Source organism: Porphyromonas macacae DSM 20710 = JCM 13914 (assembly GCF_000379945.1).
In the GTDB taxonomy this organism is placed as follows: Bacteria; Bacteroidota; Bacteroidia; order Bacteroidales; family Porphyromonadaceae; genus Porphyromonas; species Porphyromonas macacae.
In genome coordinates this window covers 1-40,784 of the sequence record NZ_KB904129.1, presented here as the reverse complement: position 1 = coordinate 40,784, position 40,784 = coordinate 1, and the positions used below count along the sequence as shown (strand labels likewise).

Here is a 40,784-nt window from a genome sequence, read left to right as displayed (position 1 = left end):
CGGAGGCAGTCTTTGCGCAATTCAAGGCCAACATGGGGTATCGGCGTTTCAGACATATGGGCTTAGAGCAGGTCAAGATGGACTTCGCCTTTCTAGCTATGGCCTTTAATCTGAAGAAACTATGTGCTAAGGTTGCTCGAAAGGCGAAAAACACTCCCAAAAGACCTATATCAACCCTCAATCTCGGCCTCATGCGCTTCCACCTCCTCGAAAAACACAAAAATATCCCTCAAAGGCTAAAACCGGTGGCTTAACCAACCACAAACCAAAACTAAAAGGAGCTGTGCCAAAAATGAATTTTGACACAGCCCCCTTCCCTTTTGTATTTATAATTCAGACTATCTTAAGCAGAAATCGAAAATCGGTGCTAAGCCTTCTTTTTACCTGAAATCAGATTGACAATCCACAAGAGAATACAAGCTCCCACAACGGCTACAAGCAATTGGGGGATTATTCCTCCTTCAACATCGAAACCAAGCAGAGTGAACACCCATCCGCCGATGGCACCACCCAACATACCTACAATAATGTTAACGATCCATCCCATGGAACCGCCACGCATAATCTTTCCTGCAATAAGACCTGCGATAAGACCGATTAATAAAGACCAAAGAATTCCCATATACTTATAATTTTTAATGGTTTGTTTTATAAATAACATTTCAAATACCAATTAGTTCATCGGATATGTACTTACCGGTCAATGACCCCGGACAACGGGCCACTTCCTCAGGCGTATTTTCAATTACAATATTCCCTCCTCGTACCCCACCCTCGGGTCCCATATCGATAATCCAATCGGCACTTTTAATTACTTCCATATTGTGCTCTACGATCACTACCGTATGCCCTTGATCGATAAGCGCATTAAAAGCATGCAGCAGCACACGTATATCATGATAATGCAATCCGGTGGTCGGTTCATCAAAGATGAACAATGTGGGGGCATTAGTACTATGAGTAAGATAGTAAGCAAGTTTGACACGTTGATTTTCTCCGCCGGAAAGTGTGGAACTGTTCTGCCCCAGTTTAATATATCCCAAACCGACATCCTGAAGGGGTTTCAGCCGTTTAATAATCTTTTCGGTAAATCCTGCAGCCGGATGTTCAGTGAAGAATTCTATGGCCTGATTTACAGTCATCTCGAGGATCTCATAGATATTCGCACCGGCGTATTTTACTTCCAGAATCTCCTTGGTAAAACGTTTGCCTCCGCATTCTTCACAAGGTAGCGTAATATCTGCCATAAACTGCATCTCTATGGTAATAGAACCGTCTCCCTTGCAATTCTCGCACCGGCCTCCCTCTTTATTAAAACTGAAATAATAGGGTTTGAAACCCATTTGGCGGCTGAGCGGTTGGTCTGCAAACAGTTTACGTATTTCGTCATGCGCACCCACGTAAGTCGACGGATTAGAACGTGAACTGCGGCCGATATTGCTTTGGTCGACATACTGCACAGAGGTTATGCACTGCCAATCTCCCAAAATATCGGAACAGCCGATACTGCCCAAAGAATCTCCCGAGAGTTTTCTGATCAAACCCTGTGCAAAGATTTCACGTACCAGCGTACTTTTACCCGATCCGCTCACGCCCGTTACCACAGTCATTACGTTCAGGGGAAAACGGACATCGATATTTTTCAAATTGTGTTTGTAGGCTCCTTTAACTTCAATGTACCGGTTCCATTTCCGGCGATAAGGAGGCTGCTCAATCCGGTCTTTACCCATCAAATAAGCGGCGGTATAGCCTGGAGTCGTATCGTTAATCTCCCCGGCCGGCCCTGCATACACGACCCGTCCGCCCAATCGCCCGGCATCAGGTCCTATATCTATAATAAAGTCGGCGGCTTCCATCATCTCACGGTCATGCTCCACCACCACTACCGTATTGCCCAGATCTCTTAACCGTGTGACCACACTGATCAAACGCTCCGTATCGCGCGGATGAAGACCAATGCTCGGCTCGTCCAATACATAAAGAGAACCCACGAGACTGCTGCCCAGCTGCGTAGCCAGACTGATACGCTGGCTCTCACCGCCGGAAAGCGTATTGGAGAGGCGGTCCAACGTCAGGTATCCTAAACCCACATCATCCAAAAAAGCCAAACGATTGGTAATCTCAAGCAATAAACGTTTGGCAATATGCTGTTCGGAAGGAGTGAGCTGTAAACCGGCAAACCATTTACGGGCGTCATCTACAGTAAGGGTTACAAGCTCCGATATATTCAATCCACCAATCCGCACACAAAGGGCATCCTTTTTCAATCGTTGTCCCTTGCAGGTAGGGCATAACGTTTTTCCTCTAAAATGTGCCAGACGAACACGATTTTGTATCTTATGCATTTCGCGTTGCAGCATCCCGAAATATGCGTCTATACCCTCGATTTCCGGTTCGCCGTCTACACCGGGGCTACCATGCCAAAGAAGTTCTTTCTCTTCCCGAGTCAATTCCATATAAGGTCTGTGGATGGGAAAACCGTAAGGCACAGCCATCCGAATAAAATACTTCTGCCACTCGGAAGACTTGGGGCCTATCCAACAAGCCACACAACCCTCATACAAACTTTTACTTTTATCCGGAATAACAAGATCCTCATCTATTCCCATAACCAGACCGAAACCTTCACATTCCGGGCAGGCACCGATAGGGTTATTGAAACTGAACATCTCGGGTGAAGGCTCCCGGAAAGCAATACCGTCGGCTTCGAAAACATTGCTGAACTCTTTGAAAACAGGCGCTTCTCTTTCTACATCTACCCGAACAAGACATACGCCATGACCTTCAAAAAAAGCAGACTCGACAGAGTCTGCAAGACGACTGAGAAAGACCTTGTCTTCTGCACCGCAAATCAGTCGATCCATCAGCAGGAAAACATCCGCATTGTGAAAAGAGATTTTCTTATCATTGAGCAAATCATTAATACGCAACATCTCATCCCCAATCATCAAACGGGTATATCCCTGCTGCAAAAGAACATCGAGATGTTCCAACACCTTACGTCCTTTCGGAAAATTGAGAGGAACAAGTACATAAATCCGGGCTCCTTCGGGCTGAGTCGACACATATTCGACAACATCATGAACCGTATGTTTCTTGACCTCTTCACCGCTGACGGGAGAAATAGTTTTACCGATACGGGCATACAACAAGCGCAAATACTCATAAATCTCCGTACTCGTAGCCACTGTGCTTCGCGGATTTTGACTAATCACACGCTGTTCTATGGCAACCGCAGGAGGGATACCCCGTATCAAATCGCACTCGGGTTTGGGCATCCGTCCCAAAAACTGCCGGGCATAAGCCGAAAGGCTTTCGACATATCTGCGCTGCCCCTCGGCATACAGTGTATCAAAAGCCAATGAACTCTTCCCCGAACCGCTCACACCTGTAATAACGACCAGCTTGCCACGGGGGATTTCAACATCTATATTTTTAAGATTATTTACACGTGCACCACGCACCACAATGTTTTCCTCAGGTTCAACATAACCGGAAAAATGAACTTGCGACTGCAACTCCCGAATTATTTGGCCACTCATAAATTCTTAGTTTTCAATTTGCTTGCCACTTTCCAACCGCTCAATCCTTTTTCTTGCTGTTTCTGCATTCTTACGCAAACGGTTCTGCTCGCTCAGCAGGTGTGCCAGTTCGGCAGTACGACTGATGGCTAAAATATCTTCGACTGACAGTCTGATCGTATTCATTACTTTATTTTCACCGGCCAAATAATCCATTTTTATCGTCAACTTCTCCCGTACAGCCTGGGTAAACAAATCCCCGATTGACATGCTTTCAGCAACAGGAAAGGTAACAAGTTCGACATAAGTACCACCATCGCGATAACGGTAGTTGAGTCCGCCGTCATATGGCACAACTGAGGTATAAACCGGTGACAGATTTCCATTCGGCGTCAAACATACAGCCGTATGATCGAGTGCACGAGAGCCACGGTAAACAGAAGTCAGAATAAATCCGCCATACTCATTTGCAGACGCCCGCAAATAACTGCGTTGCAGGTTTTTCTCAGGTAGCAAATTCGGGAGATAATACTCGACGGTCGTATTATATTCTTCATTGTGAACTTTCACAAATCCCACCATAGCCTTCTCTATGGCCTGCTCCAATTGAGGGGAAACACTGTCTATATAATTCAAGTTTCGTTTTGCCTCATCCAGCATAATAACCTTTCTGAGAGTAATGCCCTCGCGACGTGAAACGGTATCAGTCAAATAAGTATTGTTCAACGTGTCGAGCAGCGAATAAGCCAAAGCGAAATCTCCTGCAATTCTGGCACTGTCAGTGCGTTGTAAGAGCAGCTCTGCTCCTTTTTTCTTTGCGCGGTCACAGCCGGTAAAAAACAAAGACAGAGCCGCAGAAAATATAACCAAACGGATTGTATAACGATTCATCTTCTCTCTTTTTTAGATATAACAAAAATATATATTTCTTACCGGGGAACAAAAAGAGAAGGGTGTGGCAAAACTTGGATTTTACCACACCCTTCTCTTATCTATATGAAAGGAGTTATGATCAATAGAAGCGAGCTCTATTATCTTCCACTTTAATATTCTGAAGAATATAATTGAAAGCCCTGTAACTCATTTGACGACTAAGATCGGCTCTACGTTGAAGCGTTAAAGCACTGTTAACGGTTTCTATTGAAGCCGGTTTCTCTTCACTCAAAGGCTTAACAACCATAACTTCTGTACCGGCAGAAAATGGAGCAGACAGTTTCCCTACAACGGTTGTCATTGCATATCCATTGAATTCAGGAGCTTCCGAACCTCTAACCTGATAATTCACACCAACCAGAGTATCTATTTTGGAACTCAGATTTTCAGCATAAGCCTCCAAAGAACTCAACTTTTTATTTTCAAGATTTTTCACCAGCATCTCTCCCCTTTTCTCTACCTGAATTCGATCTTTGATCTGATCCTTAACAACATCCATGGGCACATATCCGGCCGGGATATGTTTGTTCACGGCAGCTATCACCAGATTGTCAACGCCTGCACGGAATAACTTCTCACCCACTTCACCGGCTTCTGCCTTAAGAGCCCAACTGATGATTTCTCTGGATTCCGGGATATTGCCAAGCTGTGGCGTTTGAGTATAAACCATCGTTTTGCGAACGACATCGATACCCGCAGCTTCTGCTTTCTTAGCCATATCTTCGAAAGTTCCACCCTGGATGAGAATATTGTTAATTTGAGTATACTTTTCATTATAAGTTTTATCGGAGAAGTTTACCGGAATGCCGGCATAAACAAATTTATATTTCTCTACAGAAGCACCCGGAGCTTCAGCTTTTAACAATAACACGCCATTGTTCTGACCCTGAGGGGTAATGCGAACAATGTTGCCGACCGGTTTTTCAAATAACTCTCCGATACCCATCTGGTATGCCGCAGCCTCTGAAATCTCTTTCTGAACCATACCATAGTTATTGGTATAAGAAATCAAACCGCCATTGTCTTTCGTTTGAGGGTCAATACTGTATTGTTTAGCCATCTCTGCAAAGTCAGCACCCTGTTCAAGAGCTTTTTGCAAAGAATCTACCTTACTTACACCGGCAGAGTCCAATGCTATCATTCTTACGTTAAGATCGGCAGGAGAAGTTTTCTTTGCAATCAGCTTGAAAATAGAGTATTTATCATTGATTAACTCCGGTGCATTTACGGAACCCACTGCTGCAGTCTTAATGAAGTTAATGTTATCCGTACCAAATCCCATTTGTTCGAGTTCTGCTAATGTATAGAACGATTTTGCCAGAAATTTATCATTGAAATTACGAATCGCATTCTCTTCATCCCCTTCCTGAGTCAAGTCTTGAATAACCTTATCTTTTTCTTCTGCTGCAGTTTTATAGTCGGCAGTACTGGGAACAACTTTCAGATTAATATAATCGACCTCGGTTGCAGGAAACTTCATGGCAAAGAATTCCTTGTGATCGTTGTAGTATTTCTTCAGTTCTTCATCTGTTATACTGACAGTAGAATCAGAAATCATCGCTGTCGATGTACGAACAAGAGCAACACTGCGGGTAGAATTTCCCTGCTCCAATTCCAAATCGACCTTGTTAATAGCAAAAGTTCTTGACAACAAAGAGCCTAATTTCTCCTGCAAGCGATTCGCCTTGATAGATCTCTGCAAAGCTGTCCACTGACTTTGAATCTCTCTGAGATAAGATTGCTGCTGGGTGGGCAAACTCTTGATATTATCTTCGCTGATTTGACGAATAAAACCGTTTACTGCTTCAGGATCAGCTGCATTAATTCCAAACTGGGCAAAGAACTGTTGTGCCAAAGGTGACGTAGAGAGGCCTTCGCCATTAATTAAGGCATACAACTCTGACGGTCTTACTTTAAGTCCGATTCCTTCGGAAATCTTTCTAAGAGCTTCTGTGGTAATATATTCCTGAGTCAACTGATTGTTAATCATCATACGTTGTTGATCATTCAACTTCTGACCGCTTTGCTCTGCTAACTGTTCCATCTCCTTCAATCGTACCTGATAATCATGAATAGAAACAGTTTCTCCGTCGATGTTTAGTGCCACTTCTTTCTTCTGTTGAAAGAAGGTTGAGCCGGAACGAAGTCCATCGCCAATGATAAAGGCAAAAAGAGCCACTGCAATAACTGTAATTAACAGGGCTGCATTGCTTCTGATTTTCTCTAAAGTTGTCATTTATATTTAGTTTGTTGTAATTCTCGATATTTCTAAGCGTACAAAGATACAAAGTGTGAATGATTTCTCAATGAAATACCTGTGGCAGTTTATCTTATCAAAGACAAAACAAAATCAAATCTCCAACACTTTCATTTTTACCAACTCGATTTTTGTGGAAGAAGAACGCAGTATTTCAAATTTATACTGATTGATAATTAACGTCTCGCCTTTTTGAGGAATATTAGGATAATGATTCAGGATAAATCCGGCAATTGTTTGATAGTCGTCGCTTTCAGGGATACTCAAATTGAACTGTTCGTTAATATCATCTATTTCCATGCGGCCGCTTAGGATGTAAGTTTCTTCATCAAGCTGTTTGGCAACGTATTTATTGGTATCATGTTCGTCCTCAATATCACCAAAAATTTCCTCCACGACATCTTCCAGCGTAACCAGTCCGGCCGTACCTCCCAATTCGTCTATCACGATGGCAATACTCCGTTTTTTCTGCATTAATTGACGCATGAGTTTTGCAGCAAGCATACTTTCGGGTACATATATTGCGGGCACAATGTGTTTTTGCCAGGTATCTTTCTTGAATGTTTCGTTTGAATGAATATAGCCGATAATCTGATCTATAGTTTCTTGATAAACAATAATCTTGGAAAGTCCGGTAGAAGTAAAAAGCTGCTCCAGCTCTGCACGCGGAGTAGCCAGTTCTACTGCAATAATTTCATTGCGCGGTATCATACAGTCCCGTATCTGCAACGAAGGGAATTCAATCACATTTTGCATGATTTTGACCTCTGTTCCCAATACATTGGAATTACTCTCTTCCGGCATATTCTGACTGAGATAATGCTCCAGATCTACTGTGGACAATGTGGGGGTAATATCCGTAGATATTCTCTTCTGACCCATGATAAACAGAATAAAGGAAGATAAAAGTGAAAAAAACAAAGTAACCGGAAAAAGAATGATATAGAGAAGAAAGATAAAAGGAGCAAAAAGGCGGATAGCTCCGTTAGCATTCTTCTTAAAAGAGGCTTTCGGAATATATTCTCCCGTAATAAGAATAATAACAGTGGAAATCAGCGATTGAACGAGCAAAACAAGCATATCATTATGCAACACGCTCTGCAACCATGGCTCAAGCAATTTTGCGATAAAAAGGCCGTAAATAACCAATGCAATATTATTACCGACAAGTAATGTGGTAACAAAGTTATTCGGACGGCTATAAAAGAAATCCAGTATTTTACCGTTTATGCCGCCTCTGTTTCTATCGATTTGCAATCTTAGCTTATCGGAAGACAGAAAGGCAATCTCAAAACCCGAAAATAGAGCAGAAAAGGCTAACGCTATAATGATATAAATATAAATCATCCGGTAAAATAAAGATTAATTTATCGTGTCTTCAGGACTGATTTTGCTTTTAGGTCTGATACGGCCGGTGCGATTAGAAAGCAACGCAATACTGTCCCGTTTTTGGAGAGAATCTCGGGCACCCGTATTTGTATTCAGAGAGTCAGAACTTTTAACAACCGGTTCCTGAGCATAACCGTCCTCATTAATATCAATAATGCCTGAACTTTCGTAAAGAGTATATTCACTTAAATCATCTTTCCCCCAAAAAGAGTTTCCACGCAATATCCTATCGGGGGTCATGATATAGATGGAATCGTTGGAATAAATATTCCTGTTCTTTTTATCCCAAAACAAATGCGGAGAGTACACCTGATTACCCTGTAAATCTTTAATCACTACATGCCCGATCAACTCCCACAACTCCTTCTCCACATATTGAATCGCCGTATCGGAAGAAACCATGGCTTTTACATTCTTTAGCGTATCAAAATTTTCAAGGTAAAATCCCTTGTTGAATAACCATTGCTTCTTCTCCGGCTTATCATAAATCAACCACTCGGCCGCATCCAACTTATACTGAACAACTCCCGAATCAGAAACCAACATACTCACGTCTGTCGTTTTAATAGAAAACATAGTATCCAATATATTTTCCGAACTATCCTCTTCAGTCTGAGTTCCTCCGCACCCGGCAAACGTACTCAGGACAACGGCGACAGGAAGAAAAAAACGAACGATAGAAAAAGGAAACAAATACAATAGGGTATGGCATACACCCCGCTTCCCATCCTTTTTACCGGATGCTCCACGAGAGGTATGCCATACGAAATATTTATTAAGACGACGCTGTTCGTGCGTTGGGAGTTCGTCCATAAAGAGCTATTATCTGATTACTGTAGACTCTCCGATCCAACCTCCGACAAAGAAGCTCTTTCCTTTACCCAATTCCGGGTGCATGAATACGTCTGAAGCAGAAGGGAAAGATCTTGAATAATTAGCAATCAAATTATTCACTCTTGCTGCAATTTGAGGGTCTACACTTCGAGCCTTGATCAAACGGTCTACGACCAGATAGTAAACACAGCGTTGTTTTACCGGGTCATTCGGGAAAATACTGCTGGCAGAAGAAGCATACATTTGGGCAATCAGGATATGAGGGTCGCCCTTTTCGGGATTCTCCGCCAAAGCCTTATTACAGAAAGTTCTGGCTTGCGCATAGTTGCGCTCTCTCATCTTGATCACAGCCATCGTATAGTAACAGCTTGCACGTTCCTTTGCATCTTTTGACATGGTAACGGCCTTATCCAGATACCCCATAGCTTCAGCATTCTTGTTGTTCGATAAAGCTTCGCGAGCCAAACCGATTGCCGCATTAACGCTCGGGGTCAAATCAAACAGATATTTAGCGGCTTTATAGTATACAGGAGACTCACATCCGGACTCTTGGAAAATTGCAGTCATCGTTTTCAAATAAGAAGAATCTGCCTTATGCTCCTCTATATCTGCCTCTTTATACAAGTCCAACAACATCTCACAACTGGCAAAACCGCTTCTTGCAAAGATATCATCCATCGGATCTTTGTAGTTCTGAATCGCTTCTCTTTGCTTGTCTGTTGTTGCAGTTTTCAACTGTGAATCCAGATACTTTGCACTTAACATATAGTCATTGATATATTCCTGTTTCTTCATCGTATCATCAATGGCTATATTCAAAGATGCAAACGTATAATAATACAGAGCATTCGGAGAGGTATTTTCTTTCAGTTCCTGAACAACGGGAGTCAGCCACTGATATACCTTTTTATAATCTGCATCTTTCCCCATAAGACGCACATAATCATTTGTCTTTACGGCAATGATCCAATCTTTACCGTAGCGCATATCATTTCCAAAGTATTGAACACGTTTATCGTACATCTCAATCAATTCATTAATTAAAGACATACGTTTTGCTGAATCAGTTTCCTGGCTAATTTTCCAATTCAAAATCTGGGCACCATAAATGTAAATATTCTTATGTGCACCCGGACATTCGGTATATGCCTGACGCCAAAAAGGCTCTGCGTCTGCATAGTTTTTATTTTTTGCGTTGTTACTTAACAAACTGACATTATTCAGACAGCGGATGCTATCTTCTCCAGATCCATAAGGAGTACCGGTTTGAACTCCTGTTTGAGCAAATGCACTAAATGAAAACACACTCAGAGTTGCTGCTAAAATGAGATTCTTTAGTTTCATCGTTGTTCGTTATTCTGTTTAATAATAAATCTTCTCTTCTAAATGTGTATAAAAATACCTAAAAAATAACTTCTTTAATACTTTAGATGTAAAAAAAGAAAAATGTTTATTCCAGTCTCAATTTTCTGAACCATCCTTCATTAAAGGTTATTCCCATGGTAAACATCAACGTATGTTCAGTAATCATTCCTTTGGACTTTGGCAGAGTAAGACCATACTCGATACCAAAGTTCAGTCTGGATCTCAAATCTATCAATGGGAATCCGGCTCCTATGCTCGCTCTCAAAGAGTGAAAACCATCATATTTAGTATCGGTAACAGGCAAGTTGATATATGAGTTTTCTGCCGATATGCCGAAACGGTAAGCTGTCCTGCTCCAGAAAGAACGCTGCATATTGTCCGGAATATATTGTCCGCCTAAAGCCACCTGCCATTGATTGACAAACTCGCTTTGAGGATTATGAAAATGAGCATCTTTCCACATCGTATAATCAAAATCGGCACCGAGCATCAGTTTGTCGGCCTTTTCATAAGTAAGACCAACCCCAATTGCCTGTGGAATGGAATAAGCATCAGAACTGGTTAACGTATCGACTTGAATGAAAGGAGAAGAACCGCCCGGTGTAATCATTGTATTTGAACGTATCAACTCGGACCTCATTTTCATATTCGGACTGTAGGTAGCACCCAGCACAATCGAAGATTTATTCTCTTTGTCGAGTCCGATTCTGTACTGAAGCCCCAGATTTACCCGCACTCCTTTTAAGTTCAGATGATCTAAAAAAACCGGGTTAAACGGAGCAGGCGTAAAATGTTGGGCTTTACGGTAATGAGAAATATTGCCAAAGATATAAGATGTATTTACACCTATGGAAAAGTGCTTAAAAGGCTCTATGGCCAATCCTAAATAAATATCATTGATGTGTCCCTTGCCGGTATAGTGGCGTAAAAATTTGCCGTTTTCTGTTGCCTCCAATGGTTCAATATTACCAAAATTATAGCCTGCCTGAGCGAAAGGTAAAATACCTGCACTCATGGCCATAAAGTCAGTAACCGGGAAAAGGATGGTGGCATGTTCAAAATTTCCTAAAATACGATTATTGCTTGCCCCCTCTTCTTTATACCAGGCCGTACTTATCGATGCCCCAAAATCAAAAATAAAAGTCAACGAGTCTACCGCTGTATAAGACGCCGGATTCTTGGGGTTTGTAATAGTTCCGTTTCTCACCCCGTTCCCAATTCCTCCCATAGAGCGGGTAGCAGTAAGCGTTCTGTTTCCCAACCGTCCCAAACCATATCGAGTGTATGGAGACTCTGTGCTGTTACTTTGCGCCAACATAACTGAGGAAGTAACCATTAAGAATGTTATCACTCCCAATATACCACAAAGCCTGTTGCTCACAATCCTACAGAGCTGATATCTATTATTCTTCATTGTTTATTAAACTCCAAAAGTCTATTCAGACCAATCACAACCAAATCTCTAAGTGCAAAGGTCTTATTTTTAAGTCTGCTTTCAAAATAAAAAGAATCTCCTCCGGCCAAAAAAGTCCATAAAAACGGATATATCTTTTTAAGTTCGTCTATATAACCATCCATCTCGTACAGCATGCCACGCAAAACACCGGCTTTAATAGCATCCTCCGTATTCTGACCGTAAAACCCGGTCCAGTCTCCGTGCATCGGCCTTCTCATCCAAGGTAATTTACCCGTAAACTCGTGTAAAGCACGATATCTTGCCTGCAAGCCGGGAGAAATATTTCCTCCCCAATAAACGCCTTCTGCATCAATTCTCTCATAGGTAACAGCCGTGCCACTGTCTATAACAAGAATCTCGGTATTTTCCGGAGCTAAAAAATGTGCCCCCACCGCTGCAGCCAACCGGTCCCCCCCGAGTTTGTTTCTATCGTAGCGAACTTCTATAGGTGCCGGTGTAGCCCCATTCACAATCATCACACTTGCTTTTTTGCGAATTTCAGCTAAAAGTTCTCCATCATCACCTGCTACGGAACAATAAACACATTGTTCAATCTGAGGGTGCCGCTCCAATATTTTTTTTGCAGAATAGGCTCTGAAATGAGGCAATACATAGGCTTTCACCATACTGCCCTGTTCAAAGAAAGCCACCTTGCAAACACTATTTCCTTGATCTATTACTAAGTTCACCGGTAATTTATATCTCAATTATGCCTTACTGTTCGTTTTTGTCACAAAGCACAAAGAAAATATTTTTTTACGAGAACTATACCGCCTATTACATAGAAATAACACAGAAATAGAGCCTTTTATTGTTTCTTCGTTTCCGGCTGCTCTCTATAGTTAAAAAGGAAAGCGAACAGAATGCTTATTGTCAATGCATATCCCGCAAAAATAAACCATGCCGCAGACCAGTTTGTAATGCCCTCTGCATCAGTCAACAATTTGACCACAGAACCACTGGCAAAACCACCGATGATTGCCCCCAAACCATTTGTCATAATCATAAAAAGCCCTTGTGCACTGGCTCTCATTGACGGATTGGCCTCTTTTTCTACGAACATGGAACCGGAAATATTGAAAAAATCAAAAGCCATTCCATATACGATCATAGAAAGAACAAGGAAAATGACTCCCGGCATACCCGGATCTCCTATTCCAAAGAAACCAAAACGCAAAACCCAGGCCAACATGCTCATAATCATAACACGCTTAATACCATATTTACTCAGGAAGAAAGGTATGGCCAAAATAAACAAGGTTTCGGAAACTTGCGACAGAGACAATAAAATATTAGGATACTTGACAGCAAAACTGTCCGGAAAAAGAGAATTGAAACTGTCCAAAAATATATTGCCATAAGTATTGGTTACCTGCAAAGCCGCCCCCAACAACATCGAAAAAACAAAGAAAACGGCCATCTTTTTATCCTTAAACAGAATAAACGCATCCAAACCCAAAGAAGACAATAAGGAGTTTTTTTGCTTTTTCCCTTTACCCACAGGCGGACATTTGGGAAGTGTCAGAGAGTATATTGCCAACACAACGGAAGCAGCGGCACTGATATAGAGTTGTAAGTTTGAATCCATTGCCCCACTTATATTTACACTCCACATGGCAAGGATAAAGCCCACCGTACCCCATACTCGAATCGGGGGAAAAGTTTTTACTATATCGTATTTTGCCCGTTCCAATGTCGAATAAGCTATGGCATTGGTCAATGAAATTGTGGGCATATAAAAAATAGAAATCATCAAAATACCGCTATAGAAAAGCCAATAATTAGAGCCATCCGAAGTCGGGGCAATGGTAGCCACAAAGACTAAAGCCAGAGCTCCGAAAAAATGAAGAAGAGCCAATAATTTTTCCGCATTCAACCATTTATCGGCCACTATTCCCATCAATCCCGGCATAAAAATGGAGGCAATTCCCATCGTACCGAACAGGTTCCCGATTTCCAAACCATCGAAATGCATCACTTTGCCACAGTAACGACCTAAAGAGATCAACCATGCTCCCCAAATGAAAAACTGGAGAAAATTCATGGTTATTAATCTGGTTTTCAAATTCTTCATATAATCCATATAAATTAAATGCCACTCAAACCGGTTCTCTTTAAGCACAACTACAAGATAAAAACCTTGTAGGAGGAAAAGATGATCGGGAAAGTGTATTCTTATCTATGGGCAAAAACTTATTGCTTATTGTATTCGGTACTGATAATTCCCACTTTTCTGGCACGGCCGGATGTCTTCAGTTTGGCAGCAGCCGGAAAAATAAAATTATTGATCTCACTCGTTACATTTTTATCCAAAGAATTCACCGTGAACTTTTGTACCGGTACGATTACAGCTTCCAGATCCTTATCTAAAGCTATTTTACCGTCCGGCAAATATTTGGCATGTTCTTTTAAATGTTTACTGATCAATGGAGATATATTGCTAAAATTATAATAACGATGTTCTATGGAATATATCGTAGACAGGAAAGCCGATTCAGGATGAGTAAGTTCAGTGTAATTCTTTTCAAAAAAGTTTTTCAAAGAATCGGCGGCAAGTAAAATAAGGTATGGCGGCGGAGCCATTTCCGTTACTTTAGGATCCGGTTGCTCCACATCTATTTTTAGCTGAGCTTCGTTCAACAACCACCTTTTGGCCGGATTGTACCCCTTACCGCTACGGTCCAAAGCCTTTACCAACTCCTCTTTTTTAATGAGCATTTTAGTGACCACCCCGGCAGGAGATTTTATGTAAGTATATTTGTCATTAGGGATCAAAAGGTCTTCAATCTGCGAGTTTTCAAAACCATTGACCTGTATTTGCTCTTTTGTGTTCGCAAAAATTTCAACAGCCTTAACCGACCCCTTTTTAGTCTTTCCGTCCTTATCCTTTATATCGCCTTCATAAGAATAAAAGATTCTGAACTCTATGCCATACACACTCAGCACATTGCCGCTTCCGGTTGTAGTAGTTACCAGCAGCCCCTGGAGCAATTCTTTCTCCATGGCTTCCTGTGTATCGAAAAAATGGGGGTTATTTATCGAAGCATCATAAAATTTCTGCCCTAACTCCTTACTGAGAGGAACGCTTAAATAACGCAATCCTCTTTGCGTATCTGTTTTTCCGGATTTGGCTGTATATACAAGCGATCCCAGAAAGTTTTTCTCTTTCTGAAATTTGGATAAATCTTTTTGAGAATATCCACCTCCGCTAACCGGGTCCGTAATCTTATATACGGCAGCTTTCAATATAGCCGTAGAATCCCCTGCCCATACATTATAATTGATATGCAACTGCAAGGAATCGATTTTTCCACCAATCGGTTTGTGAGCAAATTTGAACCCTCTGGCATGCCTCAATTTACTAATAAAATTAGCCTTAAAATTGCCATAAAACGGATCTTTTATTTCCCCCAACAATGTGATGCGACTATTACTGTACACCGAAGGCATGAGCATCGTCGAATAATTGACAGACACAGAGTCTACCCGGGCTCTTATTTTATCATCTTTGGGCTGTATACTGCCTCCAACCTCCGAGAGATTATCATTACAGCTTGCCATGACCCATAGAGCCGGCAAAACCCACAGGAATTTCAATACACTGTTTTTCATTTAAGAAAGGTGTTATAAAAATTATCAAATGCTTCAGCCCGCATCTCTTCGTTTTGATACGAAAGCAGCGGCTTGCCGCATTCTTTGATATAACTTTCCAATCCCGGATCGATGTCGGGACTGCCTTGAATAATACCATCGGCATAATATATGGCCAATCGATTAAGGGCATTGGTATCCGTAGTATTATCCATCATTTTGAAGTCTTCGTCTGTTATCTTATCAAACCGAAGTTTCTCGAACAGGTCTTTAGGGATGAGATTGTGCTCTTCTTCCTTATACAAAGAATAAACCACCTTGGCTTTTTTCAATACGGGATCATCATGATAGAACTTCTTAAGATAAACCATAGCTAAGGCCGTAAACCAGCCATGACAATGAATAACATCGGGTATCCAGCGAAGTTTCTTTATTGCCTCCAAAGCTCCTCTTACAAAAAAGATAGAACGCTCATCATTATCGTTCGGGCGTTTGCTATCTACCTTGAACATGGTTTTCCTCTTAAAAAAATCTTCATTATCAATAAAGTATATCTGCATACGCGCTTGCTGTATGGAGGCAACCTTAATGATCAGCGGATGATCATTGTCATTGATAATCATATTTATACCGGAAAGCCGGATAACTTCATGAAGCTGATTACGACGCTCATTAATCATACCATAGCGCGGCATGAATATTCTCACTTCATTACCCCTCTCCTGAATGGATTGAGGTAACTCTCGCGATATTTTAGAAATTTCAGTTTCGGGTAAATAAGGATATATTTCTTGAGAAATATACAAAACACGTTTCGAACTCATTCTTATTTTTCTTTTACTCTTAGCTACAAAGATACTAAATATTAGCGTATCCTTCCGGAATCAGGTAATAGAGCCTTTCTGCAAAAAACCTTACAACAATGCTTCCTCCGGAGAAGAAAGAATATGCAATACCCCATCTTTAATTAAAAAGAATGAAGGCAATTGCTTCAAATTATATTTCCCGACAACCGAATTATCCGGATCAAAAACACAAATCCAAGGCAGCGTTCTCGAGGCATTACGCCAATAATAGATATCCTTATCTTCAGAAACCTCATATATTTCGAGGTTATAAGTATCTTTTTTGCTGTACATATCCCTCAAAGTTCTTACCAGAGCAGGAGACCAGTTTCCGGAATAAGCCGTAATGCAGATAAGTGTTCGCCTGTTTCTCTCCGCAACTTTTGTCAAACTTACTTTTTCCCCATGACTGTTTTGCAGTTCGATTTCAGGGAAAGCGATCGGAGCAATAGTCTCCAATTGGCGCAAGTGCTCCTTCAGCGCTTCTTTCTGCCGTGTGGTCTTTATCGATTTCAATGCAATATCTTTCAGAAACGGAGTATACGGAGCATTCGGATAAAATGCGTCGAAAGAAGTAGCTACGGCCGCAAAGGCACGCGAATCCATCTTATCCTCCGCATCAAAATACATAACACCGTTCTTCTTTTGAAACAAAGCAAAATAAGATGCCGGACTTTTAGGATCCACATATATATAACGCGTTGTCATCTCTTTCTTGAACTGAGCAGCGATTTCTCCCACCATATTATTCAGACTGTCCGGACCTATCAGTCCCGTAGCGTATAAACTAACCAAACTGTCTATGCGGCAATCCGTATTATACCGTTTGTAGGCAATATCCTGAATCTGCCTGTTTGCCTGATCCGATTCCACCAGCTCATATCCGGTAAAAAAGTTATGTCCGGATGCCTTTATGATCAAATGGGTAATCGAATCTGCAGAAAAAGAAATAGCATCGCCATTGAGCCGCAACCGGTAAAACATAGGGAAATAAGAACCGTCATGAACAAATCTGAATTCCCCCGATTCATTCAAAACAACAGAATCCAAAGACACCACATTACCGGTGCCAACTTCTTCCATAAACAAAGTACAGCCTGCGGCATCCGTGACTTTGCCTTCCACAACAAACTGTTTTGATCCTCCAGAGCAACTGCATAAAAGCACGGATAAGAAAGAGACGGATATGATAAACTTTTTCAACAACATAATTCTGCGGTAAACGGATTATCGATTTATAATATTAACGGTTCAGGTCTTTTTTTATTCTATCTTTTTATTCTTTTCAATCTCTTCGAGTATGGTTTGCGCCTGTTCCATATACTCCATCAGCTCCGCTCTTGTCGGAGCACGAAGCATCGAAACTTTGAGCGACTTAAAATCAGGGATACCCTTGAATAGCGGGCTGGCTGCAATATGCCTCCGGCTATGAAGTACTCCCCGTCTTTCATCCAGTTTATCGATGTTATTGTCCACCAGACAACGAAGGATATCCATATAAAAGGCCACATCACGAGAGGCCGGGAGCTCTCCATGTTCCAGATAATGTTTAATTTCCTGAAAGACCCACGGTCTGCCTATTGAAGCACGCCCCACCATAATGGCATCTACACCGTAAACATTAAAAGCATGGCGTGCCTGTTGAGGAGTTGCAATATCGCCATTGCCAATTATCGGGATATGAATTCTGGGGTTCGATTTCACACGGCCTATCGGCTCCCAGTCTGCCCGGCCCGTATACATCTGAGCACGCGTGCGTCCATGAATGGTTAAAGCCTCTATACCGCAATCCTGCAACTGCTCCGCAAGATCTTCAATTATAATACTATTGGCATCCCAACCCAGTCTGGTCTTTACGGTTACCGGCAGCTTTACTGCTTTCACAACCTGTTTGGTTATTTCGAGCATTAAAGGTATGTTACGAAGCATACCGCTACCGGCTCCTTTCCCGGCAACCCGTTTTACAGGGCATCCGAAATTTATATCCAAAACATCGGGATGCGCTTCCTCCACGATCTTCGCAGCCTCCACCATCGTATCCGTATCTCTCCCATATATCTGTATTGCCACCGGACGCTCTTCATCGTTGATTATCAGCTTTCGAGTCGTACCGGTTATATTACGTATAAGAGCATCTGCACTGAGAAATTCCGAGTAAACCATATCGGCACCAAGCCTCTTACATAGCTGCCTGAAAGCTATGTCGGTAATATCTTCCATCGGAGCCAAAAGCACCGGCTCCTTGCCAAGGTCTATATCCCTGATTCTCATTAATCAAATACGGCTATCTGTAACAGGTGTTAAAATCGGAGTACAAATATACGAATTTTAGCATCTGCCCCGATACATCGGGATTGCTCCAAAAAGGTGCGATTTATTCATAACAAAAACGAGGTTTTCCGGTTTTACAATAAGCCCCGAAAGTCTTATCCAACTTTCGGGGTCTATTCTATTTTCTGCTGCAGACTCGAACCCGCTTGAGTTCGACGATTTATTCCTGAGCTTCCATTTTATCATCGATAAGAGCAATCTTTTCTTCCATGAGTGCAATATCTTCTTCCAGTTTCTGTTTCTTGCGCTCCATTTCCTCTACCAAACTGCTTCCCTTTTTACTGCTCACATTAAAGAAACTGAGATTGTTTCGATAAGTTATCAACTCCTGCTGCATGCTTTCCAGAATACGTGTCATTCTGGCCTTTTCCGCAGAAAGCCCTTTACTGCTTTCCAGCTTCTCTATGCTGGCGCTATAGCCCTCCAAGCGGCGTTGATTGCGGTCTACCTTAAACTTGTCATACACGCTGTCCATAGCCTTACGGTAATCGTTGTACACTTTCTCTTTTGCCTTAAAAGGAACGAAACCGATTGTTTTCCATTCAATATTCAGTTCATTGAGCTTCTTTTTTACCTGCTCGTAATCATCTTCGTTAAGAAGCTCCAGAACTTGAGCTATGATATCTTTTTTGCGTTTAAGATTATTCCTCTCTTCCGCCCTCGGATCACCGACGCTCTCTTTCTTTCTTTCAAAGAAATGATCGCACGCCGTTTGAAACTGCTTCCAGATATCATTGCTGTACTTACGGGGTACAGCCCCGATTTGTTTCCACTGACGCTGTAATTCGATCATCTTTTTGGTCGTTTCCTTCCAGTCTTCGCTGTCTTTGAGTTCTTCCGCCTGTTTCAGCAAAGCTCTCTTCAATTCAAGATTAGCCATTGCCTGATTACGCATCTGCGTATAAAACTCGCTTTTGAGTTCAAAGAAATGGTCACAGCCTGCTCTAAACCGGCGATAAATTTGCTCATTTTCTTTCTTCGGAGCATAACCGATTTGTTTCCATTCATTCTGCATTTTCAACAATTTCTTCGTAAGAGCTTCCCACTGTGGAATTGTATTGGCAGGCTCGGTCAGTAAAAGTTCGACCTCTTCGCAAAGTTTTGTCTTGGCCTCAAGGTTGGCCTCCTCCTGTTCTTTACGACGTTCGAAATGCTCCTGATGGTTTTTGTTGATTATCGTACTGTATTTTTTGAATTCGGCCCATATCTCTTCGCGTAAATCCCGTGCCACAGGCCCTATTTCACGCCATTGACGATGCAACTCCTGTAAAGCCCGGAAAGCCCTTAAGAAGTCCGTATCCCCGGCCAGTTTCTCGGCTTCATTGATAAGTTCGCGCTTTTGTTCCAAATTCTTTTTGAAGTCATATTCGCGGAATTCATCGTTAATTTGTTTAAGATCGTAGAACTGTTCGACCAGAGCATTGTATTCACGCTGCAGTTCATTGGCAAACTGCTCCGATACAGGACCGCAATCCTTCCACTCCGTTCTGATTTCGTGAAAGACCGGGCTGATCTTGCCGAATTCCTCGGTGCTTGTAAGCAGTTCCGTCAAGCGTGCAATAAGTTTGCGCTTCTTTTCCAGATTCAGTTCTTTTTGCCGGTTTTGCTCTTCTACAAAAGCCTGATGTTTTTCCTTGAATACATTTAAGAAGTCTTTCAGCCGTTGCTCGTTCACTTCCACTTCATCCAATAATGAAGGATTTTCTTCCTTACTCTCTTCTGCTCTGCTTTTAATCTTATAAAAAGCGGATTTGAAAGACTCTATTTGCTGACGCTTGGGTAAAATTTCCTGTTGCAGCAACAAGGCTAATTTATCCACCAACTCGGAAGCCGACAAATCTATGATACGTTTATTCTCTGCATTTTCTTCCTCAGACTCTTCTTCAGGCGTTTCCAAATATTCTTTTTCCGAAATATCCGTTTCTTTTCCTGATTCAGAAGAGACCGGGCACTGTTCCTGTTGCTCGTTCAGAACTTTTTCGTCTTGCTCACTCAAAGGGATGTTAGGTGTTTCCATATCGTCATCAAATTTTAGAGGGCTAAGGGCTGTACGGCTTTTCCTGTGGGTTATACCGTACACGAAGCGCAATGACCTCGTCATCAATTAATAAATAGTCTCTTTAACTATTTTTTATAAAAAAGATAGTCTTATCCAAAGATAAACTTTTAGGACGATTATGACAAATATCTTTTTAATATAAAAGCCGGTAAGGAAAAGCAGCCGGCAGCTTCTTTCAGATAAAAAACAAAGCAAAAGCAGTGGGAGTCGATGGCTGCAGGCAGATTGAAAAGTCATAAAAAACAGGTATATCAAACATCTAAAATCACTCTTTTTAGCGATTGCAAACCGTATCCGAACAATCTATTTTAGTCTGTGTGACTTCGGCTTCATTTTGGTTATTGCTTATCACTGCACCTTTTATTGCCTCGACACATTTTGTAATTTCAGGAGAAGAACGCTACTGCGAGGAGATTTGCAGGGAGGATTACCTGAGATATAAAGTACGCACCCTTCTGTTACTTCCCGACAGTATAAAAACAGACTTCTAAAATAGTAATCCACAATGGATAACAAGCAGTATAAAATAAAAAAGAAAACAATTATGGAAGAATTCAAGACTGCACTTTGCAGTGAAACGAGGAGTGAACGAATACCCGAAAAATACGATTATTTCAGTTGTTTAATTGGCAAATGGGATATCGAATGGATAGATCATCTGAAGAATATGGTGCCAAGACGGGTTAAAGGTGAATGGATATTCTCCCGGGTTTTGGACGGCACGGCCATTCAAGACTTGTTCATCGTTCCATCGCGTGCCGAGAGGTTGACAAACAAACAGCCGGATGCCGAATACGGAACCACGCTCCGCATATTCAATCCGAAGACTTCGACGTGGGATATTTTCTACGGTTGTACGGGTGAAGCTATCCGGCTGACAGCCCGAAAAGCCGGTAAAGACATCATACTGACCGAAAACACGACCGGAAAAATGAGATACGTATTTTCCGACATAACTGCCACGGCTTTCCATTGGAGAAAAGAACAGATAAACGATGCCGAAAAATGGGAAATCGTAGCGAAAGTAGAAGCACAAAGGAGTGAGGGATAATCTCAGTCGACAGTAACGAAACGATCATCCTGCCGGCAGGAATTATTTTCCTACCCGGCTCTTCGCATATTTCCGTCAATCGTCGGTATTACAAACCAAAAGCCTGTTCCGAAAATTGCATAGACAATCCCCGGAGCAGGCTTTCCTGTTTTTCAACCGCACTTACGCGGCCTCTATTTAGATTTGCTGATTTGGTCGAATCCCTCACCGTAAACACCCCTAACAGCCCCTTGAGAAACGAAAGCTTTCGGGTCTATCTCCTGAATGATGCGGTAAACGGGTAAACTATTGCGCTTACGCACCACCACCACCAAAACCTTAGCGGGCTGATGACTGTATCCGCCCTCTGCATGCAGCATGGTACAACCACGTCCGAGACGCTTGATGATTGCCTCATTGATTTCCTCATACTTGGTGCTGAAAATCCAAAATTGAACGCTTTGGCGGTTGCTGTTGACATACCAGTCCATCGTAAGCGATACCAACAGCACTTCTACTGCCGAGTACACCAACAAGTCGATAGCTTTAGCCGAAGAAATGGTTTCTTTCGCGAAGTAAACGTTAACAAAATAGGAGCTGATAATGATACACAAGTCTACCATGATCATGGCACGCCCCAGTGATATATTCTTGTATTTATTGATAATCGCCACGATAACATCCGTACCGCCCGTACTGCCGTTTACACCGAAAACCAGCCCCAAACCGAGTCCGCAGAAAACGGAGCCGATAAGCAGAGCCATAAAAGGCTGATCGGCCAGCATCGGCTGATTACCGAACAAACTTTCGCCAATCGTAACCATCGGAGCAATAAGCAATACTCCGATTACGGTTTTCAAAGAAAATTTCCACCCCAAAAAAATCAAAGCGATGATGAGCAGAAAAACGTTGATGATATTATAACTGATATATGCCGGCTGACCGGTTATGATATGAATGATGGTAGAGATACCGGCCAATCCTCCGGTGGTAATACGCTGAGACAGAATGAAGCCCGTCCACCCGAAAGCATAACAAGCTATACCGAGCAGGATGAAGAACATGTCGTGCGCCAAATATTTGGCCTTTTGCGCCCTGTTTTTAGGCGCCGAAATCGTTGGTGTCATTTGTTTCGTTCTTATATAAAGATTTATTTATTCCTAAAAGATTACAATACGATATTCACAATGCGTCCAGGTACCACAATAATACGTTTCGGTTCTTTCCCTTCCAGCCATTTGGCAGCTTCGGGAGAAGCCATTACAGCAGCCTCCACGGCGGCTTTATCCATATCGGCAGGCAAAGCGACCGTAAAACGTGTTTTACCATTGAAGCTGACCGGGTAAGTCACTGATTTTTCGACCAGATACTCTTCCTTGAATTGCGGCCATTGTGCATTCACGATACTCTCCGGCTCCTCATCGTCTGCAGCTGTTGCATGCCACAGTTCTTCTGCAATATGGGGAGCAAAGGCCGAAAGCAGTATCAGCAAAGGACGCAGCACCGAACGCGAAGAGGTTTTGAGAGCGCTCAACTCGTTTACGCAAATCATAAAGGCCGATATGGAAGTGTTGAACGAAAACTGTTCTATATCCTGCGTCACCTTACGTATGAGCTTATGCAGACTTTTCAACTCTTCGACAGACGGCTCGGCATCATCCACGCGCAGCTTATCGCTGTTCTGTTCGTAAAACAGCCCCCATGTGCGCTTCAAGAAACGATGCACCCCGTCGATACCGTTCGTATCCCACGGTTTGCTCTGCTCCAACGGGCCTAAAAACATTTCATAAAGACGAAGCGTATCGGCTCCATAACGAGCCACGATATCATCGGGGTTTACCACGTTAAACATGGATTTGCTCATCTTCTCGATAGCCCACCCGCAGATATATTCGCCATTTTCCAGCTCAAACCCGGCCGTTGCAAATTCAGGCCGCCAAGCTCTGAAGGCGTCAAGATCCAAACGATCGTTGTGTACGATATTCACATCCACATGAATGGGAGTAACCTCATAACGGTCTTTCAAACCGAACGAAACAAATCGATTCGTATCCTTGATACGGTAAACAAAATTGGAGCGTCCCTGAATCATCCCCTGATTGACCAGTTTACGGAACGGCTCTTCTTCACAAACCAAACCGATGTCGAATAAAAACTTATCCCAAAAACGGCTGTAAATGAGGTGTCCGGTAGCATGCTCCGTACCTCCCACATAAAGATCCACGTGCCGCCAGTATTCATCCTTTTCCTTCCCCACCAGAGCCTTACGATTATGCGGATCCATATAACGCAGATAATAGGCGCTGCTACCTGCAAAACCCGGCATGGTACTCAGTTCGTAAGGATACCCTTCCGGGGTATGCCAACCTTTGGCTCTTCCCAGAGGCGGCTCTCCGCTTTCGGTGGGCAAAAAGGCATCGACCTCAGGCAATACAAGGGGTAACCTGTCTTCCGAAAGAACATAAGGGATACCGTCTTTATAATAAACCGGGAAGGGCTCTCCCCAATACCGCTGGCGACTGAAAATAGCATCGCGCAAGCGATAATTGACCTTGATGCGTCCCAAACGTTTTTCTGCAATATATTCTTTTGTCTTTGCAATCGCAGCGGATACACGCAAACCATTCAAAAAATCCGAGTTTATCATCGTACCGCTCTTGCTGTCCCTGGCATCGTCCCAGGTAGCCGGGTCTGTTGCCTCCTCGCCTTCGGGTACGACCACCTGCACGATGGGCAAATCGAAATGGCGGGCAAAAGCAAAGTCCCGGGTATCATGTGCCGGTACGGCCATAATAGCACCCGTTCCATAACCGGCCAATACATAATCGCTGATCCAGATGGGAATACGCTTACCATTCAAAGGGTTGATGGCACAGGCGCCGGTGAACACGCCGGACACACGCCGGTCAGCAATACGCTCACGCTCGGTTTTGTGTTTAGTCTGCTGCAAATAAGTTTCCACAGCTTCTTTTTGACCGGCAGTCGTTACCTGTTGTACCAATTCGCTTTCAGGAGCCAATACCATAAAAGTAACTCCGAAAACCGTATCGGCACGAGTTGTGAAAACAGTAAATGTCAGCGGATCCTCGGGACGATCGAGCTCAAAGTGAATCTCGGCACCCTCACTGCGTCCTATCCAGTTCCGTTGCGTCTCTTTCAGAGAGTCGGTCCAGTCCACTTGATCCAAACCGCTCAGCAGCCGTTCGGCATAAGCCGATACCCTCAGGCACCACTGGCGCATCAGACGCTGCTCCACAGGATGCCCCCCGCGAACGCTCACCCCCTCGCTTACCTCATCATTGGCCAGCACCGTCCCCAGATAAGGACACCAGTTAACCATCGTATCGCCCAAATAGGCAATGCGATAATTCATAAGAAATTCCTGCTGTTCCTTCTCTCCCATGGTTTTCCATTGGGCTGCCGTTATTTCCACTTCCTCACCGCAAGCGGCATGGAGTCCTTCCGTTCCGAAACGATTCAGATGACCGGTCAACTCATCTATCGGACAAGCTTTCTGTTTCTCCGTATCATAATACGAGTCGAACATTTTGATGAATACCCATTGTGTCCAATGGTAATACTCGGGGTCGCACGTTCTCACCTCACGACTCCAGTCGTAGCTGAAACCGATCTTATCCAACTGCTCGCGATAACGGCGTATATTTTGTTCCGTTGTTATTTCCGGATGTTGCCCTGTCTGTATGGCATACTGCTCGGCCGGCAAGCCGAAAGCGTCATATCCCATGGGATGCAGCACATTAAAACCGCTTAACCGCTTGTATCTCGAATAAATATCAGAAGCGATATATCCCAGAGGATGTCCTACATGCAACCCAGCCCCGGAAGGGTAAGGAAACATATCCAATATATAAAAAGGTTTCTTTGAGGGGTCTTCTTCTACCTTGTAAATCTCTCGTTGCTGCCAGTACTTCTGCCAGCGTTGCTCTATTTCACGGAAATTATACTCCATAACTAACAATACGGTATTCTGTATTTTATGGCTGCAAAGTTACATACTTTTCGTTCGCGGTAAAATACGGACAGATGGAAATCACAAAACATCGGAAAGTATTTTTTGAAAAGAAAAGAAACACACACCATAATAATATAGTCTCCGGAAAGAAAAACCTCCGAAACATCGGCTGATAAAATCAAAAGATGTCTCAAAAGCCCGTAAAGTGACATGTACTGAAAATTTTTCTGCCTGACGGTTGAAAATTCTTCAGGCAAAGAAAAAAAATCCAAGTTAACTTCGTTGAAAATCCATCAGGCAAAGAATTTTCAACTGTCAGGCAATGTTTTTTGCTCCTTCCGGGATTTCTCTCCCGGCAACCCTTAAGACGACAAAATTAATGCTTGAAATTACACTTGTAAGATTTCAGACGGAGGCCGCACAATTTACCGGAACGGGCTCTTTCGGTTTCGAGCCTCGGCCGGCACAGAAAACAAAGACAAATCCAAACCGATTATATTTGCATATCGAAAACGAAATGCTTTGATGGAAAAGTTCGACATACATATATTGGGTTGCGGGTCGGCTACTCCCACCACCAAACACTGGCCTGCCTGCCAAGTATTGGATATAAGGGGGAAACTCTATATGATAGACTGCGGAGAGGGGTGCCAATATAATTACAGACGAAGCCGGTTGAATTTTTCGCGCCTTCGTGCTGTTTTTATCAGCCACCTTCATGGCGATCACTGTTTCGGACTGCCGGGTTTGATTTCCTCTATGAGTCTTTTGGGCAGAACGGGTATACTCGAAATCTACGGTCCCGAAGGGATTAGAGAATATATGGACAGTTTCATGAAACTATTCGGAGTCCGGCTGGCTTTCGAAATAGAAGTGCATACGATAGACTGCTCGGCATCCCGCCTTATCTACGAAGATCCGTCTGTCAAGATTTCCTCTCTGCCTTTGAAACACCGCATCGAATGTGCCGGATTTCTGGTTGAGGAAAAGAGTAAATCGCTGCATTTGGACAAGGAAAGCTGCGATTTCTTCCAGATACCCATCACGGCCTACAAACAGATACTGAGAGGAGAGGATTTCGTTACGGAAACCGGGGAAACAATCAGCAACAGCAGACTTACGAAAAAAGGATGCCCGCCACGGAAATATGCCTATTGCTCGGATACGGCTTATCGACCGGCACTTGCTCCGCTAATTCAGGAGGTCACGCTGCTGTATCATGAGGCTACATTCAGGCAGTCGGACCTCTCGCGAGCCCGGGAGACGTACCACAGTACCGCTGCACAGGCTGCCATGATAGCCAAAGAAGCAAATGTAAAACGTCTTTTGATCGGACATTACTCTGCCCGTTATCCGAACGAGGAAGGTCTTTTAGAAGAAGCTAAAAACATTTTTCCCGAAACGATTGCAGCACAGGAGAACCAAATTATCCGGCTCTGACAAAGCGGATTTCAGAAGAGAAAAAACAGAGCTTTCGCGCCCTGTTTTTGAACGGAAAAATATTTTATTATAACTTTGTAGTCGTTGTTCTTATTGACAATCAGCGGATTGCATGAGGCAACACACCCCGAAAGTCGGGAACCCGCCAAGGCTTTGTTTTGAGGAGTTGGGATATAATTCGAGTAGAACAGGGCAGTAGTTATCCATGATTTCATTATCCATGGATCGACCGGGTGGGTATGTGAAACCCAATTTGATTATTATGAAGTTGAAGAAGATCCTTCTCGGCGTATTCGTTGCGCTGTCGGCTCTTATCGCAGGCAGTTCGGCCATACTTCCGGTCAACAATTCGATGACAGGATTAAGCCTTGGAGCCTCTATGCCGAGAATGAAGTCTCATATGAGCGATCTTACCGACTTAGCACCCGAAAAAGGCGTGAACAGGTTTACCCTCGTTCACTTTTGGGCAGCTTACGACAATGCCAGCCGCGCTGAAAATATTGTTTGGAAACACTTTTTCAATGCTACATTGAGCGACAAAATCGGTTACCGGGCTATCTCTTTGGATACGAATCAGGAAGTATTCGAAGGAACTTTGGCCCTCGATCATATGGACTTATCAAATCAGATGTGGATAAACCCTAACGACAGAGAAGAAGTTTTAGATTTATTCGGATTAAAACAATCGTTCCACACCTATTTGATTGACGACCACGGGATAGTCCGCGCAGTGGACCCGACCCCTGATCAGCTGAATTATTTTTATTTAAATTAGGGCTGCACCATATATCGGAATATGATGGTGCTATCAAAAGAGAAAACCCTTTTCAGTTAAAAAGACTATTCATATCGCTTTCGGAGCTTTGTGAATAGTTTTTTTTGCTCATTGAGTATCTGTTTTTGAGGCAGATTTAACAGATCTCTGTTTTTGAGGCTACCGGTGAAAAATATTTTTTTCACCGAAAAGTCATCCCTCCGGACAAAGAAATCAAAAAAGCAATGGTCGGTTCAAATATCGCCAAAACCATAAGTCGACTAAATTGTTGTATTTTTGCGGTTCATCTTATGTTTATATAAAAAACAGAGATAAGAAGCACGCCTAAAAAAGAAGATAAGATTCACATTCAACTATATGATAATAAAGAATAAACAAAATCAATTCATACTCGAGGAGACGGAGGATGAAGCCTTCCCTTTAGCTTTTCCTATCATTACCATGTTTGAAAAAGATGATGATTTTGCAGTAAAAAAAGAAGATCTGCCCGAAATATTACCGATAATGGCTTTGAGGAATATGATTTTGTTCCCGGGGCTCGCCATACCCATACTCGTAGGGCGCGATAAGTCGTTAAAAATTATCAAAAAAGCGCAAAAAGCCAACCCCTATTTCGGAGTAATCTGCCAACGCGACATGACGGTGGAAGATCCGAAAGGAAAAGATCTTTATGAAATCGGCGTAATAGCAGAAGTAATCAGAGTGGTTGATATGCCCGACGGCAGCACTACTGCCATTATACAGGGACGGCAGCGTTTCAGATTAACGCAGCTGACTCAAACCAATCCTTATCTGGCCGGCACTTACGAACTGATACCTTATATTAAGCCGGATAAAAACGACAAGGAATTCAAAGCTCTGGTTTCTGCCATTCAGGAACAAACGATGAGAATGATTTCTCTCGTTACGGATCAGGTGCCGGCAGAGGTTTTCACGGCTTTGCAAAGCAACAAAAATCCCCTGTATGCCATCAACTTTGCTTCGGCAAACGTTTCGGACTCCATAGAAGATAAACAATCCTTACTGGAAATAGACGATCTGAAAAAACGTGCCTACAAACTTCTGGTTCTGCAACACAACCAAATGCAGATTCTGGAACTGAAAGCACGCATCCAGTCCAAAACACGAGAAGAGATGGACAAACAGCAAAAAGAGTACTTTTTGCAACAACAGATAAAAACCATCCAGGAAGAATTGGGCGGCAACCTCAACGAAATAGATATTATGGAGTTGAGAAAAAAAGCGGCAACAAAAGTCTGGAATGCAAACGTGGATGAGATCTTCAACCGGGAAATCAACAAGCTGGAACGGCTTCATCCGCAAAGCCCCGACTATGCCGTACAGCTGCAATACCTGCAGACGATTGTGGATTTGCCATGGGAATCGTACAGCAAGGACAACTTCAACCTGACCAGAGCTCAAAAAATCCTCGACAGAGATCATTTCGGATTGGAAAAGGTTAAAGAACGTATTATAGAGCACCTTGCCGTAATCAAGCTTAAAAACAATATGAAAGCACCCATCATCTGCCTGTACGGCCCTCCGGGTGTAGGAAAAACATCTCTGGGAAAAAGTATTGCAGAGAGTTTGGGGCGCAAATCGGTTCGTATCTCTTTGGGCGGCGTGCACGATGAGGCGGAAATCAGGGGTCACAGACGGACTTATATCGGTGCCATGAGCGGACGCATCATCAAAGGAATTCAACGCGCCGGCACCTCGAATCCCGTATTCGTACTGGATGAAATAGACAAACTGAGCAGCGATTTCAAAGGCGATCCGTCATCCGCTTTATTAGAGGTGCTGGATCCGGAGCAAAATTCCACATTCCACGACAATTATCTGGATATAGACTATGACCTGAGCCATGTGCTTTTCCTGGCTACGGCAAATAACCTCAGTGCAATATCGCAACCGCTCAGAGACCGCCTTGAACTAATCGAGGTAACGGGTTATATTACGGAAGAAAAAATACAGATAGCAGCCAAGCATCTAGTTCCGAAAGTTTTAATGGAACACGGTTTTGACAAGAAACAAATCAAATTTACCAAAGATGCGCTGGAACAGATAATCGAGAGCTATACACGTGAAAGCGGAGTCAGAGGACTGGAAAAGAAAATTGCAGCCGTCGTAAGAAAGATAGCACGAAAAGCTGCAGCCGAAGAGGTGTATCCGACCAACATAAAGGCTTCCGATCTGAAAGATCTTCTTGGCGCTCCACCCTATTCCAGAGACAAATATCAGGGCAACGACTATACCGGTGTGGTTACAGGCCTTGCCTGGACGAGCGTGGGTGGTGAAATACTTTTCATCGAAAGCAGCCTGCACTCCGGTCAGACAGGAAAGCTGACCCTGACCGGTAATTTGGGAGATGTAATGAAAGAGTCTGCCATACTGGGATTGGACTACGTGCGGGCACATGCAGAAGAATTCGGGATTAAAGACGATATGCTTACCAATAAAGAGGTGCACATACACGTACCGGAAGGAGCTATTCCAAAGGACGGCCCCAGTGCGGGTATCACAATCGTGACCTCCTTGATTTCGGCTATCACCGGACGTAAGGTTAGAGCCAATGTGGCTATGACAGGAGAAATAACCCTGCGCGGTAAAGTATTGCCGGTGGGAGGTATCAAAGAGAAAATCCTGGCAGCCAAAAGAGCCGGCATTACGGATATCATACTCTCTGATGAGAACAAAAAAGATATAGAAGAGATAAATAATATGTATCTTAAGGGGTTGACTTTCCATCATGTAGGCGACATACATGAAGTGATCGATTTTGCCCTGTTGAAAAAACAGGTTGATTAAACACCAGAATGATTATGAGCGAATTGCGATCGGCCCAAGAAACGAAAACAGCTTTAGAAGTACAGAATGTACTCCAACACTGTCGTAGTCTTTTTGAAAAGAAACTTCATGACTACGGAGCCAGTTGGCGTATCATGCGCACCCGCTCCCTCACAGATCAGATCTATATTAAAGCCAACAGAATAAGAAGTATAGAAGAAAACGGCGATAACAGGGTCGGAGAGGATATCGTTTCGGAGTTTATAGGAATCGTAAACTATGGAATTATTGCACTGATCCAGCTTCAACGGCCACCGGCCGACGAACCGGACATCGATGAAGAAGAGGCTCTCAGAATGTACGATGCCGAAGCTCAAAAAACAGCAGCCCTGCTCGCAAATAAAAATCATGACTATGGAGAGGCCTGGAGGCAAATGCGCATATCGTCTTATGTGGATCTGATACTGACCAAAATATACAGAACCAAACAAATCGAAGACCTCGGAGGTAAGACGCTGGTATCCGAAGGCATAGACGCCAACTATATGGATATGATCAACTACAGCATATTCGCTCTTATTCAACTGAATGTATGGCCGGTAAAATAATCATAGAGATAAGTCGAATACTTTTAGGTGCCGTATACCTTTTTTCAGGCCTCATCAAAGGGGCCGATTTGGTGGGAGTATCAATCAAAGTAGGAGAATATCTTTCGGCCTTGGGGCTAAGTCTGCTTACGCCTGTTTCTTTGGAAATAGCCATTGCTTTATGCGTAATAGAATTCGTCCTCGGCGCCTTGCTGCTTATGGGAGCGTTCAGGCGGCTAACGACTAAAGTCATTTTGGTTTTGACCATGATAATGCTTTTACTGACATTATGGTTAGTAATGAGTAATGCCGTAACCGATTGCGGTTGTTTCGGAGAAGCCGTAAAGTTGACGAACCGGCAAACTTTTCTGAAAAACATCATCCTCCTGTTTTTTAGCACCATTCTGGTTTTAAGGCCTCGTAAAATATCCCGTCTGTTTAAGAAAAAAGAGATGTGGGCGATTACGGTATTGATGTTTTTTGCCTACGGCTACTTTCTTTATATGAATTACAGGCATCTACCGATGTGGGATTTCAGACCGTTCAAAAAAGGCCTGGACTTAAAAGCTGCAACACAAACACCGGAGGATGCGGCAAAAGACGAATATAAATATGAATTCATTTACGAAAAAGACGGCATAGAGAAAACGTTTCCCATAGACAGCCTTCCGGATAAAAGCTGGACGTATATAGACAGAAAAGAAACGCTTGTAAAAAAAGGCAAACAGGCTGAAATCAACGATTTTATTCTTTTCGGCACACAGGGAAATGAGCTATCGAAACGAATACTGACAAACGATAAGGGCGTTCTGCTTATGTTCTCCCCGAATCTGAAGAAAATGTCATCCGTTAAACCGGAAATAATAGATCATCTTTATCGCACAAGTACTTCACAAGGTTATCTGTTTTACGGCGTGTCGGGAGCTACTTACGAAGAGATAAATCAGTGGCGCATCAAAACCAATGCTATCCTGCCGATGCTTTTCATGGATCCGACGACAATAAAAACAATCATACGGGGCAACCCGGGATTATTACTGATAAAGAACGGGAAAATCATAGACAAGGTAAACGGATATGATTTCCCTGCAAAAAAACAAACAGCCTCATTCCTCAATAAGGCTTTTGTCAAAGAAGAAAGCGTCAACCGGCATAAAAAAACTTTGATACCGCTGATCATATGGGCCTTTTTGACCCTGTTGGCTGCCGGAAGAAGAATAAGAAGAGTGAATAGAGTAAAATCCTGACAAAGTTGGGACATACATAATATCTTTATCAAATTAAAAGAGATTAAAATGAGAAAAAACATTGTAGCAGGAAACTGGAAAATGAATCTGACACTTCAGGAAGGTGTTAAGCTGGCAAAAGACTTGAATGAAGCCTTGAAAAATAAACAACCGAATTGCGATGTAATTATAGGTACTCCTTTTATCCATCTTGCAACCATCTGCGAGACTATCGACACGAAAAAGATCGGTGTGGCAGCTGAAAATTGCGCAGATCAGGAGAAAGGAGCTTTTACCGGCGAAGTATCTGCACAAATGGTTGCTTCTACAGGAGCCGGATATGTAATTTTGGGACACTCCGAAAGACGTACATATTATGGAGAAAATGCGGAAACATTAACAAAAAAAGTAAGACTGGCCTTAGCAAACGGGCTTACTCCGATTTTCTGCATCGGTGAAGTAAAAGAAGAGCGTGAAGCCGGACAGCATTTCAAAGTGGTAGAAGAACAATTGAGCAGTGCACTATGGGGTTTGTCTCCGGAAGATTTCAGCAAACTGATTTTGGCTTACGAACCGGTTTGGGCTATCGGCACCGGACTGACAGCAACCGCAGAACAGGCACAGGAAATACACAGCCACATCAGACAGTTTATCGAAGAGAAATACGGAAAAGAGATAGCTGAAAACTGTACAATCTTGTATGGGGGTAGCTGCAATGCAGGAAATGCCAAAGAATTATTCGGTCAAAAAGATGTCGATGGCGGACTGATCGGCGGCGCATCTTTATCGGTGGAAAAATTCCTTCCGATTATAGAGGCTTTCTGAACACTCTAATAATTATATTATTTTTACGAGATAAAAATCGTAAAATACAGCTTCCCATCGACTAACTTGAAAAAGATTAAACATGGCAAGAAAAGGATTTTCAGGAGTCTTTATAACAATCTGTATATCGATTACTTTGAGCTTGTCCGCTCAAAGTAATGCGACATACCAAAAGACGGTGCCGGCATCTATTTTTGAGGCCTTACAAAGTATCAGTGAAGGAGAAGGAATCATAACGATCCATCAGTCATCCGAAATTCGTAACCGGGTAGGACATGTTTTGACGAGAAACAACCAGATTCTGGGCAAAGAAGGCAATATGTATACGGTACAGGGGTTCCGCATTCAAGCCTATACAGGCAATACTCAAGAGTCAAAAAGCGAAGCTTACAGCAGAGCTGCCAGAATTCAGAATGCGTTTCCCGAATACAATTGCTACATCACCTTCGGGGCTCCTTTTTGGCGGTTGCAGGTAGGAGACTTCTTAACACAACAAGAAGCCGAGGAAGTGAAAGATCTTCTCAAAAATGCTTTGCCGGGTATCGCAAAAGAGGTCTATGTTGTTCGTGAAAAAGTAAGGATACGCAACTACAACCCGACAACAGAAATGCCTAACAATTAATTTTTATACAAAGACAAACGGCCGGCCGCAATATAGTCTAAAAGTAATAATGGATAAATATAAAGATCTTTCTGAAGAAGAAAGGAAAAGCAAATTAGAAGAGCATTATCACGAAGCTCTGCTGCTTTTGGGTGAAGACCCGAAGCGTGAGGGATTGATCAAAACGCCTTACCGTATGGCTAAAGCCATGCGCTTCCTGACAAAAGGATATGATCAGGATCCTAAAGAGATCTTACGGGCTGCCATGTTTAAGGAAGATTACAGGCAAATGGTTATCGTGAAGGATATTGATTTTTATTCTTTATGCGAACACCATATGTTGCCTTTTTACGGTAAAGCGCACGTCGGATACATCCCCAATGGCTATATTACCGGACTCAGCAAATTGCCCAGAGTGGTAGACGTTTTTGCCCGAAGGCTGCAAGTGCAGGAAAGATTGACTACACAGATCAAAGAGTGTATCGAGGAAACCCTTCATCCGCTGGGTGTAATCGTCGTTTTGGAAGCCCAACACATGTGCATGCAGATGAGAGGAGTGCAGAAGCAGAACTCCATCACCACTACAAGCGATTTTACCGGTGCATTCAAAGAGGCTAAAACCCGCGAAGAATTTTTAGACCTTATCAAGCAGAAGTAAGCTACAAACAAAACAAAGGGAAGGGAGAAAAGCGGATTACCTTCATTTTTCTCAAAAACAGATTTCTCTTTCTTGATGCTTGTTGCGAACTAAATAAATTCTGCTACCTTTGCACCGTTAAAAATCGGCAGGGTTGGTTTCAACGACCTTTTTTGATTGTTATGACTCCGTAGCTCAGTTGGTAGAGCAACTGACTCTTAATCAGTGGGTCGAGAGTTCGAGCCTCTCCGGGGTCACCCAATCGTGACAATTGTTTTTACCTGCCGGACCGATTTAAGATTTCAAAATCGACTTCGTAGCTCAGTTGGTAGAGCAACTGACTCTTAATCAGTGGGTCGAGAGTTCGAGCCTCTCCGAGGTCACTTCAAAAGAAAAGATATAGCTGTTTTTCCAAAAGAGAAACAGCTATTTGCTTTTCTATCAAATCCTTTTTTCTAACTATTCTAACCAAACCTTTTCTTTGCCGGTAAAAGTGAAGCAATGTTTCGAGGAACGGTATATATTTGTCATAGAAAAACGATAGAAACAGAAATCAAACATTTTAATATTTAAGAATTATGGAAATCAAAAAATCACCGAAAGCAAACCTGGAAAAGCAAAAAGGCCTTTCCCTGTTAATGGGGTTGGTGGTTGCATTGGCCATCGTATATGTTTCGTTGGAGTACCGTTCTCTAACAAAACATGACGACAACATCATTGCAAAGATAGATATTGCAGATGTCGACGAACAGTTACTTATCGAAGACCAAAAACAACCGGAGCCGGAACCGGAGCCGGAAGTGGCAAAAATAGAAGTTCAGCTTCCGGAAGAGTTCGAGGTTGTAAGTAATGAAAAAGAAGTAGCAAAGGTTACTTTGATTTCAGGAGAAGAAGATAAAAAACTACCGCCTCCAACAGTAATCGTGCCCCAAGTGAGTGCCGCCGACGAAGAAGCCGAAAAGATCTTTACTGTGGTAGAAAAGAACCCCGAGTTCCCGGGCGGTATCAATGAAATGTATAAATATCTAAGAGAAAACATCAATTATCCTCAAATTGCTGCTGACAACGGCGTGCAAGGTAAAGTGCATCTTGGATTCGTGGTAGAAAGAGACGGGTCCATCACTCAAATCCAGGTTATTCGCGGTGTAGACCCGGAACTTGATAAAGAGGCTATACGTGTGGTAAAAAGCATGCCCAAGTGGAAACCCGGCCAACAACAGGGACGTCCGGTACGCTGCCGCTTCACTTTGCCCGTCACATTCCAATTGATGTAATCATACATAAAATTAACTACCTTTATAGAGGCTATTCTAAAGCGTAAAGCTAAAGAGTAGCCTCTAATTTTTATACCATATACAATAAGCAGAAACCATAATGTATACCACAAGAGAACTGACGGAACTTGTAAACAACACATTGGATACATTGCACCTGAACCGTCTAAAACCCGATAATTTATATGAGCCTATCAGTTATACAATAGGACTGGGAGGGAAAAGAATACGCCCCGTCCTGTGCTGTGCAGCCTGCCAGGCTTTTAACAATGGAGACCCATTGCCGGCACTCGATGCAGCCATAGCCTTGGAGATTTATCACAACTTTACATTGTTGCATGACGATCTGATGGATAATTCTCCGACAAGACGGGGAAAAGCTGCTGTTCACAAAAAGTGGAATCCCAATCAAGCGATCCTTTCGGGTGATGCCATGAGCATTATGTCTTTCAAAATCTTATCTGAAAAATACCCGGCGGAGATTCTCAAAAAAATCATCATACCTTTTGCAAAACTGTCTCTGGAAATCTGTGACGGTCAGCAGTACGATATGGAGTTTGAAGACCGGGATGATGTGTCGGCAGAAGAATATATCGACATGATTCGCCTGAAAACAGCGGTATTGTTAGGTGGTGCTCTTGAAATAGGGGCAACAATCGGCGGCGCAAATGCCGTTGATACAAAGAAAATATATCAGGCCGGCATCGATATGGGTTTGGCCTTCCAACTTCAAGACGACTTATTGGATGTCTATGCAAATGAAAGCATATTAGGAAAGCCGACCGGAGGAGATATCGTAAATAACAAAAAAACATTGCTGCTAATCAAAGCCTTTGAAAAAACCAAGGGCAAAAGCAGAGAAAAATTGAATGATTATCTATATTGGGGCACAGACAAAAAAGCTGAAAAAATCAAAGCTGTCACGGAGCTGTATAATCAATTGGGAATAAAAGAGGAGGTTTCGCAAATGGTAAGCGATTATACGGAAAACTCTTTGAACAACCTGAAATCTCTGTCTTGCGGAGAAGATGCAATTATGCCCATCATCGAGTTGGCAAACAAACTGAAAAGCCGGGCATTTTAATCTTTATCACTCATCTTTTTATCATGTTGATAGACTCACACACGCATATTTACACAGAAGAGTTTAGCACAGATTTGGACGATGTGGTGAAGCGTGCATCCGACAACGGTGTAGCATTCATGATATTGCCGAATATAGATTCGGCCTCGACCGAACAGATGCTGGCCTGTCAGCAGAAATATCCAGAAAAGATCAGGCTGGCATGGGGGTTGCATCCGACTTCTGTTAACAGCGGATGGGAACAAGAATTGAAAAAAATTCTTGATTTCCACAAAACATATCCGGGGGTGGCAATCGGAGAAATCGGACTGGACTATTACTGGGAGGAAAAATACAAAGAGGAACAAAAAGAAGCCTTTTCAGCACAGCTGGCAATAGCCAAGGAAATGTCCCTTCCCGTTATCATCCACCAGCGTTCGGCTCATCCAGATACCATGGAATGTGTTAAAAAAGCAGGAGTAGAAAATCTGAGCGGAGTTTTTCACTCTTTTGCCGGAAGCTTGGATGAGCTCGATGAGATTTTAACACAAACGAACTTTATGATAGGAATTAATGGTATCGTTACATTTAAGAATTCCAACTTAAAAGAGATTCTTCATCTGATTCCAGGAGACCGATTGCTGCTCGAAACCGATGCGCCTTATTTATCTCCGGTGCCCAAACGGGGGAAAAGAAACGAACCGGCCTACATCAACTATATAGCTGCATTTATCGCGGACGTTCTGAAAGAAACACCTGAAAAAATAGGGGAACAGACAGCCAAAAATGCCAGAAAACTTTTTAAAATCTAAAAAGATATACCCATAAAAACAAAATTAATGCGGTAATTATAGAGTGTAAGTGCCGAAAAAAACATAGATTTGTACGAAGAATACAATGATTACCGCATGGAAAAGAATCACAAGCTGTTAACCCGGCTTATATTTCTTCCGATTTATACAAACTTAAATCTTCAAAATCATTGACTGATTCGCTGTTAGGAGAGATGCTCGAGTGGTTGAAGAGGCACGCCTGGAAAGTGTGTAAACGCCAAAAGCGTTTCGCGGGTTCGAATCCCGCTCTCTCCGCACAGAACATCACAAAAGAATACGTTATTGTGATGAACTAACAAAAAAGATTTTTAATTTTACGGAATAACAAATCACAAAAGACAAGATTTAATAGAACAATAAAAGAATTACTAATTCAAAAACAAATCACGATGAAAAAGTTATTTGCTACCATTGCATGTATGGCTTTTCTGTCCTTAGGTTTTACAAACCAGGCAGTAGCCCAGGATGCCACTCCTACAGACACAACAGCTGTTGAAGAACAGACAACTGAAGCCACTATGGAAGAAACCGCAGCTACGGAAGAAGCTACACCTGAAGTGGTTGCCGAAAACGTTTCATTCCACCAGGCATTAAAAACAAAGTTTATCGAAGGTGGACCTGAGTTCATGAGCTTAATTGCAATTGTTTTAATTTTAGGTTTGGCTGTTTGTTTAGAGCGTATCATTTATTTGAACCTTGCAGATATCAACAATGAAAAACTGCTGAAAGATATTGAAGAGGCTTTGGAGCGCGGAGATCTCGAAGGAGCTAAGACCATCGCACGTGATACTCGCGGCCCTGTAGCGTCTATCGCTTATCAAGGTTTGATGAGAATGGATCAAGGCATAGAGGTAGTAGACAAGGCTATTATCTCTTATGGAGGTGTACAAGGCGGTCTTTTGGAAAAAAATCTTTCCTGGATTACACTGTTCATTGCTATCGCTCCGTCTCTCGGGTTCTTGGGTACGGTTGTCGGTATGGTTATGGCATTCGACAAAATCGAGCGTGTAGGTGATATCAGCCCGACGGTAGTTGCAGGAGGTATGAAGGTTGCTCTTATTACGACTATCGGTGGTCTTATTGTAGCTATGGTTCTTCAAGTAATCTACAACTACATCCTGACAAAGGTAGAAGGTATCCTGAACCGTATGGAAGATGCTTCTATCTCTCTACTCGATATGGTAATCAAGTACAATCTGAAACACAACAAAAACATCTAAAATAAAGACCAATGGCTGTTACTAAAATTAGAGCGGTATCCAGTTGGACTTCATTGATTACGGTGATCTTAAGCATCATTGTTCTGGCTGCATTTTACATCGGAGGTTTCCATGTAGAGGGTGAGCACAGAGTCTACGAGAATACCGGATTACTGCTAAATTGGGCATATTTCCTGTTTGGCCTGACAATTATAACAACGATATTTTTTGCAATCGCTGGTTTGCTTAAAGCATTCAAGACAAACCCCAGAAGAGCGACAATTTCATTGGGCGCTGCCATATTGATTGCAGTTTTATTAATCATCTCCTACTCTGTTGGAAGCGGAGATTTGCTAAAACATCTGAGTTCCGACTCTCAAATCTACAATACTCCTTCCTGGCTTAAAACAGCTGACATGTGGTTGTACACCATTTATATCACAGCTTTTTTAGTTATTTTGAGTATCATTTGGGGTGCTGTTCGTAAAGTAATGAAACGTTGAGAGAAGTAATTTTTTAATCGATTAAGAACAAAAAGAATTATGGCTAGAAAGAAAAGAAAAACCCCGGGTATAAACGGGTCATCAATGGCCGATATCTCTTTTATGTTGCTGATCTTTTTCTTGATTACCACCTCAATGGAGACAGATAAAGGTCTAAAACGGACTTTACCGCCGTTAGCACCTAAACAGCAAGATAACAAACCAATCGAGATCAAAAAGCGAAACATCCTTCGTTTGCTTGTAAACCAGGAGGATAAAATCGTGATCTCGAAGGAGATAAGCGGAAGGGACGAAATCGTGGAGGTTCCGTTGGAGCAACTTAAAGATATTGCGGTTGAGTTCATCATGAACCCCAAAGACCGTCCTGACCTGCCCGAGAAAGAGTTGAGGGAAATACCGGGTTTAGGCGAACAACGTGTAACGACAAGTACTTATGCCATCTCATTGAAAAATCAGATCGGAACGAGTTACCAGCGCTATATAGACGTACAAAATGAATTGATACGTGCCTATAAAGAAGTTTGGAATAAGTATGCACAACAAATGTTTCGCAAACCTTATGATGATCTAACAGTTTCTCAGCAGAAAGCTGTAGCGAAAGAAGCTTATCCGATGCACATTTCGGAGATGCCATTGTCTAACCTAACCAACGTTAAGTAAAATGGGAAAATTCAGTTCATCCGGCGGGCGCGAAATGCCCGAGTTAAACACTCAGTCTTTGCCTGACTTGATCTTTGCTTTCCTGTTCTTTATCATGATGGTTACGACAATCCGTGAGGTTACGGCAAAAGTGGAATACAACCGCTTACCTGTGGCAACGGAATTGACCAAGTTAGAAGAAAAGTCTCTGGTGACTTTCATCTACATCGGTAAACCTACAGAAGCTTACAGATCAAAGTACGGATCCAACCCTTGTATTCAGCTTAACGGTGAAATCACGCAAAATGCCAAAGACGTCTATACTTATGCAAAAGAGGAAATGGCCAAGATCGACGATGCACGCCGTAAATTGATGACAACATCATTAAAAGTGGACAAGGACACCAAGATGAAAATTGTTTCTGATGTTAAAGAAGAGTTGAGACGTGCAGATGCGCTCAATATCAGCTATTCGTCAAGAAAAGCACAAGAAAACAACTAACATCAAAAATATTATCCATACTTTCCGGGGGGCTGTGTCAAAATTCATTTTTGGGGCAGCCTCCTTTTTTTATTCCTCATCCAACGACAAAGCCCCAACTTTCACGAGCCAGGGCTTCGTTCGTTCACTAAGTTTGAGTAACTTAGCAAATATCAATTACTTAATGAATACAAAGTTACACTTTCGTCCTTACATATCCGACCCCATCCTGCTATTTCCTGCAGAACTTGGTCAAGATATTGATGCCAATGACCCTGTGCGCCTGGTCAACAGCATTGTAGATTCGCTGAATTTAGAATCAATCCAAGG

34 protein-coding genes, 3 tRNA genes and 1 pseudogene are annotated in these 40,784 nt (G+C 42.6%); 21 read left to right on the top strand and 17 right to left on the bottom strand.

The genetic code is table 11. The features are described from left to right. Positions 1-161, top strand: a pseudogene (locus A3GI_RS11975) (transposase); the annotation flags it as partial. 206 nt (positions 162-367) lie between these two features. Here A3GI_RS11975 and A3GI_RS0104645 read toward each other — a convergent pair. The 15 genes from A3GI_RS0104645 to A3GI_RS0104575 all read right to left on the bottom strand — a co-directional run bounded on the left by A3GI_RS0104645 (position 368) and on the right by A3GI_RS0104575 (position 20,623). Continuing rightward, a complete protein-coding gene (locus A3GI_RS0104645; protein ID WP_018360313.1) occupies positions 368-622 on the bottom strand; it encodes a GlsB/YeaQ/YmgE family stress response membrane protein in 255 nt (84 codons plus the stop codon). 40 nt (positions 623-662) lie between these two features. After that, complete coding sequence (gene uvrA, locus A3GI_RS0104640; protein ID WP_018360312.1) at positions 663-3,542, bottom strand: excinuclease ABC subunit UvrA; 2,880 nt, start codon at positions 3,540-3,542, stop codon at positions 663-665. 6 nt (positions 3,543-3,548) lie between these two features. Further along, a complete protein-coding gene (locus A3GI_RS0104635) occupies positions 3,549-4,412 on the bottom strand; it encodes a hypothetical protein (protein ID WP_018360311.1) in 864 nt (287 codons plus the stop codon). Between the two features lie 121 nt (positions 4,413-4,533). Further along, the gene (locus A3GI_RS0104630) at positions 4,534-6,690 is read right to left on the bottom strand and encodes a peptidylprolyl isomerase (protein WP_018360310.1); all 2,157 of its coding nucleotides are present in this window, start codon (positions 6,688-6,690) and stop codon (positions 4,534-4,536) included. A gap of 114 nt (positions 6,691-6,804) precedes the next feature. Further along, positions 6,805-8,058: a hemolysin family protein gene (locus A3GI_RS0104625; protein ID WP_018360309.1), complete on the bottom strand. Its 1,254-nt coding sequence runs from the start codon at positions 8,056-8,058 to the stop codon at positions 6,805-6,807. Between the two features lie 15 nt (positions 8,059-8,073). After that, positions 8,074-8,913, bottom strand: a complete 840-nt coding sequence (gene lptC, locus A3GI_RS11170; protein ID WP_018360308.1) for an LPS export ABC transporter periplasmic protein LptC — start codon at positions 8,911-8,913, stop codon at positions 8,074-8,076. 9 nt (positions 8,914-8,922) lie between these two features. After that, positions 8,923-10,278: a tetratricopeptide repeat protein gene (locus A3GI_RS0104615; RefSeq protein ID WP_018360307.1), complete on the bottom strand. Its 1,356-nt coding sequence runs from the start codon at positions 10,276-10,278 to the stop codon at positions 8,923-8,925. Between the two features lie 106 nt (positions 10,279-10,384). Further along, complete coding sequence (locus tag A3GI_RS0104610) at positions 10,385-11,713, bottom strand: PorV/PorQ family protein (RefSeq protein ID WP_154647828.1); 1,329 nt, start codon at positions 11,711-11,713, stop codon at positions 10,385-10,387. After that, positions 11,710-12,444 (bottom strand): type III pantothenate kinase, encoded by a 735-nt coding sequence (locus A3GI_RS0104605; RefSeq protein WP_025079608.1) that lies wholly within the window; start codon positions 12,442-12,444, stop codon positions 11,710-11,712. Before A3GI_RS0104605 ends, A3GI_RS0104610 begins: the two co-directional genes overlap by 4 nt. 119 nt (positions 12,445-12,563) lie before the next feature. After that, positions 12,564-13,838 carry a nucleoside permease gene (locus A3GI_RS0104600; protein WP_018360304.1) on the bottom strand — a complete coding sequence of 425 codons (1,275 nt, stop codon included), beginning with the start codon at positions 13,836-13,838 and terminating at the stop codon, positions 12,564-12,566. 110 nt (positions 13,839-13,948) lie between these two features. Beyond that, a complete protein-coding gene (locus A3GI_RS0104595) occupies positions 13,949-15,367 on the bottom strand; it encodes a DUF4270 domain-containing protein (RefSeq protein ID WP_018360303.1) in 1,419 nt (472 codons plus the stop codon). Continuing rightward, positions 15,364-16,170, bottom strand: coding sequence for a glycogen/starch synthase (locus A3GI_RS0104590; protein WP_018360302.1), 807 nt, complete (start codon positions 16,168-16,170; stop codon positions 15,364-15,366). Before A3GI_RS0104590 ends, A3GI_RS0104595 begins: the two co-directional genes overlap by 4 nt. 90 nt (positions 16,171-16,260) lie before the next feature. Continuing rightward, positions 16,261-17,316: a peroxiredoxin family protein gene (locus A3GI_RS0104585; RefSeq protein WP_162151380.1), complete on the bottom strand. Its 1,056-nt coding sequence runs from the start codon at positions 17,314-17,316 to the stop codon at positions 16,261-16,263. A gap of 138 nt (positions 17,317-17,454) precedes the next feature. Next, positions 17,455-18,462: a tRNA dihydrouridine synthase DusB gene (gene dusB, locus A3GI_RS0104580; protein ID WP_018360300.1), complete on the bottom strand. Its 1,008-nt coding sequence runs from the start codon at positions 18,460-18,462 to the stop codon at positions 17,455-17,457. Positions 18,463-18,682: 220 nt separating this feature from the next. Beyond that, entirely contained in the window at positions 18,683-20,623 is a 1,941-nt protein-coding gene (locus A3GI_RS0104575) for a DUF349 domain-containing protein (RefSeq protein ID WP_018360299.1), read from the bottom strand. 463 nt (positions 20,624-21,086) lie between these two features. On the opposite strand from A3GI_RS0104575, the gene A3GI_RS0104570 reads away from it, so the two are divergent. Beyond that, positions 21,087-21,632, top strand: a complete 546-nt coding sequence (locus tag A3GI_RS0104570) for a hypothetical protein (RefSeq protein WP_018360298.1) — start codon at positions 21,087-21,089, stop codon at positions 21,630-21,632. 173 nt (positions 21,633-21,805) lie between these two features. On the opposite strand, the gene A3GI_RS0104565 is transcribed toward A3GI_RS0104570, so the two are convergent. Together A3GI_RS0104565 and leuS are read right to left on the bottom strand one after the other, a co-directional pair. Continuing rightward, positions 21,806-22,738: a YitT family protein gene (locus tag A3GI_RS0104565; RefSeq protein WP_018360297.1), complete on the bottom strand. Its 933-nt coding sequence runs from the start codon at positions 22,736-22,738 to the stop codon at positions 21,806-21,808. A 41-nt stretch (positions 22,739-22,779) separates the two neighbouring features. Continuing rightward, positions 22,780-25,581 carry a leucine--tRNA ligase gene (gene leuS, locus A3GI_RS0104560; RefSeq protein WP_018360296.1) on the bottom strand — a complete coding sequence of 934 codons (2,802 nt, stop codon included), beginning with the start codon at positions 25,579-25,581 and terminating at the stop codon, positions 22,780-22,782. 528 nt (positions 25,582-26,109) lie between these two features. Between leuS and A3GI_RS0104545 the strand changes: the two genes are divergently transcribed. From A3GI_RS0104545 to A3GI_RS11790, 19 genes are all read left to right on the top strand, one after another. After that, positions 26,110-27,024, top strand: a complete 915-nt coding sequence (locus A3GI_RS0104545; RefSeq protein WP_018360293.1) for a ribonuclease Z — start codon at positions 26,110-26,112, stop codon at positions 27,022-27,024. A 220-nt stretch (positions 27,025-27,244) separates the two neighbouring features. Further along, positions 27,245-27,799, top strand: coding sequence for a hypothetical protein (locus A3GI_RS0104540; RefSeq protein WP_018360292.1), 555 nt, complete (start codon positions 27,245-27,247; stop codon positions 27,797-27,799). Positions 27,800-28,156: 357 nt separating this feature from the next. Further along, positions 28,157-30,607, top strand: coding sequence for an endopeptidase La (gene lon / locus A3GI_RS0104535; protein WP_018360291.1), 2,451 nt, complete (start codon positions 28,157-28,159; stop codon positions 30,605-30,607). Positions 30,608-30,621: 14 nt separating this feature from the next. Beyond that, on the top strand, positions 30,622-31,194 hold the full coding sequence (locus A3GI_RS0104530; RefSeq protein ID WP_036870109.1) for a DUF1599 domain-containing protein: 573 nt from the start codon (positions 30,622-30,624) through the stop codon (positions 31,192-31,194). After that, complete coding sequence (locus A3GI_RS10525) at positions 31,179-32,420, top strand: BT_3928 family protein (protein WP_018360289.1); 1,242 nt, start codon at positions 31,179-31,181, stop codon at positions 32,418-32,420. The genes A3GI_RS0104530 and A3GI_RS10525 overlap by 16 nt, the downstream gene beginning before the upstream one ends. Positions 32,421-32,468: 48 nt before the next feature. Then, positions 32,469-33,224 carry a triose-phosphate isomerase gene (tpiA, locus tag A3GI_RS0104520; RefSeq protein WP_018360288.1) on the top strand — a complete coding sequence of 252 codons (756 nt, stop codon included), beginning with the start codon at positions 32,469-32,471 and terminating at the stop codon, positions 33,222-33,224. An 82-nt stretch (positions 33,225-33,306) separates the two neighbouring features. Then, entirely contained in the window at positions 33,307-33,846 is a 540-nt protein-coding gene (locus A3GI_RS0104515) for an SPOR domain-containing protein (RefSeq protein ID WP_018360287.1), read from the top strand. Between the two features lie 49 nt (positions 33,847-33,895). Then, positions 33,896-34,483: a GTP cyclohydrolase I FolE gene (folE, locus tag A3GI_RS0104510; RefSeq protein ID WP_018360286.1), complete on the top strand. Its 588-nt coding sequence runs from the start codon at positions 33,896-33,898 to the stop codon at positions 34,481-34,483. A gap of 163 nt (positions 34,484-34,646) precedes the next feature. After that, a tRNA-Lys gene (locus tag A3GI_RS0104505) sits at positions 34,647-34,719 on the top strand. 53 nt (positions 34,720-34,772) lie between these two features. After that, positions 34,773-34,845: transfer RNA gene (locus tag A3GI_RS0104500), tRNA-Lys, on the top strand. A 195-nt stretch (positions 34,846-35,040) separates the two neighbouring features. Continuing rightward, positions 35,041-35,736, top strand: a complete 696-nt coding sequence (locus A3GI_RS0104495) for an energy transducer TonB (protein ID WP_018360285.1) — start codon at positions 35,041-35,043, stop codon at positions 35,734-35,736. A 100-nt stretch (positions 35,737-35,836) separates the two neighbouring features. Further along, positions 35,837-36,820, top strand: a complete 984-nt coding sequence (locus A3GI_RS0104490; RefSeq protein ID WP_018360284.1) for a polyprenyl synthetase family protein — start codon at positions 35,837-35,839, stop codon at positions 36,818-36,820. Between the two features lie 23 nt (positions 36,821-36,843). Further along, positions 36,844-37,611, top strand: a complete 768-nt coding sequence (locus A3GI_RS0104485; RefSeq protein WP_018360283.1) for a TatD family hydrolase — start codon at positions 36,844-36,846, stop codon at positions 37,609-37,611. A gap of 188 nt (positions 37,612-37,799) precedes the next feature. Then, positions 37,800-37,887, top strand: a tRNA-Ser gene (locus A3GI_RS0104480). 134 nt (positions 37,888-38,021) lie between these two features. After that, positions 38,022-38,852: a MotA/TolQ/ExbB proton channel family protein gene (locus A3GI_RS0104475; protein WP_018360282.1), complete on the top strand. Its 831-nt coding sequence runs from the start codon at positions 38,022-38,024 to the stop codon at positions 38,850-38,852. Between the two features lie 11 nt (positions 38,853-38,863). Then, the gene (locus A3GI_RS0104470; protein ID WP_018360281.1) at positions 38,864-39,334 is read left to right on the top strand and encodes a hypothetical protein; all 471 of its coding nucleotides are present in this window, start codon (positions 38,864-38,866) and stop codon (positions 39,332-39,334) included. A 39-nt stretch (positions 39,335-39,373) separates the two neighbouring features. Further along, positions 39,374-39,994, top strand: coding sequence for an ExbD/TolR family protein (locus tag A3GI_RS0104465; RefSeq protein ID WP_026215937.1), 621 nt, complete (start codon positions 39,374-39,376; stop codon positions 39,992-39,994). A 1-nt stretch (position 39,995) separates the two neighbouring features. Continuing rightward, complete coding sequence (locus tag A3GI_RS0104460; protein ID WP_018360279.1) at positions 39,996-40,475, top strand: ExbD/TolR family protein; 480 nt, start codon at positions 39,996-39,998, stop codon at positions 40,473-40,475. After that, positions 40,426-40,784: hypothetical protein (locus A3GI_RS11790; protein WP_211205813.1), on the top strand; the 359-nt coding region annotated here is incomplete at its 3' end. The genes A3GI_RS0104460 and A3GI_RS11790, both read left to right, overlap by 50 nt.

Coding starts and splice junctions, on each gene's coding strand:
- A3GI_RS0104475 (WP_018360282.1), top strand. CDS start 38,022: ATGAAAAAGTTATTTGCTACCATTGCATGTATGGCTTTTCTGTCCTTA.
- A3GI_RS0104540 (WP_018360292.1), top strand. CDS start 27,245: ATGGATCGACCGGGTGGGTATGTGAAACCCAATTTGATTATTATGAAG.
- uvrA (WP_018360312.1), bottom strand. CDS start 3,542: ATGAGTGGCCAAATAATTCGGGAGTTGCAGTCGCAAGTTCATTTTTCC.
- A3GI_RS0104565 (WP_018360297.1), bottom strand. CDS start 22,738: ATGACACCAACGATTTCGGCGCCTAAAAACAGGGCGCAAAAGGCCAAA.
- A3GI_RS0104495 (WP_018360285.1), top strand. CDS start 35,041: ATGGAAATCAAAAAATCACCGAAAGCAAACCTGGAAAAGCAAAAAGGC.
- A3GI_RS0104625 (WP_018360309.1), bottom strand. CDS start 8,058: ATGATTTATATTTATATCATTATAGCGTTAGCCTTTTCTGCTCTATTT.
- A3GI_RS0104615 (WP_018360307.1), bottom strand. CDS start 10,278: ATGAAACTAAAGAATCTCATTTTAGCAGCAACTCTGAGTGTGTTTTCA.
- A3GI_RS0104515 (WP_018360287.1), top strand. CDS start 33,307: ATGGCAAGAAAAGGATTTTCAGGAGTCTTTATAACAATCTGTATATCG.
- A3GI_RS0104485 (WP_018360283.1), top strand. CDS start 36,844: ATGTTGATAGACTCACACACGCATATTTACACAGAAGAGTTTAGCACA.
- A3GI_RS0104530 (WP_036870109.1), top strand. CDS start 30,622: ATGAGCGAATTGCGATCGGCCCAAGAAACGAAAACAGCTTTAGAAGTA.
- lon (WP_018360291.1), top strand. CDS start 28,157: ATGATAATAAAGAATAAACAAAATCAATTCATACTCGAGGAGACGGAG.
- A3GI_RS0104575 (WP_018360299.1), bottom strand. CDS start 20,623: ATGACGAGGTCATTGCGCTTCGTGTACGGTATAACCCACAGGAAAAGC.
- A3GI_RS0104570 (WP_018360298.1), top strand. CDS start 21,087: ATGGATAACAAGCAGTATAAAATAAAAAAGAAAACAATTATGGAAGAA.
- A3GI_RS0104595 (WP_018360303.1), bottom strand. CDS start 15,367: ATGAAAAACAGTGTATTGAAATTCCTGTGGGTTTTGCCGGCTCTATGG.
- dusB (WP_018360300.1), bottom strand. CDS start 18,462: ATGAGAATCAGGGATATAGACCTTGGCAAGGAGCCGGTGCTTTTGGCT.
- folE (WP_018360286.1), top strand. CDS start 33,896: ATGGATAAATATAAAGATCTTTCTGAAGAAGAAAGGAAAAGCAAATTA.
- A3GI_RS0104460 (WP_018360279.1), top strand. CDS start 39,996: ATGGGAAAATTCAGTTCATCCGGCGGGCGCGAAATGCCCGAGTTAAAC.
- A3GI_RS10525 (WP_018360289.1), top strand. CDS start 31,179: ATGGCCGGTAAAATAATCATAGAGATAAGTCGAATACTTTTAGGTGCC.
- A3GI_RS0104610 (WP_154647828.1), bottom strand. CDS start 11,713: ATGAAGAATAATAGATATCAGCTCTGTAGGATTGTGAGCAACAGGCTT.
- A3GI_RS0104590 (WP_018360302.1), bottom strand. CDS start 16,170: ATGAGTTCGAAACGTGTTTTGTATATTTCTCAAGAAATATATCCTTAT.
- A3GI_RS0104635 (WP_018360311.1), bottom strand. CDS start 4,412: ATGAATCGTTATACAATCCGTTTGGTTATATTTTCTGCGGCTCTGTCT.
- lptC (WP_018360308.1), bottom strand. CDS start 8,913: ATGGACGAACTCCCAACGCACGAACAGCGTCGTCTTAATAAATATTTC.
- A3GI_RS0104645 (WP_018360313.1), bottom strand. CDS start 622: ATGGGAATTCTTTGGTCTTTATTAATCGGTCTTATCGCAGGTCTTATT.
- leuS (WP_018360296.1), bottom strand. CDS start 25,581: ATGGAGTATAATTTCCGTGAAATAGAGCAACGCTGGCAGAAGTACTGG.
- tpiA (WP_018360288.1), top strand. CDS start 32,469: ATGAGAAAAAACATTGTAGCAGGAAACTGGAAAATGAATCTGACACTT.
- A3GI_RS0104465 (WP_026215937.1), top strand. CDS start 39,374: ATGGCTAGAAAGAAAAGAAAAACCCCGGGTATAAACGGGTCATCAATG.
- A3GI_RS0104470 (WP_018360281.1), top strand. CDS start 38,864: ATGGCTGTTACTAAAATTAGAGCGGTATCCAGTTGGACTTCATTGATT.
- A3GI_RS0104545 (WP_018360293.1), top strand. CDS start 26,110: ATGGAAAAGTTCGACATACATATATTGGGTTGCGGGTCGGCTACTCCC.
- A3GI_RS0104490 (WP_018360284.1), top strand. CDS start 35,837: ATGTATACCACAAGAGAACTGACGGAACTTGTAAACAACACATTGGAT.
- A3GI_RS0104630 (WP_018360310.1), bottom strand. CDS start 6,690: ATGACAACTTTAGAGAAAATCAGAAGCAATGCAGCCCTGTTAATTACA.
- A3GI_RS0104600 (WP_018360304.1), bottom strand. CDS start 13,838: ATGGATTATATGAAGAATTTGAAAACCAGATTAATAACCATGAATTTT.